At 64.3% G+C, this 57,671-nt stretch carries 46 protein-coding genes and 2 pseudogenes (1 of these 48 running past the window's edge); 27 read left to right on the top strand and 21 right to left on the bottom strand.

The window, feature by feature from the left end:
- Positions 1-275, top strand: a pseudogene (locus ACFTWF_RS36900) (LysR family transcriptional regulator); the annotation flags it as partial.
- A gap of 337 nt (positions 276-612) precedes the next feature.
- On the opposite strand, the gene mihF reads toward ACFTWF_RS36900, so the two are convergent.
- Positions 613-930 carry an integration host factor, actinobacterial type gene (gene mihF / locus ACFTWF_RS36905; RefSeq protein ID WP_378466025.1) on the bottom strand — a complete coding sequence of 106 codons (318 nt, stop codon included), beginning with the start codon at positions 928-930 and terminating at the stop codon, positions 613-615.
- A gap of 258 nt (positions 931-1,188) precedes the next feature.
- Here mihF and ACFTWF_RS36910 point away from each other — a divergent pair, with 258 nt between their 5' ends.
- The gene (locus tag ACFTWF_RS36910; protein WP_378466026.1) at positions 1,189-1,389 is read left to right on the top strand and encodes a hypothetical protein; all 201 of its coding nucleotides are present in this window, start codon (positions 1,189-1,191) and stop codon (positions 1,387-1,389) included.
- Positions 1,390-1,457: 68 nt separating this feature from the next.
- On the opposite strand, the gene ACFTWF_RS36915 is transcribed toward ACFTWF_RS36910, so the two are convergent.
- The 6 genes from ACFTWF_RS36915 to ACFTWF_RS36940 form a co-directional block, all read right to left on the bottom strand.
- Complete coding sequence (locus ACFTWF_RS36915; protein WP_378466027.1) at positions 1,458-2,144, bottom strand: NUDIX hydrolase; 687 nt, start codon at positions 2,142-2,144, stop codon at positions 1,458-1,460.
- An 8-nt stretch (positions 2,145-2,152) separates the two neighbouring features.
- Positions 2,153-3,445 carry an adenylosuccinate synthetase gene (locus ACFTWF_RS36920; protein WP_378466028.1) on the bottom strand — a complete coding sequence of 431 codons (1,293 nt, stop codon included), beginning with the start codon at positions 3,443-3,445 and terminating at the stop codon, positions 2,153-2,155.
- A gap of 81 nt (positions 3,446-3,526) precedes the next feature.
- On the bottom strand, positions 3,527-4,513 hold the full coding sequence (locus ACFTWF_RS36925; protein WP_378466029.1) for a hypothetical protein: 987 nt from the start codon (positions 4,511-4,513) through the stop codon (positions 3,527-3,529).
- Positions 4,514-4,519: 6 nt separating this feature from the next.
- Positions 4,520-5,587, bottom strand: coding sequence for a hypothetical protein (locus ACFTWF_RS36930; protein ID WP_378466030.1), 1,068 nt, complete (start codon positions 5,585-5,587; stop codon positions 4,520-4,522).
- Positions 5,588-6,020: 433 nt separating this feature from the next.
- Positions 6,021-7,103: an isocitrate/isopropylmalate dehydrogenase family protein gene (locus tag ACFTWF_RS36935; protein ID WP_378466031.1), complete on the bottom strand. Its 1,083-nt coding sequence runs from the start codon at positions 7,101-7,103 to the stop codon at positions 6,021-6,023.
- Entirely contained in the window at positions 7,100-10,297 is a 3,198-nt protein-coding gene (locus ACFTWF_RS36940) for an NAD-glutamate dehydrogenase domain-containing protein (protein ID WP_378466032.1), read from the bottom strand. Before ACFTWF_RS36940 ends, ACFTWF_RS36935 begins: the two co-directional genes overlap by 4 nt.
- Before the next feature lie 166 nt (positions 10,298-10,463).
- Here ACFTWF_RS36940 and gabT point away from each other — a divergent pair, with 166 nt between their 5' ends.
- From gabT to ACFTWF_RS36955, 3 genes are all read left to right on the top strand, one after another.
- Positions 10,464-11,822: a 4-aminobutyrate--2-oxoglutarate transaminase gene (gene gabT, locus ACFTWF_RS36945; RefSeq protein WP_378466033.1), complete on the top strand. Its 1,359-nt coding sequence runs from the start codon at positions 10,464-10,466 to the stop codon at positions 11,820-11,822.
- A 162-nt stretch (positions 11,823-11,984) separates the two neighbouring features.
- Complete coding sequence (locus tag ACFTWF_RS36950) at positions 11,985-13,451, top strand: aldehyde dehydrogenase family protein (protein WP_378466034.1); 1,467 nt, start codon at positions 11,985-11,987, stop codon at positions 13,449-13,451.
- A gap of 46 nt (positions 13,452-13,497) precedes the next feature.
- Positions 13,498-14,307 carry a gamma-glutamyl-gamma-aminobutyrate hydrolase family protein gene (locus ACFTWF_RS36955; RefSeq protein WP_378466035.1) on the top strand — a complete coding sequence of 270 codons (810 nt, stop codon included), beginning with the start codon at positions 13,498-13,500 and terminating at the stop codon, positions 14,305-14,307.
- A 164-nt stretch (positions 14,308-14,471) separates the two neighbouring features.
- On the opposite strand, the gene ACFTWF_RS36960 is transcribed toward ACFTWF_RS36955, so the two are convergent.
- Positions 14,472-15,212 (bottom strand): cache domain-containing protein, encoded by a 741-nt coding sequence (locus ACFTWF_RS36960; RefSeq protein ID WP_378466036.1) that lies wholly within the window; start codon positions 15,210-15,212, stop codon positions 14,472-14,474.
- Positions 15,209-15,961, bottom strand: coding sequence for a FadR/GntR family transcriptional regulator (locus tag ACFTWF_RS36965; RefSeq protein WP_378466037.1), 753 nt, complete (start codon positions 15,959-15,961; stop codon positions 15,209-15,211). The genes ACFTWF_RS36960 and ACFTWF_RS36965 overlap by 4 nt, the downstream gene beginning before the upstream one ends.
- Before the next feature lie 159 nt (positions 15,962-16,120).
- Between ACFTWF_RS36965 and ACFTWF_RS36970 the strand changes: the two genes are divergently transcribed.
- From ACFTWF_RS36970 to ACFTWF_RS37005, 8 genes are read left to right on the top strand one after another with little or no spacing between them, the layout of a single operon-like run.
- A complete protein-coding gene (locus ACFTWF_RS36970) occupies positions 16,121-17,671 on the top strand; it encodes an APC family permease (RefSeq protein ID WP_378466038.1) in 1,551 nt (516 codons plus the stop codon).
- Positions 17,661-18,860, top strand: a complete 1,200-nt coding sequence (locus tag ACFTWF_RS36975) for a cytochrome P450 (protein ID WP_378466039.1) — start codon at positions 17,661-17,663, stop codon at positions 18,858-18,860. The genes ACFTWF_RS36970 and ACFTWF_RS36975 overlap by 11 nt, the downstream gene beginning before the upstream one ends.
- A 40-nt stretch (positions 18,861-18,900) precedes the next feature.
- The gene (locus ACFTWF_RS36980) at positions 18,901-19,092 is read left to right on the top strand and encodes a ferredoxin (RefSeq protein ID WP_378466040.1); all 192 of its coding nucleotides are present in this window, start codon (positions 18,901-18,903) and stop codon (positions 19,090-19,092) included.
- Positions 19,093-19,097: 5 nt separating this feature from the next.
- Entirely contained in the window at positions 19,098-20,366 is a 1,269-nt protein-coding gene (locus ACFTWF_RS36985) for an NAD(P)/FAD-dependent oxidoreductase (RefSeq protein WP_378466041.1), read from the top strand.
- A gap of 34 nt (positions 20,367-20,400) precedes the next feature.
- Complete coding sequence (locus tag ACFTWF_RS36990) at positions 20,401-21,768, top strand: glutamine synthetase family protein (protein ID WP_378466042.1); 1,368 nt, start codon at positions 20,401-20,403, stop codon at positions 21,766-21,768.
- Positions 21,765-22,472, top strand: coding sequence for an ABC transporter substrate-binding protein (locus ACFTWF_RS36995; protein WP_378466043.1), 708 nt, complete (start codon positions 21,765-21,767; stop codon positions 22,470-22,472). Before ACFTWF_RS36990 ends, ACFTWF_RS36995 begins: the two co-directional genes overlap by 4 nt.
- Positions 22,465-23,223 carry a gamma-glutamyl-gamma-aminobutyrate hydrolase family protein gene (locus ACFTWF_RS37000; protein WP_378466044.1) on the top strand — a complete coding sequence of 253 codons (759 nt, stop codon included), beginning with the start codon at positions 22,465-22,467 and terminating at the stop codon, positions 23,221-23,223. The genes ACFTWF_RS36995 and ACFTWF_RS37000 overlap by 8 nt, the downstream gene beginning before the upstream one ends.
- Positions 23,224-23,225: 2 nt before the next feature.
- Entirely contained in the window at positions 23,226-24,731 is a 1,506-nt protein-coding gene (locus ACFTWF_RS37005) for an aldehyde dehydrogenase (protein ID WP_378466045.1), read from the top strand.
- Between the two features lie 68 nt (positions 24,732-24,799).
- On the opposite strand, the gene ACFTWF_RS37010 is transcribed toward ACFTWF_RS37005, so the two are convergent.
- Both ACFTWF_RS37010 and ACFTWF_RS37015 read right to left on the bottom strand, forming a co-directional pair.
- Entirely contained in the window at positions 24,800-26,356 is a 1,557-nt protein-coding gene (locus tag ACFTWF_RS37010; protein WP_378466046.1) for a PucR family transcriptional regulator, read from the bottom strand.
- Positions 26,357-26,696: 340 nt separating this feature from the next.
- The gene (locus ACFTWF_RS37015) at positions 26,697-28,238 is read right to left on the bottom strand and encodes a PucR family transcriptional regulator (protein WP_378466047.1); all 1,542 of its coding nucleotides are present in this window, start codon (positions 28,236-28,238) and stop codon (positions 26,697-26,699) included.
- Positions 28,239-28,358: 120 nt separating this feature from the next.
- On the opposite strand from ACFTWF_RS37015, the gene ACFTWF_RS37020 reads away from it, so the two are divergent.
- The 4 genes and pseudogenes from ACFTWF_RS37020 to ACFTWF_RS37035 all read left to right on the top strand — a co-directional run bounded on the left by ACFTWF_RS37020 (position 28,359) and on the right by ACFTWF_RS37035 (position 35,670).
- Positions 28,359-30,425, top strand: coding sequence for a hydantoinase/oxoprolinase family protein (locus tag ACFTWF_RS37020; protein WP_378466048.1), 2,067 nt, complete (start codon positions 28,359-28,361; stop codon positions 30,423-30,425).
- Entirely contained in the window at positions 30,422-32,392 is a 1,971-nt protein-coding gene (locus tag ACFTWF_RS37025; protein WP_378466049.1) for a hydantoinase B/oxoprolinase family protein, read from the top strand. Before ACFTWF_RS37020 ends, ACFTWF_RS37025 begins: the two co-directional genes overlap by 4 nt.
- Before the next feature lie 456 nt (positions 32,393-32,848).
- Positions 32,849-34,225 carry a purine-cytosine permease family protein gene (locus ACFTWF_RS37030; protein ID WP_378466050.1) on the top strand — a complete coding sequence of 459 codons (1,377 nt, stop codon included), beginning with the start codon at positions 32,849-32,851 and terminating at the stop codon, positions 34,223-34,225.
- Between the two features lie 480 nt (positions 34,226-34,705).
- Positions 34,706-35,670, top strand: a pseudogene (locus tag ACFTWF_RS37035) (nucleoside hydrolase).
- Between the two features lie 70 nt (positions 35,671-35,740).
- Here the strand turns inward: ACFTWF_RS37035 and ACFTWF_RS37040 are convergent.
- Complete coding sequence (locus ACFTWF_RS37040; RefSeq protein WP_378466051.1) at positions 35,741-35,899, bottom strand: hypothetical protein; 159 nt, start codon at positions 35,897-35,899, stop codon at positions 35,741-35,743.
- Positions 35,900-36,433: 534 nt separating this feature from the next.
- On the opposite strand from ACFTWF_RS37040, the gene ACFTWF_RS37045 reads away from it, so the two are divergent.
- From ACFTWF_RS37045 to ACFTWF_RS37055, 3 genes are all read left to right on the top strand, one after another.
- Positions 36,434-36,910, top strand: a complete 477-nt coding sequence (locus ACFTWF_RS37045) for an RrF2 family transcriptional regulator (RefSeq protein WP_378466052.1) — start codon at positions 36,434-36,436, stop codon at positions 36,908-36,910.
- 69 nt (positions 36,911-36,979) lie between these two features.
- Positions 36,980-38,200, top strand: coding sequence for an NAD(P)/FAD-dependent oxidoreductase (locus ACFTWF_RS37050; RefSeq protein WP_378466053.1), 1,221 nt, complete (start codon positions 36,980-36,982; stop codon positions 38,198-38,200).
- 44 nt (positions 38,201-38,244) lie between these two features.
- On the top strand, positions 38,245-38,436 hold the full coding sequence (locus ACFTWF_RS37055; RefSeq protein WP_378466054.1) for a hypothetical protein: 192 nt from the start codon (positions 38,245-38,247) through the stop codon (positions 38,434-38,436).
- 776 nt (positions 38,437-39,212) lie between these two features.
- Here the strand turns inward: ACFTWF_RS37055 and ACFTWF_RS37060 are convergent.
- On the bottom strand, positions 39,213-39,908 hold the full coding sequence (locus ACFTWF_RS37060) for a hypothetical protein (protein WP_378466055.1): 696 nt from the start codon (positions 39,906-39,908) through the stop codon (positions 39,213-39,215).
- Between the two features lie 2,377 nt (positions 39,909-42,285).
- Here ACFTWF_RS37060 and ACFTWF_RS37065 point away from each other — a divergent pair.
- Together ACFTWF_RS37065 and ACFTWF_RS37070 are read left to right on the top strand one after the other, a co-directional pair.
- Positions 42,286-42,972 (top strand): MspA family porin, encoded by a 687-nt coding sequence (locus ACFTWF_RS37065; RefSeq protein WP_378466056.1) that lies wholly within the window; start codon positions 42,286-42,288, stop codon positions 42,970-42,972.
- 67 nt (positions 42,973-43,039) lie between these two features.
- Positions 43,040-43,723, top strand: a complete 684-nt coding sequence (locus ACFTWF_RS37070; RefSeq protein WP_378466057.1) for an MspA family porin — start codon at positions 43,040-43,042, stop codon at positions 43,721-43,723.
- 285 nt (positions 43,724-44,008) lie between these two features.
- Here the strand turns inward: ACFTWF_RS37070 and ACFTWF_RS37075 are convergent, their stop codons facing one another.
- Together ACFTWF_RS37075 and fgd are read right to left on the bottom strand one after the other, a co-directional pair.
- Positions 44,009-45,241 (bottom strand): cytochrome P450, encoded by a 1,233-nt coding sequence (locus ACFTWF_RS37075; protein ID WP_378466058.1) that lies wholly within the window; start codon positions 45,239-45,241, stop codon positions 44,009-44,011.
- Positions 45,242-45,267: 26 nt separating this feature from the next.
- Complete coding sequence (gene fgd / locus ACFTWF_RS37080) at positions 45,268-46,275, bottom strand: glucose-6-phosphate dehydrogenase (coenzyme-F420) (protein ID WP_378466059.1); 1,008 nt, start codon at positions 46,273-46,275, stop codon at positions 45,268-45,270.
- Between the two features lie 487 nt (positions 46,276-46,762).
- Here fgd and ACFTWF_RS37085 point away from each other — a divergent pair, with 487 nt between their 5' ends.
- The 5 genes from ACFTWF_RS37085 (at position 46,763) to ACFTWF_RS37105 (ending at position 52,434) form a co-directional block, all read left to right on the top strand.
- Positions 46,763-48,349: an ABC transporter substrate-binding protein gene (locus tag ACFTWF_RS37085; RefSeq protein WP_378466060.1), complete on the top strand. Its 1,587-nt coding sequence runs from the start codon at positions 46,763-46,765 to the stop codon at positions 48,347-48,349.
- A 24-nt stretch (positions 48,350-48,373) separates the two neighbouring features.
- Positions 48,374-49,495: an ABC transporter permease gene (locus ACFTWF_RS37090; RefSeq protein ID WP_378466061.1), complete on the top strand. Its 1,122-nt coding sequence runs from the start codon at positions 48,374-48,376 to the stop codon at positions 49,493-49,495.
- Positions 49,496-49,730: 235 nt separating this feature from the next.
- Positions 49,731-50,426: an ABC transporter permease gene (locus tag ACFTWF_RS37095; protein ID WP_378466062.1), complete on the top strand. Its 696-nt coding sequence runs from the start codon at positions 49,731-49,733 to the stop codon at positions 50,424-50,426.
- Positions 50,427-50,440: 14 nt separating this feature from the next.
- The gene (locus tag ACFTWF_RS37100; RefSeq protein ID WP_378466063.1) at positions 50,441-51,460 is read left to right on the top strand and encodes an ABC transporter ATP-binding protein; all 1,020 of its coding nucleotides are present in this window, start codon (positions 50,441-50,443) and stop codon (positions 51,458-51,460) included.
- Complete coding sequence (locus tag ACFTWF_RS37105; RefSeq protein ID WP_378466064.1) at positions 51,457-52,434, top strand: ABC transporter ATP-binding protein; 978 nt, start codon at positions 51,457-51,459, stop codon at positions 52,432-52,434. Before ACFTWF_RS37100 ends, ACFTWF_RS37105 begins: the two co-directional genes overlap by 4 nt.
- A gap of 24 nt (positions 52,435-52,458) precedes the next feature.
- On the opposite strand, the gene ACFTWF_RS37110 is transcribed toward ACFTWF_RS37105, so the two are convergent.
- The 6 genes from ACFTWF_RS37110 to ACFTWF_RS37135 all read right to left on the bottom strand — a co-directional run.
- Positions 52,459-53,316 (bottom strand): LLM class F420-dependent oxidoreductase, encoded by an 858-nt coding sequence (locus tag ACFTWF_RS37110; RefSeq protein ID WP_378466065.1) that lies wholly within the window; start codon positions 53,314-53,316, stop codon positions 52,459-52,461.
- A gap of 17 nt (positions 53,317-53,333) precedes the next feature.
- Complete coding sequence (locus ACFTWF_RS37115; RefSeq protein WP_378466066.1) at positions 53,334-53,858, bottom strand: nuclear transport factor 2 family protein; 525 nt, start codon at positions 53,856-53,858, stop codon at positions 53,334-53,336.
- Positions 53,858-55,480 carry an AMP-binding protein gene (locus ACFTWF_RS37120; protein WP_378466067.1) on the bottom strand — a complete coding sequence of 541 codons (1,623 nt, stop codon included), beginning with the start codon at positions 55,478-55,480 and terminating at the stop codon, positions 53,858-53,860. Before ACFTWF_RS37120 ends, ACFTWF_RS37115 begins: the two co-directional genes overlap by 1 nt.
- Positions 55,481-55,659: 179 nt before the next feature.
- Positions 55,660-56,364: a TetR/AcrR family transcriptional regulator gene (locus tag ACFTWF_RS37125; RefSeq protein ID WP_378466068.1), complete on the bottom strand. Its 705-nt coding sequence runs from the start codon at positions 56,362-56,364 to the stop codon at positions 55,660-55,662.
- A 31-nt stretch (positions 56,365-56,395) separates the two neighbouring features.
- Positions 56,396-56,809, bottom strand: coding sequence for a Zn-ribbon domain-containing OB-fold protein (locus tag ACFTWF_RS37130; protein ID WP_378466069.1), 414 nt, complete (start codon positions 56,807-56,809; stop codon positions 56,396-56,398).
- A protein-coding gene (locus ACFTWF_RS37135; RefSeq protein ID WP_378466070.1) for an acetyl-CoA acetyltransferase crosses the window boundary here: on the bottom strand, positions 56,806-57,671 show its 3' portion. The gene runs 286 nt beyond the window's last position; the window shows 866 of its 1,152 coding nt (coding positions 287-1,152); its start codon lies off the right edge, out of view — the gene reads right to left on this strand; the stop codon is at positions 56,806-56,808. The genes ACFTWF_RS37130 and ACFTWF_RS37135 overlap by 4 nt, the downstream gene beginning before the upstream one ends.

A 57,671-nucleotide genomic window follows, 5' to 3' on the forward strand; every position in this document is an offset into this window, starting at 1 on the left:
GGAGCAAGCGCATCGCGCACCGTTACTTCGGCACGCAGACCGCGCTGGCGTTGGTGGCCGCGGGGGAGGGGCTGACCGTGCTGCCGTCGCTCGCGTTGCAGGGGATGCTGCTCGAGGGTGTCGATGTCATCGATGTGCCCGGACTCGGTACCCGTCGGGTCGTGCTCCGCAGTTACCCCCGGGGAAAGATCGCCGACAATCTGGTGGCAGCGGTCGCCGTCCTGCTGCGCGAGGCCACGTCAACCCTGCACTCCAGCAGCCGAATCGATTCATAGGGGTGGTGGCCGCCGGCCGAGCGACCTGGCGGCTCTGGGTGCTTGTTTTCGGTTCCGACTAGCATGACGGTCATCAGAATGGCACCGGTGGTTGGCTACGCACTCCCCGTCGTGTCGTACGTAATCACGCTTTTCGCTAGTTCGTAACCTGCTGGGAATCGATATGTTTGGTAATCGGCAACCGAGATTGGGAAGCACGATGAAGTCTGAAGCGCGCCCTGACGACCGCTGAACGAGGCGTCCTGCACGGCCCACGAGTCAACACTCGATCGCGACGGTGGACAACAGCATCCAGCCCATCCATCTCGGGTGGGCCGGACGCTGTTGTCCTCCAAGGTCAGGAGGCCGACGACGCTTCGATCAGGGCCTGCCGCTGGTTGGCTCCGAGCCCGCCGATGCGGCGGGTGTCGGCGATCGACAGTTCCTCGAGGAGTTTCGCAGCCTTCACCGCGCCGACGCCGGGCAGTGCCTTGAGCAGCGCCGAGACCTTTGTCTTCTTCACGATTTCGTCGGTCTCGGCCTTCGTGAGGACCGCTTCGACGCTGAGGTCGCCGGCTTTCACTGCTGCGAGGAGTTCGCTGCGCGCTTTGCGGGCTTCGGCGGCCTTCGCGAGCGCTTCGGCGCGTTGTTCCGGTGTCAAGACGGGCAGTGCCATGGGGTACTCCTTGGTGCGTTGTTCGGCCAGTTTGTCTGGCTGTCCCTCGTTATCGTGCCAGGTTGGGCGGACATGCGGACGCTCTGATGGCTGAAAGTCGATTCGTGGGCTGCTGTATTACTGTGCGGAGCCTCAGGGACGGCGAGTGCTGGATCGAATGAAGAGCAGCGTTCAGTGGTGCCGTGCGCGTCGTTGCGGCATGATTCGCGATGGTCGGTCATCATGCGTGTGACGACGCACCAGCGGTGGAGGTGAGCAATGGATCCGTTCGAGTTCGTTGCTCATATTCCCTGCCCGCACTGTCGTGTCGGGATCGGCGAACGGTGTGTCACCAAGGACGGCTACGTGCGCAAGATCCCCTGCCTTCATCGCGTGAAGCTCGCGAAATGGCCTGACAAGAATGCACTTCCAGATTCGGAGCAGGATGACGGAGATCATGGGAGATCGCGCGACGAGTGAGGAGGCTTCGCCTGCCGCCCACTCGGTGGGGATCGAGTCGACGTGAACATGCGACACCACGCCGCCCGCTAGCTGCTCGGAGTGTGCGGGGGTGGGCTCGGTGTCGTTGATGGTGTCGTCCAACGCCATACGACCGCGGGGCGTCCGGTGGCCTGCACCCGGACCCGCTCGTCGGTGCGTTCGAGTCCCGGGACTGCTCTCAGTGTGCGATTGAGATTGCCCTGGTCGGGGCGGCTGCCGGCGAGCGCAGTGGTGACGGCAACGGCGTGGGTGGCGGCGAACTCCGGGCCGAGGAGGGCCCGGGTGAATGCTGTGTCCCGCCACAGGAGGCTGGTGGCGAAGATGCCGCGCGCGGCCCCGACGATGCGGTCGTGGTCGAACGCAAGGTCGCCGTGTACGTCGAAGCCGCGCCACTCGGTGGCGATGGCGGGGTCCGTGGTGATGTCGTCGGCAGTGATGACGGCCCACATGGCGATCGACAGGGTCGGCCCGCGGGGGTCGCGGCTGGGTTCGTCGAACACCGTGAGCTGTCCCGCGGCCAGGATCGCGTCGTCGGGGATGCCGAGTTTGGTGGTGACGGCGCGGCGGGCTGCCGTGTCGAGGCGTTCACCGGCGCCGAGGAGGACACCGGGCAGTGCCGCCTTCCCGGTGTACGGCTCCCAGCGGCGGGGCGCGACGCCGTAGCGGAGCGCGCCGGGTTCCGGATTGCCGAAGCGGAGCGCGACCACGTCGACGGAGACGGAGGACTGTTCCATACCTGCGATCATGCGACAGCGGGCTCGCGTACGCGGCGAGCGGCCCGGCCGGGGCCGTCGGACGTGAGCACCACCGGTGCTCCGACCAGCGATCCGAGGTGCGCCGCGACGTCCGCCGGATGTGTCGGCAACCCGACTGTGCCGGGAGTGAGGCCGGACAGGACGTCGGTCAGGTGTTGTTGATGGTCGAGGTCCCGCCACGGCCCGAGCGGCAGCAGGTGACCGACGCCGGGGTACCGGTGCGCGCGACGGATGGGGTGCCCGGCCGCCGCCGCACGGGTAACCGCGTCGAGGTGGGTGACGGCCAGACTGTCCACACCGCCGCAGACGGTCGCGGCGTACCGCAGCAGCACCTCGTCGAGGTCCCCGATCCGGAAGGTGCCCTGGTAGTTGCCGGTGTCGTTGTGCAGTTCGGGAAGCAGTGCCCCGAGTGCGCGGTTTTCGGTGGGCATGGGCCCGGCGCCGTGCCGGGTGGTGTAGGTGCGGGTGACGCCGAGGACGTGACTGTCGTGGCCGCATTCGACGGAGAGAGCGCGGGCGTTGCTCGGCTCCACCGTGGACCAGGTGGTGTGAGGGTGGAACCCGCGCCACTCGTCGAGTAGCACTCCCTGGGCGCCCTCGAAAACCAAGCGACCTCCGTCCGCGAGGGCGGCCAGGTCACCGTCGTCGGAGATCCGGACGGCGGCGGCGAACTCGCCGTACATCGTGACCATGTCGTCGACGTCGGGCCACCGGTGCACGGTGGGGGAGACCAAACGTCGGCAGTGGTCTGCCATCGCGGCGAGTTTGGCGCGCAGAACCGCTGGGTGGTGGCAGTCCCTGACTCTGGGTGCGTCGGGGTGGTCGAGCGCGTAGGCGGCGGTCTCCCCGATGCCCTTGCCGCAGGACCCGTGCCTGCCCTCGCCGCGGGCATCCTCGCGGGCACGATTGGCGGCCACGTGAATCGGTGTGGTCAGCAGCGCCCGGGGGTCGATGTGCAGCAACCGGAGCGGATTCGGCACGCCCAGCCGGGTGAGGGTGCGGGCCTCGGCGGCCAGGGCAATCGGTTCGACGAGCACGTGCCGCGACAACACCGTCGGAACGCCGGAGAAGGTCCCGGACCCGAACTGGGAGAACGTGTGGTGTCGACCATCGACCACGACGTTGTGCGCGGCTTGCGCGCCACCGTTGAACCGGACGACGGCGGCGACCTGCAGGCCGTTTTCCGGTGCGCACAGCCAGTCGACGGTGGCGCCCTTGCCGGCGTCGCCGAAGCCCAGGTCGACGACGATGATGTCGCGGTCACCGAACACTGTGGTCATCAGAACTCCTGTGGGTCGGGGAAAAATCGAGAGGCGGGGCAGCGTCCCGGTGTGGGACGCCGCCCCGCCCTCGCATGGGTCTCACGTGAAGGACACGTCGTCGCTGCCGGCGAGATCGGTCGGTAGGGCGCTCACCGCGACAGGGGCAGACGCCGCGCCGAGGACGGCGAGCGCGTTTCCGACGGTGTCCGCCTCGGCGGCAGATCCGACGTCACGCAGGTCCGCCAAACCCTCGCCGAGGTCGATTCGATCCTCTCCGATACCGACCGTCAGTGCGATCAACTCGCACACCGCGCCCGGGTCGTCCAACTCGAGGAACCGTTCCCCGAGCAGACGCCGCCAGTGCTCCGCGATCTCGGGATCGTGGTAGTACGACGACTGATTCGGCAGCACGAAATAGACGTTCCAGCGCCGTTCGAGTTCCCGATACACCGACTCGACGGTGACATCGCGGTCGAGGTCGTCCCCGATCACCGAGCGCACGTGCCGGGCCGACAGTCGGGCCTTGTTCAGCTCGTCGCCGATGATGAACAGGTATCCGCGGCGGCCGCGTTTGTCCCACGCGTCGGTCGCGGTGTGCCGTGCCATGAAATACGCAGCCAGTTCGTAGCTTTCCGATTTCTGGCCGCCGCCGCCACCTTCGAGGAAGATGCTGCGGAGTTGCTCGTCCATGGCGTTGCCGGACTCGAACTGACCCACCTGCAGGGGTACCCGGTCGGAGTCGGCGTCCCCGATGCCGCCGAACAGGATCTGCGGGTCGTCGGCGTAGCCCTTGCGTTGCAAGAGTCCGTGCAGTTTGCCGAGCTTGTCCTGCATGATCCGGGGTACCGCGCCCATCGAACCGGTGACGTCGAAAAGCACGGCGATCGGCAGCGATTCGGGGTGCCCGGCGGAATCCCGGCATTCCCGCACGGTCACACCCCGCGGGTCCAGCGCCGGATCGGCCTTCCACTGATCTCTCGGGGTGGCGTGCAGGGCGCTGGTGTAGCCGAAGTCGTCGACGCCGCGGGCGGCGCGAAAAGTCTTGGCCGCGGTATAGGTGTCGTCATCCCATTTGCCGTATCCCATGACCGATCACTGTCCTTTCGTGGTGGGCAGGGTGAACGGGCGGAAGCGTCGCCGCCCGTAGAGCGTGTCGAGCAGGTCGTCGAACTCGTCGAGCAGGTCGACGGCGTCGGGTCGCAGGCTCGGTTGCGGTTGCATGCAGCCCCGCGCGAACGCGCGCAGATGGGCGGGGGCGGTGTCGGCGAGCATGGTCAGCATCAACCGATGGGCCATGAACACATCCCAGGCCGTGGTCGCGGTGGAGCCGGTGAGACTCTCCGGCGGGTAGTGCTCGCGCCGAGACGTGATCGTCGCGAGCGGCACCGTCCCCGGGCGGGTGGCGAACGACCACCCCGCGAGCACCACTCCGTGCCGCTCTGGGTGGATGAGCACGTTGTCCGCGGTCACCGCGGTGTGTACCCACCCGGCGCGGTGGGCGGCGGCGAGACCGCGCAGCAGACGCCGGTGCATCCACGCCCAGTCCCGCGGATCGAGCCCGTCCGGGTATGCGGCCCGCACCTCGGCGAGTGTGACGAATCCAGTGGTCAGCGAGTCCAGCACGGTGACCTGCCGCCGGGAGCCGGTCACCGGGTCGGCGTGGGTGAGGTGATCGATCAGCTGCGGGAAGTACGCACGCAACCACCCGTTCCCACCCTCGGCGGACGCCGCGATCTCGCTGAGCGCGGCCCGTTCCGAGTCGATCAGGGCGTTCGAGGCCGGGCTGCGGGGAATCTTCACCACCACACCCGCGCCGCCGGCGTCGGTCGCGTGGTGCAGGTCGGCGATCGAACCGCGGGCATGCCGCGGCCCCAGCCGGTAGCGGCCGCGACCGCCGTCCAGCACGATCGCCGTGGCCGTGTTCGCCGTGGTCGCGGCCTGCTGCCAGCGGCGGTACAGGTCGGAGGCGCGGGTGAATGCCGTTGCGGCGCGGGCGGTGTACGCGAGATCAACCCGATCCGGGTGAATCAGAACCGAGAGGCGATGGAAGCGTCGACGGGCCGCGCGCTGGGCGGCTGGGTCGTCGGAAGTGGGGCCGAACAGATCGCTCGGCACGGTCGCTGCGCCGACGATGTGGAGTGCCTCCGCCGTCGAATTCATAGTTTTAGTCTAATCGACTAAAACAAGGAATGGCAAGACCCCGCCGGTTGCAAGTGTGGATGAGGTCCCCGGCCTCGCGAAAAGAACTGAACCACCCCCTCCGACACTGCGGAGCACGCGAGCAGGGGCCGTTCATCGGGGGTACACCACAACGCCGGCTCGTCGTTCGCACCCCGTCAGTAGTCGCGCAGATCATTTAGCAGCAACAGAAAGAGCGAACACGCCCGGAGAAGGTGATGAGCAAATGCACGCGGATATTCTGATCGAGATGACCGCGCTCTCCGTCATTCGACCTACTGCCGGCGCGAGCGCCGCGATGCTGTGCCGCGCGCCGGGTAGCAACACGTCGATTGACAGATAGGGCTCACGACGTGGTCTCGCGGTACCGTTCTGTTGGCGGGGCACGAGAGGTGTTGTCCAGTAGAGAATCCGGCTACAGCCGAGCAATAGTCGTGGTGACGGCCTCGACGAACGTTCCCGTTGATGCGTCACCGCCGAGATCGGCGGTGTAGATGCCGTCCGTAATCACGGTGTCCACGGCCGTCTCGATCGTCGACGCCAGATCGGCGCAACCAGGTCGATCATGCTTGATTGCCAGCCACCGCAGCAGCATTGCAGACGACAGGATCGTGGCAACGGGATTCGCGATGCCGAGGCCGGCGATATCGGGGGCCGCGCCGTGCGCGGCCTGAGCCATGGCCTTGGTGTCCGACGAGTTCAGTGACGGAGCGATTCCGATCGAGCCGGCCAGCTCGCCGGTCAGGTCGGAGAGGATGTCGCCGAACATATTCTCCGTGACGATGACGTCGAAGCTGTCACCGTGCCGGACGAGATGGGCAGCGAGGGCGTCGATGTGCTGGTGATCGACGGCGACATCGGGGTACTGCTGCGCGACCTCGAGGCAGACGTCGCGGAACAGCCCGGTGGTCATCGACAGCACGTTGGCCTTGTGCGCAATCGTCACGGCCCCGCGGCGGGACTGTGCCAAGCGAAACGCTTCGTGGGCGATCCGCTCGCACGCCCGACGGGTCACGACGCCGACCGCCATTGCCAGGTCCGGTGTCGGCATGAATTCACCGGACCCGACGTGCATGTTCCGGTCGGCATAGAACCCTTCGGTGTTCTCGCGCACCACGACCAGGTCCATCTTCGGCACGACTGCGTCCGTTCCGGTGAGGGCTCGAGCGGGTCGGATGTTGGCGAACAGGTCGAACCGCTTGCGGATGGCGCCACCCGGGGTGAGCTGGCTGCGCCACGGTTCCGGATAGGAGGCGCTGTCGTGCGGCCCGAGGATCCACGCGTCGAGGATGTCGAGGGCTTCCAATGTCGTGGCAGGAGTCGGCTCCCCGCACACGGCGATGGCCTCGTGACCGATCGGCAATCGCTGCCAGGCGATCGCCACCTCGGATTGTGCTGCGAGGGCGGCATCGATGACCTTCACCGCGGCCGGCACGACCTCGGGCCCGATACCGTCGCCGTGAAGTACGCCGATGCGCAGCTGTAGAGGCGCGGTCATGAGGGAGAGCTTTCGGGTTCGCCGGTGCGGGTGCTGCGGATCAGCAGGTTCAGTTCGGCGCTGGCAGTGCAGGCGCGGGAGACGTCGACGACGCCGTCGCGGCGAAATTCGGCGATCATGCGGGAGAAGCGGTCGATGGCACCTGGCGCGTGGGTCTGCCAGGCGTAGATCAGGTCCTCACCGTCGGTGGCGAGGTCAAGGACGGCCCCGACCAGTTCATGGTGGCGTCCGGCCAGGTCGTCGCGCACGGCGGCGGCGGCCATCGCATCCCACCGGTTGGTGGTGGCGTGGTCGTCGAGTCGGCCGGTCAGCCAGGTCAGTCCGAGCGCGGAGTCGGTGCGGGTGTGAACGGCTGCGACGGCCTCGACCGGGCGGTCCTTCCGATGGGCGGTCTCGATCAGATCGAAGGCCTCGGCGAGGAAGCGCAGCTGCTCGGTTGTCTCGTCGAGCGTGTGGGGGCGGGGGCTACGAGCGACCAACTCGCGGACGCTGGGGCGGTAGCGTGCGATCTCGGATTCGACGTTCAGCGGTGCGGGCCTGCGGCGCAAGATCCACGAGGCGGTGTGTTCGATGAAGTGCTGGAGGGTGTGCAGGAGGCTCCAGCGCTGGTCTTGGGTGAGGTCGGTGCGCTTTTTGGCGTCGGTCCACAGCTCGTCGACGCCGAAGACGGCGCGGACGACGGCGTAGGCCCGCGCGACCGCCGGAGTCTTGACACCGAGCCGTTCGTCGAGCTGGTAGATCAGGCCGGGCCCGACATGGTTGATGAGGTCGTCGGCGATCTTCGTCGCGACGATCTCCCGGGCCAAGCGGTGCTCGCGAATCTCGTCGGGAAGCTGGGTGCGGATCCGCGTGGGGAAGTACGCCGGCAAGTCGGACGCGAAGACCGGTTCGTCGGGCACGGTCGAGTTGAGCAGGTCCTGCCGCACGACGTTTTTGGATTGGGCGAGCAGGACTGCGATCTCGGGACGGGTGAGCCCGAGGCCGGCCTGAGTGCGCGAGACCAACTCCTTCTTCGACGGCAGCACCTCCGTCGTGCGGCGGATGCCGTTGTTGTGTTCGAGGTTGTCTATCAGCCGTTCGTGACGGTTCAGTAGCTGCGGGGCCTGGGAGGCGGCGAGACTGATGGCCAGGGTTTGGCTTTCGCTGTTGCACAGCACTGCGTCAGCCACGTCCGGTCGGGACTCGGCAAGGAGGGCATTGCGCGCGGCGCGGTCGATGCGCTCATGGTGCACGGCGACATCGAGCGCGATCTTGAGATTGACTTCCAGGTCCGAGGTGGCGACCCCGGCGGCATTGTCGATGAAATCGGCGTTTATCCGGCCGCCCCCGAGTGCGTACTCGATGCGTGCCTTCTGGGTCAGCCCGAGGTTGCCGCCCTCGCCGATCACCGCGCAGTGCAGCTCGGTGGCGTCCACCCGCACGGAGTCGTTGACGGGATCGGAGGCGTCGGCGTGGGTCTCAGTGGTCGCCTTGACATAGGTACCGATCCCGCCGTTCCAGAGCAGGTCGACGCGGGCGGACAGGATCGCCTTGATCAGATCGTTCGGTGCGAGTACGTCCTGCTGCACCCCGAGCAGTCTCTGCGCCGCAGGGGAGAGCGTGATCCGCTTGGCGGTGCGTGGCCAGATCCCGGCACCGGCCGAGAGGGCGGTGCGGTCATAGTGGTCCCAGGTGCTGCCGGGGAGGGCGAACAGGCGGCGGCGTTCGCTCAGAGAGCGGGTCGGGTCGGGGTCGGGGTCGATGAAGATGTGCCGGTGATCGAACGCAGCCACCAGCCTGATGGACTCGGACAACAACATTCCGTTGCCGAACACGTCACCGGACATGTCGCCGATACCGGCGACGGTGAACGGATCGGTGTCGATGTTCTTGCCGAGTTCGTCGAAGTGCCGGCGCACCGAGACCCAGGCCCCACGTGCGGTGATACCCATGACCTTGTGGTCGTATCCGCTCGACCCACCGGAGGCGAACGCGTCGCCGAGCCAGTACCCGGCGTCGACGGCGATGGTGTTGGCCAGATCCGAAAACGACGCAGTTCCCTTGTCGGCGGCCACGACCAGGTAGGTGTCGGCCTCGTCATAGGTGACAGTGTGCTCCGGCGAGACGGCGGCGCCATCGACGATGTTATCGGTGACATCCAGCAGGCCTCGAATGAATGTCGAATATGCCTCCGCCGGTGTGATGTTCGGGTTCTTGCGGACGAAGGCGCCCTTGGCGCCGACCGGGACGATGGGGGAATTCTTGACGGTCTGGGTCTTCATCAGGCTCAGGACCTCGGTGCGGTAGTCCTCGGGGCGGTCGGAGAACCGCAGCCCGCCCCGGGCGACCGGCCCGCCGCGCAGATGAATTCCTTCGACATCGTTGGCGTAGACGTAGATCTCGCGGTAAGGGACAACCGGTCCGGTGAGCGAGAGGTTGCTCGAGTCGAGTTTGAACGAGGCGTAGGGCTTCGGGTTGCCGGTGACGCCGCGTTGATACCAGTTCGTGCGTAGGGATGCGGTGACGAACGACTCCAGTGACCGCATGATCCGGTCTTCGTCCAGGGTCGTGGCCGCGTCGAGGTGCTCGAGCACGGCGGCGACAGCCACGGCGAGCGCCGCGTCGCGGTCATCGAGAGCCGGGTCGAAACGGGCACCGAAGTAGTCGACAAGGGCCCCGGCGAAGTCGGTGTGCCGCAGCAGGGTGTCGATGACGTAGCTCTCGGACAACCCGAGGCCGGCCTGGCGAACGAACCGGCTCGCTGCGCGGACGAGCACGATATCGCGCCAGGACAGCCCGGCGGCAAGGATCAGTTTTGCGTAGTCGTCAATTTCGAACCCGTGCAGCGCATGAGCTTCGAAGGCCTCCGAGACGAGGTCCAGGGACTGGGTGTGCCACACCCGTGGGGCCTGGAAGGTGAACTTGTGCAGGGCCGCCGTGTTCGACAGCTCCGCGGGTAGCGACAGCGTCTCCCGGTCCGCGACGCGCAAGCCGAAGTGCTCGAATACCGTGGCCACATCCGCGAGTAAAGGCGTCGTGCCGGGCCAATAGATGACCGCCTCCACGGCCGAGTCGTGAGCGAGGCCGGACAAGAAGACCATCCGTGGAGTCGCCGAGCGGTCGCTGCTGGTGAGCAACAGTCGACCGATCGCTTCGGTGACATCCATGGACGGTGGGGACGTCAGTTGATCTGCCATAAAGGCGCCGTTGCCCATCGCAGCTTCCTTCCAACTCGTTCGGTTGGTGCCAGTGTGTTGGGTCGACGACCGAACGCGATCTAGCCGAGGCGGCCAATGCATAGTTCTCACTTGTACGACTCGGCGATCGCCGACGGGGGTTGGCACTCATACAGTCCTCGGTAACCCGACTGGAGGACACGACATGACTGCTGTGCACGCACCCGTCGGCGGACCGCAACTCGCGCAGGTACGCCGCATCGTCACCGAGGTACCGGGACCCCGCTCCCAGGAACTCGCCGCCCGCCGATCCTCCGCCCTACCGGCGGGTCTGACCAGCGGCGCCGGCATCTACACCGCAGCGGCGGGCGGGGGAGTGCTCGTCGACGTCGACGGCAACTCGTTCATCGATTTCGGCAGTGGCATCGCGGTCACCACCGTCGGCAACGCCGCCCCGAAGGTGGTCGAGCGCGCCACCCGGCAGCTGGCGAAGTACACGCACACCTGTTTCCTCGCGACCCCGTACGAGCCATACATCGCCGTCGCCGAGTCGCTCAACCGGCTCACCCCGGGCGATCACGAGAAGCGGACGGCCTTGTTCAATACCGGCAGCGAGGCGGTGGAGAACGCCGTGAAGTACGCGCGAGCAGCCACCGGCCGACCCGCGGTGGTCACGTTCGATCATGCCTTCCACGGGCGCACCCTGATGACAATGACCATGACGGCGAAGAATCAGCCGTACAAGAGCACGTTCGGCCCGTTCGCACCCGAGGTGTACCGGGCCCCGATGGCCTACCCGTACCGGTGGCCGAGCGGCGCCGAGAACGCGGCCGACGAGGCGTTCTCTCAATTCGAGATGCTCGTCGATTCCCAGATCGGCGCGGATGCGGTGGCCTGCGTCGTCGTGGAGCCGATCCAGGGCGAGGGAGGTTTCATCGTCCCCGCCGACGGCTTCTTACGACGCATCGCGGACTTCTGCCGGGACCGCGGAATCGTATTCATCGCCGACGAGGTGCAGGCCGGCATCGCCCGGACCGGGGCCTGGTTCGCCTCCGAGCACGAGGGCATCGTGCCCGACATGATCGTCACCGCGAAGGGTCTCGCCGGGGGGATGCCACTCGCAGCGGTTACCGGTCGCGCCGACATCATGGACACCGCACACGCCGGCGGAATCGGCGGCACCTACAGCGGCAACCCCGCCGCCTGCGAAGCAGCGCTAGGCGTGTTCGAGACCATCGGGGAAGACGGCCTGCTCGACCGGGCACAGACCATCGGCGACATCATGTTCCGGGAACTGCGCGACATCGCCGCCACCACGGACATCATCGGTGACATCCGCGGCCGCGGGGCCATGGTAGCGATCGAACTCGTCCAACCCGGCACCAAAACCCCCAACCGCGAAGCAGTCGCCGAGATCAACCGGTTCTGTCTTGCGCACGGTCTGCTCACCCTCACCGCCGGCACCTTCGGCAACGTGCTGCGATTCCTTCCCCCGCTGTCGATCTCGGACGACCTTCTCGTGGAGGGCTTCTCGGTACTGCGGGAAGCATTCGCCGCCCTGTAGTACCCCACACACTCGAACAGGGTCCACCACCTTCATGACGGCCGAGGAGGGAATGAGTGAGATGCACCCGCCCTTGATCGGTGAGGACTCGACGAGCCAGCCTTTAGCCGGCCCAGCCCGCGCCCACTTTCGCACCACACGCATTCAGAGGTGACATCCAACATGACCACACCCGTGCAACTACGGAATCTCGTCGACGGACAGTGGCTCGACGGCACCCGCGACACCCTCGTCAGCATCAGTCCGGCCGAGCCGGACGTCGTCGTCGCCCAGGGGCGACTGGCAGATGCCGTGGCACTCGACCGGGCCGTCGCGGCCGCCCAACGGGTCAAACGGGAGTGGGCGCGAACCCCCGCGCACGAGCGTGGTGCGATCCTCGTGCGGGCCGCGGTGATCGTGGAGAACGCTGCCTCGGACTGGGGTACCGAACTCGCCCGCGAAGAAGGCAAGACCAAACCGGAGGGTATCGGCGAAGTTCTGCGCGCCGCCCAGATCCTGCGCTACTACGGCAACGACGCCGACCGCGACGCGGGCGAGGTCTTTTCCTCCCCACGCCGAGGTGAACGTATTCTCATCACCCGCAAACCGATCGGCGTGGTCGGTGTGATCACCCCCTTCAACTTCCCGATCGCCATCCCGGCGTGGAAGATCGCCCCGGCCCTGACCTACGGGAACACCGTGGTCTGGAAACCGGCCAGCACCGTGCCGTTGCTCGCGATGCGCCTCGCGCAGGCCCTCACCGACGCGGGGCTGCCCAGCGGGGTGCTGAATCTGGTGATCGGGAACGGTGCGATCGGCAACAGCCTCGTCGAACATCACGGTGTCGACGCGGTCACGTTCACCGGCTCCACCGGGGTCGGCCGCAGGATCGCCGCCGCCGGCGCCGCCCGCGGGGTCCCGGTGCAGGCGGAGATGGGTGGGAAGAACGCGGCCGTCGTCCTCGGCGACGCCGACCTCGAGTTGGCCGCCGAGCAGGTGATGCTCGGTGCCTTCCGCTCGACCGGGCAGAAGTGCACCGCGACGTCCCGGCTGATCGTCACCGACGACATCGCCGAGGACTTCCTTGCCGAACTCGGCAAACGTGCCGACGCCCTGATCGTCGGCAACCCCGTCCAGGACGGCACCGAGATGGGACCGGTGGTCAATTCCGCCGCCCGCTCCTCGATCCGGGCCGGGATCGATCGTGCCTTCGAACAAGGGGCGCGGCGCATTGCCGGTGGCCACACGTACTCCGAGGGTGCCTTGACAGCAGGATATTTCGTTCCACCGACCATCCTCGAGCTGCCCTCGCAATCCCCCGATCTCTGGCGTGACGAACTGTTCGGCCCGGTGCTGGCGGTGCGGCGGGTGGGAAGCGTCGACGACGCGTTCACCCTGGTAAACGACAGCGAATTCGGGTTGTCGGCGGCGATTTTCACCCAGGACCTGACCCGGACCCTGGACGCCATCGACGACATCGATGTCGGCATCCTGCACATCAACTCGGAGTCCGCAGGCGCCGACCCCCACGTTCCGTTCGGTGGCGCGAAGAAGAGCGGCTACGGCCCGAAAGAACAAGGTCGCTCAGCACGGGAGTTCTTCACCCACACCACGACGGTGTACCTGCGCGGCGGGCAGGCCCGGATATGATCCCGCGGTGCGCGGCACGACACAGCCAAGGTGAGGAGGTGTACCGGTGAGCATCGAATCGGTCACACTCGGTGATGTTGTCCCCGACGGTGCCGGGTGCGGCAGCGGACCGCTGATCGCAGTCGTGGTGCCCTTGAACTTTCCCGGCATGACACTCGAAACCCGCGAATTGGTCGTGCGTTTCACCAGATCTGCGCTGACCACCCTGGTGGAGCTCGGAGCTCAGGTCGACGTCATCGATATCTCCCTTGATCTCCCGTTCTCCATCGACGAGGAGACCGACGGAGTGATGTTTCTCGGCGGGGGAGACGTCGATCCCAGCCTGTACGGGCATACCGAAATCGTTGACAATCTGTACGGCGTCGATCGCGGAACCGACGAGCGCACACTCTCCGCGATCAACCTCGGGATCAAACTGGGGGCGCCGATTCTCGGGATCTGCCGCGGCTCCCAGATGATCAACCTCGCCTGCGGTGGAACTCTGATCCCGGACCTGGGGGAGGGTAACCCCCACCGGGGTGGTGACGGGGAGCCGATGTTCCTCGACGACGAGGTCGTTGTCGCCGAAGGCTCGCGTCTTGCGCAGATCCTGTCCCGATCGCAGGTGATTGTCCGCAACGGACATCACCAGGCGGTCGGCAAGGTCGGAGACGGCCTGCGGGTGACCGCTCGTGGTGTCGACGGCGTCGTCGAAGCAGTCGAGCACGAGAGTAAATGGATCGTGGGTGTGCAATGGCATCCGGAGGACACCGACGGGTCGGCTGCCGACCGGAACGCGTTGTTCAGTGCGTTCGTCGAGTATTCAACGGCGCATGCTGCGGCGAAACGCGGGATGCGAATCACACCCGCGGTGTAAGGACGTCCAGTACAACTGGATCCCTCGTTGGGGCCGGGCGCTGCTCGATCAGCACGCCCGGCCCTGACGTCGTGCTGAACTCTGGAAAGAACTGTGCAACAGAACAGTTGACCCGGCGGTGCGTCGCCGTCCTTTCCTGATCGGATACCGGGTAGCCCGGGGTTCTACCCCGCCGTCCCGAGCGGCACCAGCGACCACGGGGTGGCCCGCACCGGTACCGCTTCGCCGGAACGGGCCGCGGACGGGACCTTCGAACCGGTGATGTACTCCGGATCGTTGCCCACGATGACGCGCCCGTTGGCATTGACGAGGACCAGCCCGGTTTCCGCGCGACGCAACTGCGGCCACAGTCTCGATTCGATGCTCGCCACAGGCACATCGGCGCCGGCAATGCCGAGGAAGGTTCCGTCGCCGAGCCGGACCGGGACCGCGAAGGTGCACACGTACAGGTCGACGCCGGTGTAATCGAGATAGGGTCCGTAGACACACTTCTCGTTCCGATCGCGTGGTATCGAAAACCACTCCATGTCGGAGTAGTCGTAGTAGTACTCGCTGCGGGGATTGAGGTCGAGAACCAGCCGCTGTGAATTGGGGAGGTTGCCCCCGTCGGCGCGCCACCATTCGAGGTAATGCTGCCGATCGGTGAGGCTGCCATCGGCCATGACCACTCCGGCGCCGTTGAACAGCGGACCACGTGAGGCGAGTTCGCCGACCACGCTGCCCCTGAGTGACTCGAGGTCGGTGGACCTCGGGGGTGTTCCGTCGGCTTGCAACCGGGCCCACAGCTCGATCAGTGCGTCGCCGATCGAGACGAGGGAACCGTAGATGACCTCGAAGAGGTCCGTCGTCGCTTCCCCGACCGCGTCAGCCGCTGCCCGCAGCCGAGAGTCATCGACAGGACTCATTCGTTCCTCAGCTCCATACGTAATTTGATCAGGCGGCGAATGTGGGCAACGCTGTGTGCTTCGGCCAGTTCCCTTGCCAAATCTGAATTCTCGGCTTCGATCGCATCGACCAGGGCGTGGTGGGTATCGGCTTCCTCGGCTGGGTTGACCGCCACCTGCGGGAGCCAGATCATTGCCGACAACTCAGCTTGCAGGCTGACCTCGGTCCGGGTCAACCGCGAGGACTGCGAGCTCACGGCGACCTCGATGTGGAAGCGGCTGTCCGCGCGGCGGCACTCGAAAGGGTCGGCGGTCTCCCTCATCCTGGTCACCAGCCCTCGCAGCCGGGTGACATCGGTGCTCAGGCTGCGGCGGGCCGCGAGGGTGGCGGCTGCGCCCGATATCGCGAAGTGCTCGTCGCCGATGTCCCGAAGTTCTTCCACGCTCAGCTGCTGAAGTCTGGTCAGCGAATTGCTCTGGACGACGTCGGCGGACGCCTTGACGAAGCTGCCGCCGCCGCGGCCGCGTTTGGTGTGCACCAGCCCTTGATTCCGCAGCACCGCCAGCGCCTCGCGCAGGGTGACCGTGGAAACGCCGAGTTGGCTGGCGAGGTCCAACTCCGGGGGCAGTTGCTCGCCGTCGACCATCACTCCGAGTCCGATGGCTGCAGAAATGCGCTCGACGACCGCATCCGTGCGGGGGCCGCCGCCATCGAGTGGGGCGAGAACAGCGCCGAGCGCAGTCAAGCCTCCGAGCTGGTCGATCGGCACCGGTACCCCCTGAGGTCGTAGAGCTAACAAGATCGTAGCCCTGGCACCTTGAACTATGAACTATCACTGTATATGTTTAAGCGACGGATGTGACCGGCCCCACAAAACGGACATCCGACCCCACGGTCCCGCGGTACCCCCGACGAAGGAACGAGTCCCGTGCCCCACAAACCTCCTCAGCGTCCAGACGACGCCTTTTCCGACGACGACGCCCAACTCGCCGCTCTCGGCTTCGAATCCGAGTTCAAACGAGACATGAGCCTGTGGGCGAACTTCTCCCTCGGCTTCACCTACCTGTCGCCCGTCGTCGGCATCTACACCGTGTTCGCGATCGCGCTGGTCGCCGCCGGACCTCCCATGATCTGGAGCCTGCTGATCGCCGGTATCGGCCAGTTCCTCGTAGCACTGGTCTTCAGCGAGGTCGTCGCACAGTTCCCGGTCGCCGGCGGCGTGTACCCCTGGGCGCGCCGCCTCTGGGGCCGAAAATGGGCCTGGATGACAGGCTGGGTGTACCTGTTCGCCCTACTCGCCACCATCGCCGGCGTCGCCTACGGCGCGGGTCCGTTCGTGGCCACCGTCATCGGGTTCACCCCCTCGGTGACCACCACCATCATCTGCGCCCTCGCGGTGCTGATCCTGGCGACCACCATCAACTTCGGCGGAACCAAGGTCCTGGGCTACGCCGCGATCTTCGGCTTCGGTGCCGAGCTGCTCGGCGCACTCGTGGTCGGAATCTGGCTGCTGTTCACCCAACGCCACCACGGACTGGGAGTTCTCTTCGACAGCTTCGGGGCGCAGGGCTCGCACAGCTTCCTGTACGCGTTCCTCGCCGCCAGCCTGATCGGTGTCTTCCAGTACTACGGCTTCGAGGCCTGCGGCGACGTCGCCGAGGAAGTCAAGAACCCCGGCATCCAGATCCCGAAGTCCATGCGCCGCACCATCTACATCGGCGGCGCCGCAGCCACCTTCGTGTGCCTGAGCCTGATCCTGTCCGTCGTCGACTTCGGCGCCGTGATCAGCGGCGAGGACCCGGATCCGGTCGCAACCATCCTCTCCGACGCGTTCGGCCCGGTGGGCTCGAAGATCGTCATCGTCGTCGTGCTGATCTCCTTCGTCTCCTGCGCGCTGAGCTTGCAGGCAGCCGCCAGCCGGCTGATCTACTCCTACGCCCGCGACGGCATGATCGCCGGCAGCCGACTCTGGTCGAAGTTCGACCACCACCGCGCCGTCCCGCCGTATGCACTGCTGTTCGCCGCCGTCGTCCCCGGAATCCTGATCATCGGATCGGCCGTGTCCGCCGACGCCCTGACCAAGCTGATCAGCTTCGGCGCCATCGGCATCTACATCGCCTTCCAGATGGTGGTCTTCGCCGCGCTGCGGGCCCGCATCAAGGGCTGGATCCCGACCGGGAAATACCAGCTCGGCAAATGGGCGATGCCGGTCAACATCGGTGCCCTGGTCTACGGTGTCGCCGCAATCATCAACATCAGCTGGCCACGCACCCCCGACGCCGCCTGGTACGACAACTACATCGTCGCCCTTCTGTGCGCCGCGGTCATCGGATCCGGCCTGCTCTACATGGGCATCGCCCGATCCCACAGCAACGGAACCGCCCCCTTCGGGGACGCGATCCCCCAACGCCCCAGCCACATCCACACCGCTTCTACCGAAGCGCTGCCCGAACCCGCAGGAGCAACCGATGCCCACTGATCAACTGACCGACGCACCGTTTCTGAACCTCGCCGACCCCACCTTCTCAGTGCAGTCCGATGCAGTCCGCCAGGCCCGCGAGGCCAGCTGGTTCGCCCACACCAGCTATGGACTCGCCGTGCTGCGCTACGACGAGGTCAGCAAACTGATGAAGGATCGGCGTCTGCGGCAGGGCAGCTGGGCGTGGCCTGCACACAACGGAGTCCACGAAGGCCCCTTCGCGCACTGGTGGACGAGCGCGCTGCTCAACCTCGAAGGCGACGACCACCATCGATTGCGCCGACTGATGAACCCCGCGTTCTCACCCAGGCTCATCGGCGGCCTGGTACCCCGGTTCCAGGCCCTCGCGAACGAGTTGATCGACGAATTCTACGACCGCGGCCGCTGCGATTTCGCCTCCGAGTTCGCCGAACCCTACGCCGCCCGCGTCATCGCGATCATGCTCGGCATTCCCGAGAGCGAATGGAAGAAGATCGCCGCCTGGTCCAACGACATCGGGTTGGCCCTGGGAGTCACGCTGAAGCAGGACCTCGCCAAGGTCGAGGCAGCCCTCGCCGGACTCTACGAATACGCCGACGAACTGATCGCCGACAGGCGCACGAACCCCGGAGACGACTTCGTCAGCCGACTCGTCCTCGCCGAACGTGACGGAGAACATCTCAGCCACGACGAGCTGCGCGTGTCGCTGGTCCTGCTGATTTTCGGCGGAATGGACACCACCCGCAACCAGCTGGGCCTCGCCCTGCAGACGTTCATGAACTACCCCGACCAGTGGAGGCTCCTCGCCGCACGCCCCGAGCTGGGCAAAGCCGCGGTCGAAGAGGTCATGCGCGTCAACCCGACCGTCACGTGGGTGACACGCGAAGCCCTCGAGGACTTCGAGTACCAGGGTCTCCAGATCACGGCCGGCACCACTATCCACCTGCTGTCCGAGTCGGCGGGAACCGACCCGAGAGTGATCGAAGGTGAGCCGTTCGATCTCACCGCTCAGCGGGCGCCGCACTTCGGCTTCGGCGGCGGCGCGCATCATTGCCTCGGACACTTCGTCGCCCGCAGCGACATGAGCGAGGCTCTGCCCCTACTTGCCCAGCGCCTGAAGAACCCGACCCTCGACGGCATCGCCACCTGGCTGCCGCTCAGCGGCAATACCGGCCCGATTTTCCTGCCGATCGCGTTCGAACGCGGTTGACCGGCACCACCACCCCGCTTCGGTAAGAGAGGTAAATCAAATGGACGTTCGCGTCGACTACGGAATGTGCCAGGACCACGGACAGTGCGCCATCGCCTCACCCAAGGTCTTCCAGATGGATGACGACGGCAAGCTCGTCTACGACAACCACCCCGACGACGCCCAACGCGACGAGGTGGAAGAAGCAGCCGACGTCTGCCCCGTGCAAGCGATCTTCCTCGACGAGAGCTGAAACCGATGCCTTCGCACGTGGTCATCGTCGGCGGATCGATGGGCGGACTCCGCGCAGCCGAACAGTTGCTCGCCAACAAGTTCGATGGAGTCGTGACCATCGTCGGCGACGAAAAGCACATGCCCTACAACCGTCCACCCCTGTCGAAGGACGTGCTCGCCGCCGAACGCGACGAACACAATTCCACCCTCGACCACTGGCATTCCTCGGTCGCCTTCCGCCAGCGCAAGAGCATCGCCGACGTCCGCTGGCGACTCGGATCCCCGGCTACCGCCAGCGATCTCGACGCCAAGACGATCACTCTCGCCGACGGTGAGGTGCTCCACTACGACGGTCTGGTCATCGCCACGGGGCTGCGCCCGCGGCGCCTGGATCTACCGGGCCCGAAGTCCGGGCGGCACGTGATCCGCACCCTCGACGACGCCATCAACCTGCGCGCCGAGCTGCAGCCGGGAAGTCGGGTAATCGTCGTAGGCGGTGGCTTCATCGGCTGCGAGACCGCGGCCACCGCAACTAAACTCGGGTGCCAGGTGCACATCGTCGAGCCGATGGCCGCCCCGATGATCCGGCCCCTCGGGGAGGAATTCGGCACCGCGCTGCGGCGAGTCCACGAGGCCTCCGGCGTACACGTTCACACCGGGGTTTCCGTCGAAGAGGCGGTCGCCGGCAACGACGATCCCGAACGGCTGGCCGCGGTGACTCTGACCGACGGCACCCGACTCGACGCCGACGTGCTGATCGAGTCTGTGGGCTCACACCCGAACGTCGAATGGCTCGACGGAAACGGCCTCGACCTGAGCAACGGCGTCCTGTGCGACAACCATCTGCGCGTCGAATCCCGGCCCGATGTCGTTGCCGTCGGCGACATTGCCCGGTTCCCCGACCCCGCCGCAGGGAGCATCCCGCGTCGGATCGAGCACTGGTGCATCCCTACCGATACCGCCAAGCGAGCCGCGGTCTCGCTGATCCACCACCTGAACGGTGACGACGAGGACACCACCCCGTTCTCACCGCTGCCGTCGTTCTGGAGTGACCAGTTCGGTCTACGACTGCAAGGATACGGCGCACCGGGCGATGCCGACCACATCTCGGTCCTCGACGGTGACCTGTCGGCCCCGATCGACGACGACCCGTCTGCGCTGCACGGCACCGTGGTCGGCTACTACCGCGGAAGTCAACTTGTCGGGGTCGTCATGATCTCACCCACACCCGCCTCGGCCCGGAAGTACCGCGAAGCCATCGAAACCTACCGGACCGCAGTCCTCACTTCCTGACCCCGCGACCTACCCACACACAAGGAGATATCCGATGACCGCATTGGATCAGCACCGAGAGCTCAATTCCTCGGACGCCCGTATCGCAGACATCGAAAAGCAAATCGATTCCACCGGAGTCGAATACATCTATTACCAGGTCGTGACCCTCACCGGGCGAACCGTTGCCAAGGTCGTCCCCGCCCGGCATCTTCGCCGAAACCTCGTCAAGGGTGTGCAGTTCCACCGCACCGCCATGGTCGATTTGCACACCGACCGCACCGGACAGCTCCTCGGAGGTGGTGTCGACGCGGCCGAGTTCACCGCCATCCCCGATCTGGACACCTTCGCAGTGCTTCCCTGGGACACCACCGTCGCGCGGTTCTTCTGCACCACCTACGAACCCGACCACCTCCCCGGTATCGGTGGCGACCACCTCGCCACCGATACCCGCAGCACGCTCATCCGTTCACACCGCCAATTCACAGCCGACACCGGTCTCGAACTCAAGAGCGGCTGCGAACCCGAAATGAGCTGGCTCGGCGCGACCATCGACGTCAAGGTCCGCCCGGGAGGCAGCGCCGCATACCAGACCGCGAATCTCGAACTGATGCGCCCGATCTACCAAAAGGTCATGACCTACGCGCACGCCCTCGGATTCGACATGATCGAAGGAGACTACGAAGACCCCGGACAGCTCGAACTGAACTGGCAATTCGACCGCTGCACCGCCACCGCCGATCGCCTGATCACCTACCGGCAGATCTGCCACCAGGTCGCCAAGGAACACGGCGTCGTCGCCAGCTTCATGCCCAAACCCGTCACCGGCTCCATGGGCAACGGCTGCCACCACAACGTCAGCCTGTGGAACGGAGACGAGAACGTCTTCGAAGAACCCGGTCGCCGCGAACTGCACCTGAGCAAGATCGGCCAGCACGCGCTCGGCGGGATGCTCGCCCACGCCGCCGGATCGATAGCAATCATGGCCTCGACCGTCAACTCCTACAAACGATTCTGGGACGGCGGCCAATTCGCCCCGACCGCTGTCAACTGGGGCATGGACAACAAAACCTGCACTGTCCGACTCTCCGCGGTCGGCCGTCTCGAGTACAAGATCCCCGACGCCAGCGTCAACCCCTACCTCTCCCACACCGTGCTGCTCGCCGCCATCAAGGACGGCATCGACAACGCCACCGATCCCGGCGACCCGCAGATCGGCAGCAGCTACTGCGACCACACCTACGAGACGTTGCCGCTCACTCTCGGGGACGCCGTACAAGCCTTCAACGACAACCCCGTCATTCGCGGCAGCCTTTCCCCCGAACTCGCCGACCAGTACTCGGCCCTCAAATTCGACGAATGGGCCCGCGCCTGCGGCGCCGTGACCGACTTCGACCGCGACATGTACCTGGAGTTCCTGTGAGCAACGAACTGAAACTGATCTGCGTCGACCTCCCCGCACCGCCGCTGTTCGAGAAGGCGACCCCCGCCGGTACCCGATCCGGCTACGAGCCCTCCGCAGCCGAACTCGTCGCCGACGTCCTCGGTGCGACCGTCCGCTGGGTGTTCACGTCCTGGAGTGACATGGTTCCTGCCCTGCAGGACGGCCGTGGTGACGCGATCTGGTGCGGTCAGGGCATCACCCCCACTCGCGCCGACCGGGTCGACTTCACCCGCCCCTACGCAATCTTCGACGAATCGGTCCTCGTTCTCGCGGACAGCGGAATCACCGCACAGGAGCACCTGAAGGGCAAGCGAGTCGGCGCCATCGTCGGCAGCACCAACCTCGCCCTCGCGGAGACCTTCGACGGGGTGACCACTGTGCCGTTCGACGGCGCCACCGATGATGTTCTCGGCGACATGGTGCAGGCACTGCGCGACGGAGAGATCGACGCCGTGGTCGACGATGATGTCGCTATCGTGCCCCTCGGGGAGCAGCCCGACCTCGCCGTGGCCTTCACCGTTGCCACCCGGAACCGCTGGGGTGTCTCGGTCGCGAAGGGCAACGACACCCTCCGCACGAGCCTTGACGCAGCCTTGAACAAGGTCATCGCCGACGGAACCCTCGAAACCGAGTGGAAGAGGTGGATGCCGGACCTGCCCTTCCCCCTCACCGCCGATGAATGAGACCGACGGCCGGGGCCGACCGCTGATCGCCGTCCCCGGCATCCGCTCCGCCTCGATCAGCGGTCTGCGACGCTCCGGAACCGTTGCCGCCGACAAGATCCTCGAAGCGATCTTCCGGGCCGGCGGAGAGCCTGTCATCGTGCCGCCCGGCCCGGGCGATATCGCCCGACGACTGACAATCTTCGACGGCATCGTTCTGCCGGGCGGCGCCGATCTGGACCCCACCACCTACGGGGCTACCCGCGACCCCCGCACGGAGGCATCGGATCCCATCCAGGACGAATTCGACCTGATCACGGCGAGGGCAGTGATCGAGCGAGGACTGCCGTTCCTCGCGATCTGCCGCGGCATGCAGGTGGTCAACGTCGCTCTCGGCGGCACGCTGGTCCAGCACCTCCCGGACAGCAACATCTGGCACCGCGAATGCATGCACCAGGTCTGGATGGAACCCGGCTCCGCCGTCGCACAGGCAATGGGGAGCCGCGTCGTCGAGGTCTCCTCCTATCATCACCAAGCCGTCGACCGGCTCGGCGCCGGACTACGGGTGGTCGGGCGCGCCGACGACGGGTGCATCGAAGTGCTCGAACACGAGCACGCTCCCATGTTGGGCGTGCAGTGGCACCCAGAGGACAACGCCGATACCGCCGCCCACCAACAGGCCCTTTTCGACGCCACCGTCGAGCGCGCCCGCCTCGCCCGGGCGCGACGCGATGAATGCGGCCGGGACCTCGTCCGAACGAAGGAGAACTGACCATGACCGCAACCTTGCCCCGCGAGGTGGACCGCCTCCTCGAGACGGCGCACAACCTGACGCTGCGGACCGATGTCTTCATCGACGGCACCTTCGTCCCCGCAATCGCCGGCAGACGCTTCGACTGCATCTCACCCCGCGACGGGCGGGTACTGACCACCATCGCCGAAGGCGATCGAGAAGACATCGACCGTGCCGTCCAGTCCGCTCGTCGGGCCTTCGAGGACGGCCGCTGGGCCAAGCAGCATCCACGTGAACGCCGCCGGGTGCTGCAGGCCCTCGCGCGGCTGATCGAGGAGCATGCCGACGAGCTCGCACTTCTCGAAAGCCTGGACATGGGTAAGCCCGTCGGGGATGCCCTCGCCGTCGACATACGAGTGACGGTGCAGTGCTTCGACTTCTACGCCGAGGCCATCGACAAGCGCTACGACGAGGTCGCGCCGACCGACAGCACCACCTTCGCGACCATCACACGCGAGCCCTACGGTGTGGTCGCGGCGATCGTGCCGTGGAACTTTCCGCTCATGCTCGCCGCCTGGAAGCTCGCCCCCGCCCTCGCGGTCGGCAACAGCGTGGTCCTCAAGCCCGCCGAAGCGTCGTCGCTGACCGCGCTGCGGCTCGCCGAGCTCGCCACCGAGGCCGGGCTACCCGACGGTGTCCTCAACGTCGTGCCCGGATACGGCGCGACCGCCGGTGCCGCGCTCGGTCTCCACCCCGACATCGACGCCATCACCTTCACCGGATCGGGCCCGGTCGGGCGGACACTGCTGCGCGCATCCGCCGACTCGAACCTGAAGGAGGTCTCCCTCGAGCTGGGAGGCAAGAGCGCCCAACTCGTCCTCGACGATGCCACCGACCTCGACACCATCGCGGCGTCCGTGGCCAGCGGCATCTTCTTCAACCAGGGCGAAGTGTGCTCGGCCGGTTCCCGGCTCGTCGTACACCGCTCTCGCAAGGATGAACTCATCGAGCGTTTGCTGCAGGCCACCGCCAAGATGAAGGTCGGCGACCCGCTCGATTCGCAGACCACCGTCGGAGCGCTCGTGGAGGCGAAACACCTGCACCGTGTCCTCGCATACATCACGACGGCAACCAACGAAGGCGCGACCACCCTCACCGGCGGCACACGCGCACGCATCGAATCCGGTGGCTACTACGTCGAACCGACCATCTTCGACCACGTCACCCCCGAGATGACAATCGCCCAGGAAGAAGTGTTCGGGCCCGTACTGTCGGTTCTCACATTCGACGACCTCGACGAAGGAGTCCGTATCGTCAACAGCACCCCGTACGGACTCGCCGCCGCGGTGTGGACCACCAGCCTGTCGAACGCACACGTGGTCTCCCGAACCCTGCGCGCAGGAACCGTGTGGGTCAATAATTACGACGGCAGCGACATCACCGTGCCCTTCGGCGGACACAAGCAGTCCGGTTTCGGAGCCCACGACAAATCGCTCCACGCACTCGATAAGTACACCACTCTCAAGAGCACCTGGATGAAACTGTAAAGGGCGTAGGAAGGCCGAACAGTGCCCGGCCGGAGTGCCAGTGGAATGGTCTCGTTACGAAGTCGGAATCACGGCGCCTCCGACATCGTGCCGAGTAACTCCCGTGCTTTGACCGCGATCCACAGCTCGGCGCGGACATGGGCGGAGTTGATATCTCGGCCCGTCAGCTCCACCACCTTCTGCAGGCGGTTGCGCATGGTGTGACGATGTACCCCCAGCGTCGCCGCTGCAACTTCCGTCTGCCCATTGTGTTCCAAAAACGCTGTCAGCGTGGCAACCAAGCTGCTCGATGCGGGGTGGGTCGCGTCGTACACGTCCAACGCGCCGAGCATCGACTGCTCCAGCGTGCGTAGTTCCTCAGCGCTCTGGCTGCCCAGCAGGAGGGAAAAGGTTCCGAGGTCCGCGAAATTGACCACCTGACCCTTCTGTTGCCGACCGGCTCGCGCCGCCGCGATCGCTTGCCTGACACTCAGCCCCGCAGAAAGGATTGGAGCGGGCAGCCCGAGGCCACCTCCGATCGGCCGCTGCAATTGAGCGCTTACCTGCTGCGGCAGCTGGGATCCCAAGTCCGGCGAGCGTTCGGCGGGAACAATAATCGTGAGCTCATTCGCTGTCGAGGTCATGAGGTACGGAGTTGCATGCCCCGCGAGTGCCGCCGCGGTCTGCCGCTCGGCCGGGAGGAGGGGCCCGACATCCGTGAGCACGATCGCGGCGACGCGAGAGTCGGCGTCGAAGCCGAAGTACCTGAGTAAGCTCACATCCAGATGGTCGCCCAGGCCGAGTAGCGCCTGAGTCACGGCTGCACGCAGACGCTGCTCCGCATCAACCACTTTGGCAGGTTTGCCCAATTCAATCGAGACCAGCGACACAGCATGAGCGACCAGGAGTCGATCGGACGGTGGAAGGGGCTCACTCGAGCTGACTGCAAGGTAGCCGTGTAGTTCCTGGGCCGCCGCGACGCTCTGCATCGTGCAGTAACCGTCGTCGTCGGCGACGACCTTGCTGGTCTGGCGCCGACCTGGCCTCGAGCGAGCCGTCTCGGCCATGTGGCGGGCAAGGCGAATGATACGAGCCGAGTCCGATCCGTGGACCGCCAGGACCCGGTCGTCGGTGTCGATCACAGCAACGGTTGACGACAGGGCCCGGCCGAGGGCCGAGATCACTGCAGGAATTCCGCCACGCAGTGTTGCTCGGGCGAAGTTTTCCTGCTGGTCAACGACGCGCTGAACGCTGCGGACTTGGTCTGCCGTGAGTTCATCGATGACCGCGCGGGTGATGGCTATGAACGGTGTCGAGGCAGGGACCGCAAGAATCGGCAGACCCAATTCGTCTCCCGCGCTTCGGATGCCGTCGGGAACTCGATCGAAAGTAGTCCCGGTGTCGAATGCCAGCGCGACGGTACCCGCTTGTACGAGCCCGGCGACATACTCGAACTGTTCCTCTGCTGTTGTTCCGATTTGGAGTCCGGTCGTCATGACCAGTTCGCCACCGGCGAGCCACGGTGTCGGGTCTGCGAGTTCGATTGCGTGGGCCCAGTCGATCACATGGTCGGCGCCCTCGAGACCTGCGACGACAGAGAGGCCGAGGTCGCGGCGTTGAGTCAGTCTGCGGACAGTTATCGCCACATTGACACACTCCCGCCTACCAGGAATCGAGTAGTACCCGGCCCACCATGTTCGCCGTCATTCTATGCGCCGGGAGTTCGGTGGGGTCACGCGGATGTCTGAGCGGGCGATGAGTTCGGTGGTCGACTTTCGGCATCTGGCGTCCCGTCATCTCGTGAACTGTGAGGGCGAGCGGTCAACTCGCCCAAGGCGGATCCGGTCGATCTCAGAGGATGTCGGTGTTCTCAATTGTGGGTATCTGACGTGGTTCTCAGGGGGCACGGTGGCAACGCCGCGTCGATCCCCGGCGTTCGGGTTTCCCTAGTCCTCGCAGGAGGATTCGTGTGAGATACGGCTCCCGCTATTCCGGGGTGAGACATTGAAGGCTGAGGTGGATCTCTGTGATTACCGCCGGCGAGCGAAGCGATGTGCGGAGGATGTCCTCGATCTTCTTGATCCGGTAGCGCACCGTGTTCGGGTGGAGGGCGCACTGCGTGGCCGTCGCGGAGACGTCGAGGTCGTTCTCGAAGTAGTTACGAAGAAAGTCCAGAAGGTCCGGATGGTCGTCGATGAGGGGTGCCAACTGATGCGCGGCTTTGCGCGAGGTCGATGCATCGGCGCGGCCCGCCAGCAGCCAGTCGCTGATTCCCACATCCTCGAACCGTTTGGCCGGGGAACCGCTCCGGGTCGCTGCCCGTCGTGCGCACTGGGCATCACGTACCCGTTCGTGACCAGTGCGAAGGTCGTTGAACGAACCGCTGAACCCGCAGGCCACGCCTTCTTGGAGGTTCTGGATCCACGTGTCGACCGAGCTGCTGGTCGCCGGCACGATCCCGAGCAGTTCGCGGTCGACCTGCGCCAGCAGCAACGGCAGGCGGGAGTCGTGGGCAAGGTCCACTACATCCTGCTCGAGAGCGTCCAGCAAGGTATCCGCGCGGAGTGTCCATCGGCCACCGTCGTAGGTTTTCGATGCCGTCAGTGACACCATGCGCAGGTCAGCTTGCCGGCCGAATCGCAGCATTTCCAGTCTGTCGACGACGGCGGCGAGGTCGGGTATCTCGCCGGAAGCGAGGGTCCGCACGAGGGCAGCTCGTATGGCCCTGTTCTCGGTCGTCGCGCGGTACCGCGAGCGCTCGATCGTATTGAGCAACCGCAGCGCGACCTCGACGGCGGGAGCAGCCAATGGATCGGGTACTTCATGGCGTTTGGAGGCAACGGCGAACCAATAATTCTGACCGCCGGGTGCGATCGAGTAAGCACTGACGGCCCATCGACCTACCCGGAATCGTAGACGGCCGGTGCGTCCTCTCAATTGGGCACGGATCAGATGCAGGGGTGCTTCGCCTGCAGATGCGACAACGTCGCCCATCTCGCTGTAGAGCACGACACTGCTGCGAAGCAGTGCAGCCAAGCGTGCGACAAGATCTGCTTCGGGCGCGGGAGACGCCATTGCTTCGAGCAGATGATTCTGCATTTGCAGGGTCCGTCTGAGCAGCATCGAGTCCGTTGTCTTCGCAGCTGCCGCCACCCGGGATACGACGTCCATGAACCGCACCTGGGCGGGTATGGAGATCACAGCAAAGTGGTGCCGGTTCGCCTCGTCGACGAGGGCGCGCGGCACGGTGTCGGTGGCGACCCCTACGCCGTAACCGAGAGCAGACACGCCGGCATCCACCAGTTCGCGGACAAGTTGACGTTGGGCGAGGGACGCCTTTTCCTGCCCGATGAAGCGGGTCCCGGTCGTGAGCATCAGAGTGCGGGGTTCCAACCACCGAGACGGCGCCTCGATCTCAATCGGGTGTGCGCTGACGAGCTGAACATTCGGGTCGCCATCGCTCTCGAGAGTCAAGCCGAGGTCCTGTTCGAGCAGCAGGTCGACCAGACGGAAATACTCAGTTTCCACGTGCGAAACACCTCACCACGAGATGTTAACAAGTCCAAAGAATGCGGCACAAGATTTCGTTTTCTCCAATTGTTTGGGTGTTTACCTGGGCAGATACTTGGCGAACCCGAACGCAGGAGTATGACCGTGATCACACCCCCCGAACGAAACCTTCGAGTCGCCGTCGACGTCGGCGGCACCTTCACCGACGTCTGCATCTTCGACTCGCGAGCGTCGACCACCCGCGTGGCGAAGGTTCCCTCGACACCGCACGACCCCATGGAGGCGGTCGTCGCGGGTGTGCGCAGCGCCGGAATCGACCTCGCTGACGTTGCCCTGTTCTCACACGGAACCACGGTCGCAACCAATGCGCTCATCACCAGGAACTTCCCCGAAGCAGCACTGGTCACGACCCGCGGATTTCGCGACGTCCTCGAAATTCGAGACGGGACCAAAGACGAGCTGTGGGACGCCTACTCCGATGTGGGTACCCCCTACATCCGTCGCCGCGACCGGTACGAGGTCACCGAACGAATCGACTACGCAGGCGAGATCATCACCCCGCTGGACGAAGCCGACGCGCGCGAAGTTGCGCGACTTCTGCGCCGCAAGCAGATCCAGACCGTCGCGATCTGCTTTCTGAACTCGTACGTCAACGCAGCCCACGAGCGGCGCATGCGGGAGATTCTCGAGGAAGAACTCCCCGGCGTCAGTGTCTCCACCTCCAGTGAAATCCTTCCCGAGATCTTCGAGTACGACCGCGCCTCGACGACGGTGGCCAACGCCGTGCTCGCCCCATTGGTCAGCGGCTACGTCAACCGGCTCGAGGAACAACTCCGCGCAGACGGATACGACGGCGACCTGCTGCTCCTGCACTCCGGCGGCGGGTCGATGACGCCGGCGATGGTCGAACGCTATCCAGTCCGGTTGGCTGCATCCGGCATCGCAGCCGGGGCCATCGCCGTCGCGGATATCGCCAATCGATGTGGATACCCCAACGCCATCGGCCTGGACATGGGCGGAACCAGCACCGACATCTCACTCGTCTACGACGGCGAGATCCGGACGACCAAGCAATGGCAGGTCGAGTACGGCTTTCCGATCTCCTTCCCGAGCATCGAAGTGCTGACCATCGGAGCAGGCGGCGGTTCACTCGCCTGGATCGACGAAGCCGGCTCGCTGCGCAACGGACCAACCTCCGCCGGTGCGGACCCTGGACCCGCCTGCTACGGGTGGGGTGGAGTCGAACCGACCAACACCGACGCCAACCTCGCTCTCGGCCGCCTGGGCTCATCATTGATCGGCGGCGGACTGAACCTCGACGTCGATGCCGCGGAGAAGGCCATCCGCCGCGTCATCGCCGACCGGCTCGAACTCGACACCGACACCGCCGCCAGCAACATCATCCAAGTCGCCAACGCCAACATGGCCGACGCCGTGCGACTGCTGTCGATCCGCCGCGGATACGACCCCCGCGACTTCGTCCTCGTCGTCTGCGGCGGTGCAGGTGCCCTGCACGGAGCCGCCCTGGCCAAGGAACTCAACATCCCCACCGTCGTCGTACCACCACACCCTGGAATCACATCAGCGCAGGGATGCCTCCTCGTCGACATCCGCCACGACCTCTCCGCGATGTTCCAGGGTCTCGTCACCGACATCGACACGGCGGCGCTCGAGCGTGAGTTCGTCCGGCTCGAACGTGAAGGGCTGCAGCGGCTCGAGCACGAAGGTGTGCCCGCAGACAGGATGGTTCTCGACCGAAGCATCAGCATGCGCTACTCCGGGCAGTGGCGATCGTTGACCGTCTCGGCAGGTACCGGTACAGGATTTCTGACCGAGGCTGTCGAACGTTTCCACGAAGAGCACGAGCGGGACTACTCGTTCCGCCGGGACGACACGCCAGTCGAGATCTACCAGATCGGACTACGCGCAATCGGCACCACGCCGAAGCCTCAATTCCCCCAGGAGAGCGTGCCGTCCACTGAAACACCAGCAGTCACCACACACCGGTCCGTCTACTTCGACGAACTCGGCCAACGCGTCTCGGCCCCGGTATACAACCGCGACGACCTGCGGTTCGGCACCGAGATCGACGGGCCCGCGATCATCTCCCAACTCGACTCCACCACCGTGGTACCACCGGGAACGACCGCCGTGATCGACGAGTGGGCCAACATTCGCATCAACATCCTGCAGGAGACCAAGTGACTACCTCATCGACGCTGGACCGCACTCTCGACCCCGTGACATTCGAGGTACTCAAAAACGCCTTCGTCACCTCCGTCGACCTGATGTCCGAGCAGATCCTCCGCACCTGCTACTCATTCGTCATCTACTCGCGCGACTTCTCCTCCGCACTGTGCGACGCCGACGGCAATACCGTGATGCAGGGCAGCCAGGACATCGCCGTCCACGTCGGCACGCTGCACTTCCAATGCAAGGCAGTCCTCGAGGAATTTGGCGACGACATCAACGAGGGCGACGTCTTCGCGATCAACGACCCATACCGAGGAGGAACCCACCTCAACGACGTCAGCTTCATCAGACCCATCTTCGCCGACGGCACACTGATTGCATTCGCGCAGAACAAAGGCCACTGGGCAGACGTCGGCGGTAGCGTACCCGGATCGTTCGACGTGACAGCCACCGAACACTTCGCCGAGGGACTGCGCATAACGCCGGTACGGTTGTGGCACGAAGGCCGATTCCTCGCCGACGTCGCAAAACTGCTCGTCGCGAACACCAGGTCGCCGGAGATCAGCATGGGCGACCTGCACGCCCAGGCGGAGGCCACCGGAGTCTGCGAACGCGAACTCCACCGGCTCGTCGGCAAATACGGTCGCGAAACCGTCACCGCCGCTATGCAAGAAGTCCAAGACTACGTCGAACGCATCGTGCGTCAACGCGTCGCGGCCCTACCCGACGGCACGTGGACCACCGAGGACTACTTGGACTCCGACCCCGCGAAACCCGAAGGTCTGGTCCCGATCCGGGTGTCGTTGACCATCGAGGGTGATCAACTCAGCTACGACCTGAGCGGAAGTGCCCCTGCGGTCGCCAGCTTCCTCAACTGCGGATACGGCACCGCGTTTTCCGGGATAGTCGCAGGAACCAAGACATTCTTCCCCGACGTTCCGCTCAACTCGGGTCTCTACAACGCCATCACCACAGAGCTCGGCCCGGAAGGCACCGTGGTCAACGCGGGATGGCCGCACGCGGTCACCGGATTCTGCTCCGGGCCATACGAGAAGATCATGAACGCCATCTTCGAGCTGTGGTCGAAGATCATTCCCGAGCGGGCCATCGCCTGCTCGTTCAACCTCGAGTACCTCCTCATCGGCGGACGCGACGCCCGAGACGCTCAACACCCATTCTTCATGTGGTACGACTGGATGGCCGGCGGATGGGGTGGACGGAGCACCAAAGACGGCGCAACCGCGACGGCCCCAGTATTCGGCGTCGGACTCGCCGTACAACCCTGCGAAGGACAAGAACGCCTCACCCCGGTCCTGACCAGCGAGCACGCCATCATCACCGATTCCGGTGGTCCGGGCACCCACCGTGGAGGATGCGGCCTGACCAAGGGCGGCGTCCTGACAGACTGTGACAACACAGTGATGTCGTACTGCTGCGACCGCGCCCGATCACTGACATGGGGCATCGAGGGCGGGCTTCCCTCCATTCCACACGGCGTCTGGCTCAACCGAGGCACACCGGACGAACAGTTCCTCGGCTCTGTCTTCTCCAACGTCGCCATCCAGTCCGGCGACTCGTTCGAACGGCCCTCCGCGGGTGGCGGCGGATACGGCGACCCACTCGACAGAGATCCCGCGGAAGTAGTCGAAGACGTCATCGACGGATACGTCTCTCTCGAGCGCGCCGCCACCGACTACGGAGTCGTCATCGACGCGATCGATCCGGAGATCGACCACTACGTCCTGAATGACGGAAAAACCCGGCAACTTCGCAAGAGCATTCGACAATCGCGCCGCGAGTGGCTCACGACCGACCCCGAAGACATCGCGGAACGCTACCGCAACGGCGAACTCGGCATGCTCGATCTCGTCCGCCGATACGGCGTCATCGTCGACTGGGGAACTGGCGAACTCCTCCCCACCACCACAACCCAGTTCAGAGACCTCCTGCAAACACGCGCAGCACAGCACTGGACCTGAACCGTTGCCTTGGCGAGGCGCTCCGCCTCGCCAAGGCAACGAATCCACCGGGCGTACCAGCCGGCGCCACAACATTTGTCAGCCTTACGATTCGGGTCACGCCAGTCAGTGCCAGATTGGCGTTGCCATACAGTGACACCCACATCGATCTCGATCTCCCCTGAGGAATCCCCGTCCTGGACACCTCGACCGCCAGGGCAATCGACGCGATCCACCGATCCCGCGATCACCGTGCCGACACGCTCTCGAATCGTCTGCGACAGACCCGACCGGGAGCGGAGATAGGTCTCCGGAGTTGAACGCCACTGCTGCACCGCGAACGAAGGCCCTCAACTTCTTGTCTGACCGGCGGGTAGATGGCACCCCATCGCATCGGTGCACCGTGCCTCCCCGCCCTCGCGAACTACACCATTGCTTCACCGCCTGACCACTCGTTCTCACAGAGAGAGCACCACCATGTCCGAACACGACATTACCGCCCCGACCACCGGCAACAAGTCCACCCCCACCGAGACCGAAGTCCCCGAATCTCAGCGCGCGCCCCGCTGGTCGTTGACCATGGCATGGTGGGCCATGTTCAGCGCGATGTTCTGGCTCTACATCGCATCCGCATCCTCCGACGCAGTTGGAGTACCGAACACCCTGATCGGAATGACGCTGACGATCGCCACCTACGGAATCGTCAACCGAATTCTCTCCCGGTATGCGGCCCGAACCGGACTATCTGTGGAGTCCTTCTCCCGCAGAATGTTTGGGCCCATTGGATCCATCCTTGCGCCGCTGGTGTTTGCGGCAACCGCCTTGTATTACGGCGTCTTCGAAGGATCCATCGTTGCAGTGGCACTGCAGGACTATTTCGGCGGCGATCTTCGTATCTGGTACCTGGTCTGCGTCATCTACATGATTCCACTCGTCCTCGGCGGAGTTGCGACCTGGCTCGACAAGATCAACGGCATCCTGTTGCCTTTCTACGTCATTGGACTGGTCGGGGTCATCGCCGCCGCAACCGTCAAGCAGGGTTACCCGCACCAGTGGCTCGACTCCGTACCGACAACTGGGCCCCTGCCGGGTTGGCTGACCTCATACCTGATCTACATGGGTGTCTGGGTCATGATGATGTACACCTTCGACTATGCGCGCCTCGCCAAACCCCGAGACTCGGCGTTTCACGGCACGGTGACCTTCGGTTGGGTCTTCTACCTCTTCACCTTCGGCGTGAACGGACTGATTGGCATCTACATCCTCGAGTGCTGGGGAATTGCAGGCAGTGAAAGCGGAGTCGTCCAGGCCATCATCAACTCCCTCGGTGTTGCCGGCGTAGTTCTGATTCTCATTTCACAGACCCGCATCAATACCGCCAACTACTATCTCGCTTCGAGTAACCTCCAAGTACTCGCCGATCGAACCTTGAGAATAACCTCGCCCAGAGCGGTGTGGGTCCTCGTCGCGGGGATACTGGCCTATCTGTTCATGCTCACCGATGTCCTCAGTTACTTGCTGAAAGCCCTTGCATGGCAGGGTGTATTGGTCACCGCCTGGGTGGCGATAGCTCTCGTGCACATTGCAATGCACCGCCGTGACCGTGCTGCGTCAGCCAGGAACGTGGCCGGAGCAGGCGCCATGGCTTGGCTACTTGCATCCGCGATCGGCATCGCCGCGACCGTACAAACCACGTACGCCGAACTTGCCCAGCTTGCACCGATAATTACGGTGGCGTTCGCGGCGAGTTTGTACTGGCTGTCATGCTCTCGGATGGTCCGAACGCCGATTTCACGCCAGGGGCGAAAAGACGACCGCGTGAAACCAAGTCCCGAAGAGGCGCAGACTGTTTGATCTATTGCCCAGGCGCCAACCGTCAACTCTTCCGGCCCAGGTAGGCGTAGGGAAACGTGAGTGTGAGCAGTGGCGCCATCGTTATCAGATCGCAGCCTTGGCTCGCCAGTCGTACTTCTTCGTTGGACGAATCGATCCTTGGAAGTGCGTGGCCAGAACACCGGTCAGGAGGAGCAAACGACATCGATGGCGTCAGCACCGACTATCGACGGCAGTCGCCCCCACGATCTCGATCGAGATGGCTGATGCTTCCGCGTTGAAGATTTGACTGCGACTATTCGATCGAGTTCGGGCTGGCGATTCTGGCAGCGTGTGGCGAGCGCGCGTCCAGCGTTAGATGACACGGAAACCGTCGTCAAAGGCAGCTGACGAAGAAGTCGACAACATCAGCGCTTCGTGTCAGCGTGCCCGCACACGAGAATGGCAGCATCGGTAAGCCGGGCACGACATGGCAGTTACTGAACAATCGGGAAGGTTGCGATGTCGGACGTTCGCCGCGTACTAGTCGACACGGACACCGGCGTCGACGATGCACTCGCTCTGTTGACGGTCCTGGCCGCACCGGAGACGGAGTTGACCGGAGTCGGCAGTGTCTTCGGCAATTGCACGGAACGGCAGGCCGCATCCAACGCGCTGTCGTACTCGCGGTCGCCGGCCGCGTCGGCATCCCCGTCTGCGTCGGTCGGCCACGACCCGGGCCGGCGCCGGCTACCCCGTCACCCCACGGCGCCGACGGTCTGGGTGATCGAGGCTTGCGGCCACCGGACGGGGTCTCGCCGGCAACGGAGTCGGCCGTCGAACAGATCCTGCGAATCGCTCGTGAACAACCCGGACAGGTGGACCTGCTGTGCCTGGGACCGCTGTCCAATGTCGCTGCCGCTGTCGCGCAAGATCCACTGGTGCTGACCCGCTACCGGACGGTGACCATCATGGGCGGAATGGGACCCGTCGCCCGACAGGCCACCGAAACCGCGGTGCAGCCTCTCTTTCTCGTGAAGGGAGACACGAACACCAACCATGACCCAGTCGCCACCGCTGCGGTCGCGGCAGCCCCGGGGCCGGTTACCTGGGTCGGGATGAACGTGACCGGTCGTCTGCACATGCCGTGGGCCGAGCTCGACGCCCAGGCTGCGCATTTCGGGGTCGCCGCGTTCGTCCGCGACATCACCGCCGACTACCACCTGTACTGCACGACCACCTACCAGGCCGACACCCCGATCTATACCTGTCACGACTCCGTCGCGGCCGGCGTCCTCCTCGACCCGGCCGTGGTCCGGTCCGCTGTCGAATTGACCGGCCGCGTGCACCGCGGCGACGACGGTCGGGCAAGTCTCTGGGGGCGCAACACAGTGGAGGGCCCGAGGCATCGGTTCATCACCGACCTGGACTATTCGACGATCCGACAGCGGATCACGGCGACATTCGGCGGCTCCGCGCCGCGTTGACCATCAATGGCGTGTACGCGTCGGTGACTGTCGAGCCGGTCTGAGCGCCCCAGAGCCGTGGGTGATGCCGCTATTTTCCGTAAAGCAGATCACTCTGAAGCTGCGATGGGTTCTCGTGCGGACCTGCGGTGGCAACACCGGCGGCTCCGATGGCGAAGCCGGTGACGGCCACGGCGGTGGCGGAGAGTGCGATGAAGAGAGCGACGCGGTCGCGGGCGTTGGTGCGCATGGTGGTTTCTCCTGAGTTCTGACACTTCGGGAACGTCGGGGGACCGTGGGGCTTCGGGTTTCGATTCCCTGGTGTGCACCAACTATGTCGCGACTGCGCGTTGTCGTCTGTCCACCGACAGGCCCGAGGGTGGGATGAATCCAGTGCCCTCCGATCGGGGGATGTGGACGATACGATCGCGATTTCCGGTCTCTTCAAAGTCATCCCCGGGCTCGGTTTTCGTCGAGAGCGGCGACCGACGCCGAGCTGCTTCGGAGGGAGGCTCGTTTGGACCTCCCGGGTTAATGGATTTGGTGGTGACGGTTCATGTGTGTGGTGAGGTGTCAGATCAGCGGGGTGATCTGATCATCGCGGCCGAGTAGTGCTTTGCCGTAGATTTCGTAGTTGACGGCGGGAATGACGACCGCGTGTCGTGCTGCGACGTTGGAGTCACGCCAGATCCGCTGCAGCGGGTTGACTATCCAAGTTCGCGCTCCTCTGGGAGCGACGCATTGACGGCGGACAATCTAGACAACTAATATCTAGGTTATGAAGATGTCCCGCGGTGTCGAATGGGCAATGCACGTCGTGCTGTCGTTGGCGTGGGTGGACGACGACTGTCCGGTGTCGACGGCTGCGCTCGCACGCAGTTACGATCTGCCGGCGCCGTATCTGAACAAGCAGTTGCAGGCGCTCGTGCGAGCGGGAATCTTGTCATCCGTTCCCGGTGCCGCGGGTGGGTTCGTATTGACCCGGTCGGCGAAGCACATCAGTGTTCTCGATGTCGTCACCGCCATCGAGGGTGCCGAGGAGGCGTTTCGGTGCACCGAGATCCGCGCCCAGGGCGTCGGCGCGAACATGCCTGCCAGTCAGTTGTCGATGCCGTGTGCGGTATCGATGGCGATGCGGAAGGCGGATCTGGCGTGGCGGCGGGAGTTGGCCGCTCAGAGTGTCGATGACGTCCGCGTCGAGGCTGAACGGCATGCGCCGGGAATCGCCGAACGGATGCGCCAGGCATACGACCGCACCTGATCAAAGCAAGGTCCATAGCTTCCGACGAAACCGTCCAATCCGGGCGGTTCATCCATGAGGAGAATCTAGATGTCAAATGTCCTGATTATTGGTGGAGGGTTTGCGGGGGTCTGGGCGGCGGCCAGCGCCGCCCGATTGCGGCGCGATGCCGGGGTACCGCGCGAGGACCTGACGATCACCCTGGTCGATGCCGGCGACGATCACGTCATCCGGCCCCGCCTGTACGAGCGGGACCCGGAGAGCAAACGCTGCTCCCTCGACGGGTTGCTGGGGCCGATCGGAGTCGAGCGGGTCGCGGCAACGATCACCTCCATCGATACCGCCGGCAATCAAGTTCACGGTGTCGCCCGTACTGGTCGGGCCACGTCGCTGAGCTATGACCGACTGATCCTGGCCACGGGCAGTCAACTCGTCACCCCCGCCGTCGTGGGTGCCGAGCATCTCTTCGACATCGACACTCTGGGTGCGGCCGCCTATCTCGACGGGCACCTGCGTAGCCTGCCCGCCCGACCGGACTCGGAGGGCCGCTACACGGTGGTGGTGGTCGGGGCGGGGTTCACTGGGCTCGAGATCGCCACCGAACTCACCGACCGACTCCGTGAGATCGCCGGGGGCGGGCCGGTGCGGGTGATCCTGGTCGACCGCAATGAGGTTGTCGGATCCGGGCTGGGCGAGGGGCCGCGGCCTGCGATTGTCGAGGCGCTTGATGACCTCGGGATCGAAGTTCGTCTTGGCGTCGAGGTGGCTTCGGTGGATCCGGACGGTGTGTGGCTCGCCGACGGTACCCGGATCGACTCGCATACGGTGATCTGGACGGCGGGCATGGAGGCCAGCCCGTTGACGGCGCACATCCCCGGCGAACGTGATCGCCTCGGCCGTCTCACCGTCGATGCGCATCTGAGGGTGGCCGGTCTCGCGGACGTGTTCGCCGCGGGCGACACCGCCGCCGCATACGCCGACCCCCATCACATCGTGATGCAGAGTTGCCAGCACGCGTTGCCGCAAGGGAAATTCGTCGGGTACAACGCAGTCGCCGATCTGCTCGGCCGAGAGCTTGTCCCGTTCACTCCCGTCTCCTATGTCACCTGCTTGGCTCTCGGACCGGCCGGTGCCGTGTTCTCCTCAGGGTGGGATCGGCAGGTGCAGATGACCGGTGAGGAAGGGGCGGTGGTGAAGAAGTCGATCAACACCGTTGCGATCTATCCGCCGGTCGGTGATCCGGAGGCGCTGCTGTCGCTGGCGGTCCCGGATGGGGCCTGGCCATCGCCTGAACTCGCTGCCCTGACCTGAGGCGCTTTCCACGATGGCACTTCCGGTTCGGTGCGGTGCCCCGCGTGGGTGCCCACACGGGCGTGCCGGTGGACTCGATGAACCTGGCGGTCGGGTACGCCGGAGTCGACCTCGCCAACGGTCTCGGCGCAATCGCCTACCTCGCCGAGAGCGGAGGCCCAGCGGAAACGTTCGGCAGAAACAGGTACCCCGATGGGCCGAACGACCCGTGTGTAACCCCGCAGGTCACCGCATGATTGTGATCAAACAGAAACACGGCACCAGTGCCCTACGGACCCCGCGAAGGAGGTCGCCGGAGACAGCGTCCGACCCACAACTTCACTCGTAGGCATACAGGCAGCACACCCCGCGCAGACAGGCAACATGCGCCCCCTTTCGAGGGTTCGGTGCTGCACCCATAGACCGCACCTTTCCTGGTGCGAGTCGGGGGATGGCCCGTCCGTACGTCGGCACCGTCGTACGGGCGGGTCCACTCCGTGGTTGGCGGAGGCCCGGCATGGATTGCGATTCGTTCCTGCCTCGCGTGGGAGGTGATCGGCATGTGCCCCTCGATAGCGCCGCGAGAATGCCGACCGGTAAATCAGCGACTCGCTCCCCATGCGACCGTCGGCGCATTGCCGCCGACAGCATGGGCTGCAGCTGATCTGTGTGCCCGAGTGAGGACGACGCCGCCACATCCTGTGACCCGATAGTGGACTTGCGGCGGCGCCCGTTCATCGCCAAGGAGCTCGAGGGCGGACGAGTCGTCATGGCGCCGGCGGTGTCCCGCAACTGCCCGCACCAAACAGGCGCCGCTGCTGTACTTCTCGACGCATGCCACGTGTGGTTTCACTTCCGGTCGGGTGGGTCCGAAGCGGGACGCGGTCGGGATGTCGGGCGTATGATCGACGGACCGCCGGGGGCGCCACGCGGAAGGACGGACAATGGATAATTGGTGGCTGTATTACAGCCCGTTTCCCCAACCTGTCCGAGAGTGGCTGTGGCTGATTGTGCAGCAGATTTGGTAGTGCCGTTAGCTGTTGGTGACGACGAACCCCTTACCGACCGGGTTGGCCTGCGCGTTGATTCCGTCGAGGACAGCGGCGAACTTGATGTACTCGAACGCGAACAGTGAGGTGTCGAATCCGCGGACCATGCCCACGATCTCGGTGTTGTTCTGAAGTACGGGACCACCGGAGTCGCCGCCGCCCGATTGGGCGTTGCTGTAGAAGCGTGTCAAGTTCTGCGAGGTGATCGACCCGCAATGGACGCCGGTCCCGGCCCCGTCCTTACACAGGGGACCGACTGGGCTGGAGGCACCGATTCCGTCGACTCGGGCACTGGGACCATTCGATGTGAGCACCGCGTCAGCGTTGAGGCGGATGACGACCCAGTCGACGCCCGCCCCGCCGCCGGGACTGCGGTACGCGATGTTCCCGATCTGTTCCCGCGGCCCGGTCGGTGCGTAGCGGTAGACGGGCGCACCGTCGGGTGTGCCGTCGACGCAGTGGGCGGCGGAGATGCCGATCTTGTCGCCGAGCGAGTCGGTACCCACAACGCCCATCGTGCAGAAGTCGATGATGCCGGGCGGGTGCGGCACCGGGTTCAGATCATCGGTCCATGCGATGCCGTTGGACACGACACCGGTGGCTGATGCCGCCGGCGCCTCGACGAGGAATGCACCGAGGGCGACCGCGAGACACGCAAGAACCCCGAAAAGCCTGCTCACTTGAATTCTCTCTTCTTTCGCGAAAATAGTGGATCTGTAAGCCCGCTCGTGTTGGTGGCCGAGCTGGACCTGACCGGACGATGTCGCCACGGCTGGACTGTCGGGGGCTGAAATCAACAGGACCTTGTCTGCCGATCGCCGTACGGCGCGGTCTTCCACAAGGCAGTCAGGTCGGGCATTGTTCGGAAGAACGGCACGCACGAACAGCGGACGGCTCGTCCGCAATCATCCGGTGATTGTGGAGGCGAATCTTGCCTCGGTCAGCCTGTGTGAGAGGAGCGTCGGCCTTACGGTTCGCTCGTCGAGCGTGATGGTCGCGACCGCGAAGGAGTGAAGTCGGTGCCCATCCGGCTCAACTCGGCGCTGCGGCACGACGAGCACGTGGACGCGTCGCCGGTGAGCATGGTGTGGCACTGATCGCAGCGGCGACAGATGAAGAAGTCGCGTGCGACGAGTAGGGCGCGGTGGAACTGATCGTGCATTGAGGCCTCGGCTTGCAGGGTTTGTGGGTTGTCGAACTCCCACACTCCTCGCCGGGTGTCGATCTGACGACGGTAGAACGACCGGTAGGCATACCCCTTTTCGTGCCTGGAGACTGTCCGCAGGCTCGAGATCTGACGTGGTCGACTTTCCTCTTGCGGCTCCGCGATGCCGATCGGGGAAGTCCGGGGAGTGTGGCTCATTCCGCCCGCGTCCGAATTACCGACCAGTAACTGCGATTTCGATGGTTCCTGCGGAATGCACGAATCGGTTGGGGCTGAGTCCCGATCGGCGCAAGCCTGCGATAGAGACAGTACTGCCGAAGTCGGCGTGCCAGCGCCGCGCCAGTCGTGCCGGCGGGATTCGGCTCGACTGATTGATCGAGATCCGGTATCACCAGCGGTTTGTTCTGTGCTGCATCGTGTCCCATAGCGCCCGTAGCCTATTTGCGCAACCGGGTATTCGCGTCGAGCATGCTTGCGTGCCGTTGTCGCCGACAACCAACGGCCGAGTCGGGAACTCCCCGAACGATCTGTGTTCGGCGTCGCGATATTCTTCGGCGACACACGGCGCACCTAGGTTGTGTGACGGAGAACACAGTCAATTTTGTGGGAGAAGCCTGGCGCTCAGGACGTTCGGTTGTAATCCTGAGCCGAGGCGCAAACTTCCAGACCTAGTTTCGGGTTATGGGTATAGGTTTTCGGCCCAATGGGCAGGTGTTGGACTTGGTCCAAGTTGGACGGTGCGCGCTTGCTCCACCGCGTCCCGGGTCGGGTCACGTCCACTGCGGTCTTCCTGACCGGTGTCCGTGGCAACGATCCCCGGGGGCAGCGGCGTCTGCATCCTGATGGACCGCACCGCCGCCGAAACGCTCACTGGGGCACGTGAGAGGTCGTACTCGTCGGGCTGTCTGTACCGGTGGGTTTCGGTGATCGGGCACTAGCTCCGCACCGCCGAACCAACCCATTTGGTCAAGCCCTGGTGGCATCCACGCTGTAGGGGATCCGTCGCGACTACGCCTGCAACGGCGACCGACCATCGGATCTGCACCGCAGGCTTGTGGCTGATGGTGTTCGCCGGTGCGTTCCTGTGCAGCGACTTCGTCTGCCTCACCTGCGGCGACGTCACCGTATACCGACTCGACGGATCCAAGTGCGGTTGCGGCGGTCCAAATCCGCCCGCGAAGATGCCGGGGCGGGTTAACCGGAACGCGTGCGCATCCTGCCGGTCTTTGCGGGTGTCCGCGGCATTTATGTATCGCCACGGTGGCAAAAGATATCTGGAACAGTCGATTGTGTCAACTGATCCATTGCTGCCGTGAACCGGTGCTTTCATGTGGCCACCCGTCGAGTTCTGACGGCGGTGCGCACGCAGTGGTGCGGTGAGCAGTCTTGCGAGCAAGCCGAATCCAACCCTGAGTTGACTGTTAGTCTTTTAAGTAGATTCAGCGACTCTTGCCAAGACTTGCTGTCTAGTTTACGGTTTGTGACCGGCAGCACAACCGCATGTCGTGGAGACGCCGGAGCACCGTTGGCTCAGTTCCTCGTATGCGAGCCGTGTCGACGTCATTCGGCACGTCCGAGAAGCACACCGCCCGCCGCGGTTGAGAAGGGGCTCAGAAATCCATTACGACTAAGGACGAGGTCCCGAGGTGCTGATTCGATCACTCGAACAGAGCCCGCTGAATGCCTGTGCGTCTCTGTTCCTTGCCTACCGGGGCGGTTCTGCGTGTCCCGGTAAGCGCTACCTGCCACGCCGGGTTGAGAACACCGACGAATTGCTGGGCCCGCGGCGTGAGTGGCGTTCAACCGGGTCTACTCCGTTGGGTAACGACCATCGCGGCGGGTTCGTCGGCATCCGGACTGTAGCTGCATCCCCGAAGAAGGAGTACGAAGAAATGACCATCGAAGAGAAGTCCAACCAACGTCACGGTCTCCGAATCGCGGGCCTGGGAGCCGCTCTGGCCGTCGCGGTTGGGCTACTGGCTACCGGCGTGGCCAGCGCGGATACTTTCATCCCGTTGCCGGACGGGTCGAAGGAAGGGCCGAACGCCACGGTGACGAGGACAGGTGAGAGCGCTTTGGTCTCACAGTCGTTGGCTGCCAATGGCGCCGGCCGTGTGGCGTGGGTGTCGGGCACAGTGACGGTCGATGTCCGGGGAATCCCTGAGGTCACCGACGTTCCAGTCGCAAATGGCGCCCCAAGTAGCACCGCAGGCATTAACAACGGCACGAATGCGTCGACCACGCACGGTGTCTCGCGGGTCTCGACCGGGTACATCGTCGGATGTCAGGTCGACGTCACCGGACTTTCGGCATCACCGTCGTTCTCGGCGGACTCGAGTTCGATCAGCCCCAGTCTGGGGCTGACGGTTCCGCTGAACTCGGGGGAAATCAAATACGTGCCGGTGACGGCGAAGGATATACCCAAGGACGGCGTGTACGCGGTGCAGTACCAGAACGCGGAGCTGCAGGTCCAGAAGTGTGGTGGCTTCGCGCAGGCGCGTGCATACACCGTCGTCGAGATCGTGGGCAACGACTATTCGAAGACCGTTATGTACGGTGCACCTTTCAGCATCGGCTGACTCGTCCGGTTTCGCGGTTTCCCCATCACCTTCTCGCGAATGCGAACTCTACCCTTGAGAGAGAACAATGATCATCAACTCTAAGAATGGTGTCCGTCTGGGTGCCGTCGGGGCTGCTGTTGCAGCGACGGTGGGCTTCTTCTCCGTCGGTGCGGCCAACGCAGACACGTTTGTGCCGCTCCCCGGCGGCAGCCTCACCCAGACCCTCGCTGACGGAACGGTGGTGACCGTGAACTTGACCGACGAGAGCGCAAACATCTCGCCATCGCTGGGATCGACTCCGTTGCATCGCAATGTATGGGTCTCGGGCAAGGCATCGGTGACGCTCGACGGTCAGCCGGCGAAGACGTCCTACATCTATCCTGGATACATCCTTGCCTGCCAGGTCGACTTCGGTGCCGGTGCCGGCGGTAACGCCGGAACCGCCCTGTCCGTTGACAACGGAACGGGCAACCTGGTCTCCGGTCCATTGGCGGGCAGCGCCAACGGCGCGATCACCCTCGGGCCCGGCCAGGCGCAGAACGTCGCTATTCTCGACATCGAGATGCCCGATGCATACGGTTCGGAAATCCACTGGGGCGCACACTACTTCCAAGGAAACTCGGGTTCGGTGACGTGGTCGGACTCCACTCTGGGCGTGAACGGTTGCGCGGGGTACGCCCAGGCGCGCTCCTACGTCAAGGTCGAGGTCGAAACCGCGCAGGTAAAGAACACCTTGACCCTGTGGGGGCAGCCCTTCAGCATCGGTTGACGAACCGAGGTGATCGGTGCCAGTGATGTTTGACTGAATGTACCGGAGTGCCGATCAATCGAAGTGTGACGAAGTCTCGTTGTGGCCGCACGTGGTTGGTGGCCATAGCGAGACTTTCGTATGAGAGCCTGTGACGGGTGGCCCGCCGCTGTTGATCACGTGGTCAGTCGGAACGACGCGACCGTGTCGGTCGGCTCTCGTGCGACGACCGTGGACCATGCCCTCGCCGAGTCTGCCGTGAGAGGGCGAGACGTCCGCCTTGGCTTGGTCGAGTTCTGAGATCGATTAGTTCAGTCTGAGCAGCAGCTGATCTGGCCCTTGGGTCGCCGCCGGCGAACCCGGCAAGGAGATCTCCTCGACGAGTTCGATGTTGGGAAACCGGGCTGCGAGAACTTGCAGGGCTTCGGTCATCTCGGCGCGCGCCAATCCATGGCCCAAGCACAGTCGATGTCCTCGTCCGAACGAAAGGTGGCGTGCGGCATTCGGTCGATTGATGTCGAAGATATCGGGCTCGTCGAACGTTGCGGGATCACGGTTCGCGGCGAAAATGTTCAGCGCTATTGGCGTTCCGGGGGAGAAGTGGATGCCGTCGATGACGAGATCATTCGTCACCGTTCTCAGGATGGTGTGCAGGGAGGGTTGTAGGCGCATTGCCTCGTAGACGGCCGCCGTAGCCAGATTCGGGTTTGCGGTGAGTGCTCGCCATTGAGTGGGATTCTGCATGAGGAGGGCGACGGTGGAACCGAGCTGTAGCCTGGTGGTGTCGTGTCCGGCGAACAGTAGGTTGACGAGCGCACCGAACATTTCGCCTTCCGACAGCCGATCGTCGGGATCATGTCCCCGTGCCTCCGCATCGATGATCGCGGTCACGACGTCTTCGGTCGGATTTGTGCGGCGATAGGCGACCAATTCGCGGAAGTACCCGTACAACCCCTGCAGTGCGGAGTCGATCTCGTCCTTGAACGGATCGATCGGATGGTGCGAAAGTCGCGACAAGCTGACTACCCACTCGGTGAAGAGTGGAATGTCCGCGACAGGAACTCCGAGGAGGCGGCAGACGACCTCAATCGGGTAGGCGTCGTTGAAGTCGGAGACCAAATCGAGCTCGCCACGGCCTGCATGGGCGTCGAGCAGCTGTTCCGCACATCGGCGCATGGCCGGACGAAGTTTTTTCACTCGCGCCGCAGAAAAGGCTGACTGGAGCACACGTCGAACGGGATCGTGCCGTATCCAAGGCATAAGTGGAAGCATGCCCTCGGTGGCGTATCCGATGACCAGGTCCGATGCATCCTGCTCTTGGTAATAGAGGCTCCCGGCGCCGTCGAGATGTTCCTTGTCCAGGGTGAGCTCGGAGGCCACTTCATACGAGAGAACTTCGTAGCCTCGGACAGACTTGGCGAGCCACGATCGCGCGTGTGCCTGTCGTAGCACTGCGGCCGGGTCGGTTCGATATTCGATGCTGCTGTAATCCAGGAAGGGAAGCGCGAGTGTTTCCAGGGCTTGGGCGGGAGTTCTCAACAAATCTCCTAGGGAACCTGCGCGTTCTATGCGAGCGCACGCAAGCGGGGTGCGAGGTCGCGTTCGAAGAGATGGAGGAATCGCATCTGGTCATGTCCGGGTGCGTGGAACACGAGGTGATTGAGGCCGGCGTCGATATATTGGCGGATCTGGTCGACTGCTTCGTCCGGGTCGGAAGCGACGATCCATCGCTTCGTGACCTGTTCGATGGGAAGGGCATCGGCGGCAGCCTCCATTGCGATGGGGGAGTCGATGCTGTGCTTCTGCTCTGCGGTGAGCGAGAGCGGCGCCCAGAAACGTGTGTTTTCTCGTGCGCTCGCGGGGTCGGTGTCGTAGGAAAGCTTGATTTCGATCATGCGATCGATGTCGGCGATATCGCGGTCGAGCTTCTGTGCGCCTTCTCTGACCGCAGGAAGCAGCTTGTCTGTGTAGAGATCCATCCCTTTACCCGAGGTGCAGATGAAGCCGTCGCCTGCGCGGCCCGCATACCGTGCGACGACTGGGCCTCCGGCGGCAATGTAGACAGGGATGCCTCCCTTGGGTACGTCGTAGATGCAGGCTCCTCTCGCACGGTAGTAAGAGCCCTCGAAGTCCACACGCTCACCACTCCACAGTGCGCGCATCAGGTCTACCGACTCGCGGAGTCGGCCGAAGCGTTCCTTGAACTCGGGCCACTCGCCCTCGAACCCGGTGGCGATCTCGTTCAATGCCTCACCCGAGCCCACGCCGAGCATGATGCGGTCGGGGTACAAGCACCCCATCGTGGCGAAGGCCTGCGCGATGACCGCCGGGTTGTACCTGAATGTCGGTGTCAGCACCGATGTTCCAAGCTGCACTCGCTTCGTCCGCTCGCCGACGGCAGTCATCCACGCGATCGAGAAGGGTGCGTGACCACCGGTGTGACGCCACGGCTGAAAATGATCGGAGACGGTAACGCTGTCGAACCCGTGCTCCTCCGCGGCGACACCGATTTCGACAAGTTCGCGGGGGCCGAACTGCTCCGCAGATGCCTTGAGGCCGAGTTTCAGGTCCATTTCTCTCCGATCGAGTCGTCAGACAAGGCCGAGGCCACGCATCGGCTGTGATGTGCGACATACGTTAGCACCAAAACCAAGCGCATGCTTGGTTCGCTGATTTCGATTCCCCGAAGACGTGGAAAGTTCAGTCGCGACCCGTATGCCCCCGCTGACTTGACTCCGTCAAGAAGATTGCCGGGGAGTGGTAACCGCGGAACGCCTCTCGGCCGTCGGGATCGACTCGCACGGCTCTACTTGACATATGTGACGCACCTCATAACAATGACCGTAGCAAGCGCATGCTTGGGATGAAGGGCGTCGCCCGCATTGCCCACGAGCTGACGATTCAACGCCCCCGTAGGCGCACAATCCGCTTATCTCCGACCTCGCCGAGGTACAGAGACTTCGCGAGATCCACCGAGAAGTAGTCAGAAGAGTCCTGCGTCGCTGGGCTGAGCCAGAGAAACGCGGTTCCTCGACCGCCTTGAAGAAAAGGGAGACCCATATGAGGCTGCGAAAGTCGGCTGCCATGTCGGCATCGGTCCTCGTGGTGCTCGCCGCCGGATGCGGTAGCGCCGGTAGCGACAGCACGGCGGTGGCCAGCGGCACCTGCACCGCCGACCGGGTCGGTGGATCAGTCACGCAGGGAACGCTTCTGACACCGCGCGGTCTCGATCCGGTCGGGCAACCCGGTGCAGCGGGAAGCGGTGGGACCGAGGTCCAAGCGCTGTTCGACACCCTGATGACCTACAACACCGAGTCCCAGGTCTACGAACCTCAGGTCGCCGAATCACTCACTTCGAATGCGGATTTCACCGTTTGGACGATGACGCTTCGTGAGGGAGTTCGATATGGCAACGGCGACGTGCTGGTTGCCGACGACGTCAAGCGGAATGTCGAACGACACCAGTCACCAGCCAACACCCAGGTCTCGCGTGGTGAAGCGCTGACCATTGCATCGATGGATGTTCCCGATCCTCGAACGATCCGCTTCACCCTCGACGGCGCGTACCCGAACTTCCCGCACGTGTTGGCAACGGATGTCGGGATGGTCACCAATCCACGTGTCGTCGACGCGCTGGGCCCCGAGCAGTTCGCACTGAACCCCCGAGGCGCAGGGGTCGGTCCCTACGAGCTGGCGAAGTACGCACCCGGCGAAGAAATTGTCATGACTGCTAAACCGGACTACTGGGGTGGTCCCGTATGTATTCAGACCCTGCGCTTCATCAGCATTCCGGGTGCGGAAGGCACCCTTGACGCGCTTCGCACCGGGGAGCTCGATGTGGCATTGCTTCGGGAGCCCCCTGCGATTGCCGAAGCTCGAGAGGAAGGATTCGGTAGTCTGCCCACGCTGTTCAATTACGGTGAGGGAATCGTGATGAACTCGGCAGCGAGTAGGCCGACGGCAGACGTCAGGCTGCGGAAAGCGATTGTCGCAGCGGTCGACCCCGACGCGGTGAACAAGCGGGTGTTCAACGGCACCGCACTCGCGACCTCCGCGCTGATCCACCAGGACACCCCCGGTTTGTACTCCGGAGCGACCGGACCCACCTATGACCCCGACCTGGCAAAGGAACTCGTCAGCGAGGTGAAGCAGTCCGGCTGGAACGGAACCATTCGCCTGCTGGCGGACAACAGCCCGATTCGGATCAACGAGGCGATCGCGGTCAAGGCGCTGCTCGAGAACGTCGGTCTCACCGTCCAACTCGAGAATGACAAGTCATTGGCCGAGGTAGTCGGCAAGGTCGCCTCGGATCGCGATTACGACCTCGTCATCTGGGGTCCGAACTACACGAACGAAGGCCTGTGGGCACTGATGAACCGCCAGTTGAACAGTCAGAGCAAATCGAACTATTACGGGTACGCGGACCCGCGAATGGATGACGCCCTGGCGGCCTTGCGAACGGCGACGACACCCGAGCAGGAACAGCAGATCGTCTCGCGCATGCAGGAAATCCTCGACGACTCCCCGGTCATCGCGAACTTCGCCGCCTACGAAGAGGACAACGTTCACTCACCCCGGGTGGGTGGACTGATCCTCACCCGAGGAAGCGTGCTGCGTTATGACAAGGCGTTCGTTGCGGGGGCGTAAGTGCGGTACTGGGGAGGAGACACAATGACGCGCAGGATCGTGGCTGTGATCGGCAGGGTCATTCCAGTGCTGATCCTCGTGAGCTCGAGCACGGCCTTCCTGATCGAACTGGTGCCTGGCGATCCCGCCGTCACCGTCGTGGGAGCCGAAGGAACCCCCGAACAGTACGCAGCGGCACGCGAGGCGCTCGGTCTCGACCGTCCCTGGTATGTGCGGTACTTCGACTGGGTGGGCGGACTTCTGCACGGCGACCTCGGCCGTACCCTCGTACCACCCGTCCAGGACGTCGCGAGTCTGATTGCAGCCCGGCTACCGGTCACACTCGAGATCGCCGTTCTGTCGGTCGGTCTGGCGTTGGCGATCGCCATTCCGGCCGGCACCTGGTCGGCATACCGCTACGGCCGAACCTTCGACCGACTGACATCCGCAATGTCGTTCGGGCTGATCTCGATTCCGAGTTTCCTCCTGGCGCTGATCGTGATCTATCTCGTCGTGTTCAGGCCCGAGACCGTCACTGCTTCGATCATCGCGATCGCCACAACGGCGGCCACAATTCTGATTCTCGCGGCGGCACGAAGCCGATCGACGAAGACCGCGCGGGAACGCCGACACGTGACGTTCGCGGCAATCGGGATTCTGGCGATCGGGATTCTCCTCGTCTTCTTCCTTCCCGACTTCCCCCGTCAAGGGTTCGTACGAATCGGCGACGGCGGACTCGCCGAGAACCTGCGCACGGTCGCACTTCCGGTACTCGTCCTCGGGCTCGCCGAAAGCGCGCAGCTCACACGCGTTCTCCGCAGCGACATGGTGACCACACTGAACGACGATTTCGTACTCGCCGCTCGTGCACAGGGGATGCCGCGACGCCACATCCTCATCAAGGAAGCCCTGCGCCCGTCCACGTTCTCGCTGGTGACCGTAGCCGGCATCAGCTTCGGCAGGCTGCTCGGAGGCACGGTGATCGTGGAGACGATCTTCCGGCTGCCGGGAATGGGAACGCTCATCGTCGAGAGCGTGTCGAAAAAGGAATTCATGGTGCTGCAGGCCGCAGTCTTGACCGTCGCGGCGCTGTATGTCCTCGTCAACGCCCTCGTCGATATCTCGTACCTCTACCTGGACCCGAGGACCCGCCATGACCGTCTCTGAGCGCATCGAAGAACCCGTGCACGGCGCACCGAGCGCTGACACCGAATCAAGCAGTGATCCCGCACCACTGCCGGAGCGCCGACGATCACACCCCGGCACGAGGTGGGGCCGGCGAATCGGTCTCTGGCTGAGTGCGGGCTGGCTCGCCATCGAAATAGTGGCTGCCGCCACCGCCGATCTCCTGCCGCTCGCCGAGGGCCGCGACCCGTCGTCGACACTCGACGCACCCATCCTCATGTCCCCCAGCCCGTTCTCGGCACATCCACTCGGCACCGATCGTCAAGGCCTCGACATACTCAGCGGCGTGATCTTCGGGGCACGGACCTCACTGACCGTTGGCTTTGGTGCCGTCCTGGTGGGCATCACGATCGGCGGCATCCTGGGGTTGCTCGCCGGGTACTACCGGGGGAAGATCGACGCGATCCTGAACTTCTTCAACGATTCCCTGTTGGCCTTTCCGCCGTTGATCCTTCTCCTCGCGTTGTCCTCGGTGGTTCAACCGAACGTCCGGAATGTCACTGTCACACTGGGTGTGCTGGCCGTTCCGACCTTCTTCCGACTTGCGCGCGCCAACACGATGACCTACTCCCAAAGGAATTTCGTGCTGGCAGCCAAGGCGCTTGGCGCCACGAGTTCTCGGATCCTCGGCCGCGAGCTCGTTCCCAATGTGCTCGCCTCGACGATCGCTTACGCATTCGTCGTCGTTGCGGTGCTGATCGTCGCGGAGTCGTCTCTCAGCTTCCTCGGCCTCAGCATCCAACGTCCCGAACCAACGTGGGGAAACATGATCGCGGCCGGTCAAACGGATCTCGCGAAGTACCCCCACCTCGTCTTCGTGCCTGGCGTGATCCTGTTTCTGACTGTGCTGTCGTTGAACCAGATAGGTGACTGGGCACAGCGGAAGTGGGATCCGCGTGCACGCAAGATTTAGCTTCCCCCGGACCTGTGGAGGGTGACATGCAGCTGAAACCATTGCTGGACGTACGCAACCTGACGACAATCTTCGACACGCCGAAGGGTCCCCTCCGTGCGGTCGACGGGGTGTCGTTCACCGTCGAGCGCGGCAAATCGCACGGCATCGTCGGCGAGTCGGGATCGGGCAAATCGGTTCTTGTTCGAACCATCATGAACTTGCTCCCCAGTACCGCGTCGGTGACGCCCGATGCGACGGTGTACTTCGGCGGCAAGGACATCAGCACCATGACTGCTGAGGAGAAACAACACCTCTGGGGTCCCCAGATCAGCATGATCTTCCAAGATCCAATGACGGCGTTGAACCCAGTTCGGAAGATCGGGGCGCAGATCGCAGACCCCCAGCGATTTCACCTCGGCCGAAGCAAGCGAGCGGCATGGGAGAACGCCGCGGACCTGCTCGCCCAGGTCGGCATCTCCGATCCCCGCCGGCGCCTCGATCAGTATCCGCACGAGCTGTCGGGAGGGATGCGCCAACGGGTCATGATCGCCATCGCCATCGGGTGTGAGCCGGATCTTCTGATTGCGGACGAGCCGACCACTGCCCTCGACGTCACGGTGCAACGGCAGATCCTCGATCTGCTCAGCGTGCTGCAACGCGACCGTGACATGGGGATGATCCTCATTACCCACGACCTGGGCGTAGTCGCCCGACACACCGATGACGTCTCTGTGATGTATGCGGGTCAGCTCGTCGAGTCCGCTCCGACGCGGGTCCTGTTCCGCCACATGAGGCACCGCTATACCTCGGCGTTGTTCCGCTCGACACCTCGCATCGATGCAGCACCACACTCACGGCTGTTCACAATTGCGGGGCGACCACCGGACCTGCTTCATCCTCCCTCCGGGTGTCGGTTCGCGCCCCGCTGTAACCACGTTCTGGTGGACTGCGCGCGAACGCCGAAATACGAGCTGATCGACGGCACCCATCGGCTGGCATGCCACAACCCCAACGCAAGCATCCTCACCGACCAGGGCGAAGGAACACCATGACCGCGACAGTAGAGGCGCACCAACACCGAACCGACATCGTGCTGTCGGTCGAGGACCTCGAAGTGGAATTCCCCAGCGGACGATCAGGCTCGACGCGGGCTGTCGCCGGCATCAGCTTCGATGTCCGGCGGGGAGAGACACTAGGCATCGTCGGTGAATCGGGGTGCGGCAAGTCGACTACGGCGCGGGCGATACTCCAGCTGACCCGCCCATCGAAGGGCACCATCCGATTCGAAGGCCGGGACCTGACGAAGCTGTCGCACCGCGAGATGAGGGCCGTCCGCCGGAAACTGCAGGTAGTGCTTCAAGACCCGATCTCATCGCTGAACCCACGGCGAAAAGTTCGCGACATCGTGCGCGAGGGCTTATCGATCTGGGACGTTCCGGACGCCGAACTGCGCGTGCGTCGAGCGATGGAGGCGGTCGGCCTCGATGTGGACTCGGTGGGGGATCGGCTACCGAGCGAATTCTCCGGGGGGCAGTGTCAGCGCATCAGCATCGCACGTGCGTTGGCATTGGAACCGGAAATAGTGATTTGTGACGAGCCGGTCTCCGCGCTCGACGTTTCGGTCCAGGCGCAGATCGTCAATCTGCTCGAGGACCTGAAGGCGCAGTACGGCCTGACCTTGCTCTTCGTGTCGCACGACTTGAGCGTCATCCGGGTGATCAGCGACCGGGTGATGGTCATGTATCTGGGCAAGGTTTGCGAGATCGGGCCGGTCGCGGAGATGTTCGACAATCCAGGCCACCCGTACACGAGGACGTTGCTCGATGCGCTTCCCGTCCCGGACCCCGAGGTGGAGTGGCAGTCCGCACCACCGGCGGGAGAGGTTCCGTCTGTCATCGCACCACCGTCGGGGTGCCGGTTCCGGACCCGGTGCCCTCGCGCGAGGGCGGAGTGTGCGGCAGAGGAGCCGCGCCTGACCGAGACGACCGCGGGCCACTTCGTGTCTTGTCATTTCCCGCTGGAATGAACTCGGACGGGCCGCCGGGCTCGGCTACTGCACGAGTCGGGCGAGCGCTTCCACTGTTTCGACCGTTTCCCCGTATTCGTCTGTCGGAAGCCAGAATACGACCCGATCGACACCCATGTCGCGGTACCTGTCGAGTGCCGCCCGGTGGGGGCAGCCGTTGAACAACGTCACCGGAAGTGGGCCACGTCCGGCCTCTGCTGCGAGGATTCGCAGCTTGCGGATTCGGTGTTCGAGGACATCTTCGAAGTCTTCTCTCCGGCCGGAGAGGTTGTCGCCCACCTGGTCGGTCCCGGCCCGGAACGGCATCCAGCCGTCCCCGAAGGTGACAACCCGGCGCAGAACCTCAGGACCACCACCTCCGACAAGCACGGGAGGCCGGGGGCGCTGCACGGGCTTGGGCCACGACCACAGCGGATCGAAGTCGACGAGCTTGCCGTGGTAAGCCGCTTCCTCCTGCGACCAGATGGCGGTCATCGCTTCGACTCGCTCGCGCAGTAGGCGGAACCTGCCGGCGGGATCTGCGCCGTGATTGCGCATCTCCTCGTCGTTCCACCCTGCACCCACTCCAAATAGCACTCGACCGGATGACAGCTGATCTATTGTGGCGACCTGTTTCGCCAAGATGATGGGATCACGCTGCGTCACCAGACAGACCGCGGTGCCGACCTTGATGGTGCTCGTAGCTTGGGCAGCGCACGACATCGCCACGACGGGATCGAACACCGTCCGGTAGTACGTCGGCACGTCGTGCCCGGAGTAGCCGGACGTACCGTTTCCGAGGGGAACGTGAGTGTGGTCGGGGAAGAACAGGGACTCGAAACCGTGCTCTTCCGCGACCGCTCCCAGGTCCGCCGGCGAGATGGAGTCGGCCGATGTGAACATCTGCACACCGGCAAGCATCAGGTGATGTCCCATCTTTGCGGCCGGGCGTCGGGATCGATTGCCATGGGCTCGCGTAGATGATGGGACATGTCCCCGAAGAGGTCGTTCCCGATGTGGCGTTCACTGAAGTACCAGGTATCGCCGTCCTTGACGAAACGGTCCAGGTAGTCACCGGCGGTAATCGGCGCGAGCGGCACATCGGGTGGATTCTGTACGACGAGGATGTATGAATGCGTACGGATCGCACCGGGACCATCAGCTTCGATCATCAGATTCGTCGCGATGTGATGAGTCCGAGGTGTGTTGTTCGGGTAGATTCGCACATACTTCGACCAGAGTTCGGACACTGCCCGGGCGTCACTGCGCACGACCAGATCGCCCGCGATGTAAATGTCGGCTCGTGCGAAGAGTTGACCCATCTCGTCGAATCGTCCGGCGTCGAGCAGGTACGGGTACCGGAAGATCAGGTTCTGGATCTGGAGATAGTCGGCGATGGTCAATTCCGCTGGACAGTGAGCGCCGGTGACGGGGACAGGAGTCATCAGACAGAGGCCCCCAGCTCGTCGGCTCGCTGGCGTAGCAGCGCCTTGGCGACCTTACCGTTCGCGGTGACCGGAAGCGCATCGAGGATGAAAACGCGACGCGGCGCCTTGTAATTGGACATGTTTTGTCTTGCCCACGTGATGATCTCGCTTTCGGTAGGCTCTTCGCCCGCCTGCGGAACCACGAAAGCCCAGACAACTTCTCCGAGTACTTCGTCGTGAACACCGACCACAGCCGCTTGAGACAGTGAATGATTGTGCAGCAAAAGACTTTCGATCTCGGCCGGATATGCGTTGAAACCGCCGACGATCAACATCTCCTTCGTTCGCCCGACGATGCGAAGATTGCCGGTCTCGTCGAACGCGCCGACGTCACCGGTGCGCAGCCAGCCTCCAGGCGCGAAGGCATCCTCGGTGAGTTGGGGAGCCTCCCAGTACCCTTTCATCACGCCGTAACCGCGAATCTGGATCTCACCGCGCTCGCCGACGGGGACGGGAACTTCGTCGCTGTCGACCAACCGGACTTCCATGCCGGACACGACACGTCCTGCAGAGCCGGCCACGACGGCCGGCGGATCACCGGCACGAGTCATTGTCACGACCGATCCTTCGATCAACCCGTACGCGTTGGTGACTCGCTCGAAACCGAGTCGATTTTGCATGGCAATGACGAGTTCGTCCGGCACGCTCGCGGCGCCGACGATCGCCCATCGCAGTGACGAGGTGTCGCGTTGATCGAGTGTCGGGTCGGTGAGAATCTTGCCGAAGAGGTTGGGTGGACCGGCGAGGGTGGTGAGGCGGAGTTCCTCGACCATCTCCAGTGCCTTGTCCGGGTCGAAGACCGCGATCGGAACGATGGTGGCGAGGCGTTCGATACAGGCGATGATGCCGGCGTTGATGCCGAAACCATGCGCGAACGGACTGACCACGGGAAGTCGATCGCCTGCCCCGAGACCGCAGACCTCGGCCCAGTCCCAATAGGCGCGAAGAATCTGCTCACCGCACAGTGTCACACCCTTGGGATGCCCCGTGGTGCCAGAGGTCATGAGAATCTCGAAGACGTCACCGGGTTCGACGGCCAGCGCACGCATTTCTGCTGTTTCGAGGTCGATGGAGGTGTGCATGTCGAGGAACGCGTCCCAAGTGAAGGTGCCGGGTAGCGTGGTATCGCCCTGCAGCAGGACAACGGTGCCGAGATCGGGGAGACCGACAAAGGGTGCGTCCTGCCGCGCTCCGCCGGCAGCGGAGGCCAGTTGCTCGAGATAGCGGGTTCCCAGAAATGCGTCGACCGTGATGAGTGCACGACATCCGGTGCGTTGGAGTACTTCTGCTGTTTCGATCCCCTTGCCGCGCGTGCTGAGTGGGACGATGACGGCGCCGCAGTCCCAGATACCGAAGGCAGTGACGACCCACTGCCAGCAATTAGGTGCCCAGACACCGACCCGGTCACCCGGCCCGATACCGCGGGCGATCAGTGAGCGGGCGATCTTCGATGCGTCAGTCCGAAGGTCGGCGAGAGTGAGGGTTCGGTCGCCGTCGATCACGGCGACAGACGCTGGATGGCGATGCGCGCGTTGGCGAAGCATCTGCGGGAGGGTTCCCCACTCGGGGATTTCGTTCATGTGACGGCATTCCCTTCATAAACAAGCAATCGCTTGGTTAAGGAACTTAGTCTGTCACATCGCGAACCTCAAGGGTTGCGTTAATGGATAGGTGTCGATGGCGAGAACCCGCCAGATGCAGAACAGCCGCGCAGTCCGGTGTGGACCGCGCGGCGTTGATGTTTCGGTATCGGAAACCGTCAGCCGGAAAACAGTGGTCGATCGGGATTGGCGGCCCACGGGTCAGGCTTCTCCAGTCCGCTCATGACCAGTTTCAAGTATTGGTCGGCCAACTCGTCAGCCGACAGGCGCCCGGAAGGGGTGAACCAGCGAACGGCAACCCAGAGTGAGTCGCGCAGAAAGCGATAGGTGATCGTCGTGTCCATGTCGTCACGAAATGCGCCCGACGCGATGCCGTCGTCGAGGACCTTGGTCCAGATCCTCCGGACTTCGGCCTCGGCATCGGCGACATACGCAAACCTGGGAAACTGGTTCAAGTATCCACGTTCGTTCTGAATGACGGTGATGGCCGCCCGGTGCTCGTCCAAGGAGTTGAACGCCGCCTTGACGAGGTTGCGCAACGTGACCGACGGTTCATCCGCCTTCTCGACGATGCTCTCGTAGGTGGCCATCAGGCTGGTGAAGTACTCGGAAAGGATCTCGTCTACGATCGCTTCTTTGGAATCGAAGTGATGATAGAGGCTTCCCGACAGTACGCCGGCCGCATCCCCGATTTGCCGCACGGTCGTCGAGCGGAATCCTTGCTCGGCGAATAGGTCAGCCGCGATGTTCAGCAGTGCCTGACGTCGCTGTGAGCTGGTCTCTCCCGGTTCCGACCGCCGGCGAGTGCCACGTCGCGGGCGCGTCGCAGGTGCGGACATGATCGAGCGAGATTTCGGTGCCATGGGTACAGTATGCACGGTTTTCACCCAAGCGCTAGGTTGCTTGGTTGCTCTTCCAGGTGATCAGAGTGGTCGGAGTGGCCTCGGCGGGTTCGGTCGGTGTGAAGTCGGCGCGCACGTGCCGGCCGACGTACAGGTCGGAGCCGTCGACGTTTCCCGCCCACCGTCCCGGGATGAGGATGTTCGCCGCCTGGTCGAGTCGGACGAGAACAACCGCGAACGGCACGGCAGGAATCGGTGCGAACTGTCTTCGGGTGACCGTCCACGAGACCACCGACCCGCGACCGTCTGTGCCTGACCAGTCCCAGTCGAAGGACCCGCAGATGTTGCAGATCGCTCTAGGGGCCCAGCGCAGAGTGCCGCATCTGCATTGCTGCACGAGCAGTTCTCGTCGCTCGAGTGCCCGCCACCATTCGGTCGAATCACGATCGCCGTACGAGTTCTTCATCGATCACCTCGGAGGATCAGTGCTGACGTGACACCGGAGACGTAGCCGGGTTGACCGGTGCACAGCGCTGTCTGTGCGTTGTCGACCTGTCGAGGCCCCGCTTCGCCGCGAAGCTGGAGGACGGCCTCGACCACGTGATTCAACCCGTGCGCGTAGCCCTCGGACAGGTGACCTCCGTGGGTGTTCACGGGTGTGTTCCCCCCGAAGGTCGTCTCGCCCGCGGCAACGTAGGCGGCGCCTTCGTTGCGTGGTGCCAGGGCATAGTCTTCGAGTTGCATGAGGACCAGAGGCGTGAACGCGTCGTAGAGTTCGGCCACGTCTATCTCGGCCGGTCCAATGCCGGCCTTCGCGTACAGCCGGGGAGCCATCTCGCGTGCCGCACTCGTCGTGTAGTCCGTCCGACTTCCCGAGAAGAAGCTGTGGCCGCCGCCGGTCGCAGCTCCGCTCACGAGTACGGGAATCTGACGGAGATCGCGTGCTCGCTCCGCTGACGTCACCACGACGGCGACGCCGGTATCGGTTTCGAGGCAGCAGTCGTACAGGCGCAGAGGGTCGCTGATGAATGCCGAGCCGAGGTACTGCTCCATGGTCAGGGGCGTCGTCATCATCGCGCGCGGATTGAGCAGTGCGTGCTCGCGCTGCGTGACCGCGACACGTCCGAGGTCTTCGCTCGAGGCCCCGGAACGAGCCAAATATGCCCGCGCGACCAGTGCATACTGCTGAACCGGGGCGAGAAGTCCGTACGGCACCTGGTACTGGAACTCGACCAACGTCGGTGCCGACCGTCCCGTGCCACCCATGCGAAACTCGGATCGCGCGTTCAGAGCCCGCCATACCACCACGATCTCGGCCTGGCCGGACG

Origin of the sequence: Rhodococcus sp. NPDC056960, from assembly GCF_042674125.1 — a bacterium.
Taxonomy (GTDB): Bacteria; Actinomycetota; Actinomycetes; order Mycobacteriales; family Mycobacteriaceae; genus Rhodococcus_F.

What these genes read in the sequence shown, in the direction of transcription:
- ACFTWF_RS37110 (WP_378466065.1), bottom strand. Translation starts at nt 53,316, where the DNA reads ATGTTCACATCGGCCGACTCCATCTCGCCGGCGGACCTGGGAGCGGTC.
- ACFTWF_RS37115 (WP_378466066.1), bottom strand. Translation starts at nt 53,858, where the DNA reads ATGACTCCTGTCCCCGTCACCGGCGCTCACTGTCCAGCGGAATTGACC.
- ACFTWF_RS37045 (WP_378466052.1), top strand. Translation starts at nt 36,434, where the DNA reads ATGTCCCGCGGTGTCGAATGGGCAATGCACGTCGTGCTGTCGTTGGCG.
- ACFTWF_RS37120 (WP_378466067.1), bottom strand. Translation starts at nt 55,480, where the DNA reads ATGAACGAAATCCCCGAGTGGGGAACCCTCCCGCAGATGCTTCGCCAA.
- ACFTWF_RS37095 (WP_378466062.1), top strand. Translation starts at nt 49,731, where the DNA reads ATGTCCCCCAGCCCGTTCTCGGCACATCCACTCGGCACCGATCGTCAA.
- ACFTWF_RS36935 (WP_378466031.1), bottom strand. Translation starts at nt 7,103, where the DNA reads ATGACCGCGCCTCTACAGCTGCGCATCGGCGTACTTCACGGCGACGGT.
- ACFTWF_RS37030 (WP_378466050.1), top strand. Translation starts at nt 32,849, where the DNA reads ATGTCCGAACACGACATTACCGCCCCGACCACCGGCAACAAGTCCACC.
- ACFTWF_RS37130 (WP_378466069.1), bottom strand. Translation starts at nt 56,809, where the DNA reads ATGAAGAACTCGTACGGCGATCGTGATTCGACCGAATGGTGGCGGGCA.
- ACFTWF_RS36950 (WP_378466034.1), top strand. Translation starts at nt 11,985, where the DNA reads ATGACCACACCCGTGCAACTACGGAATCTCGTCGACGGACAGTGGCTC.
- ACFTWF_RS36910 (WP_378466026.1), top strand. Translation starts at nt 1,189, where the DNA reads ATGGATCCGTTCGAGTTCGTTGCTCATATTCCCTGCCCGCACTGTCGT.
- ACFTWF_RS36975 (WP_378466039.1), top strand. Translation starts at nt 17,661, where the DNA reads ATGCCCACTGATCAACTGACCGACGCACCGTTTCTGAACCTCGCCGAC.
- ACFTWF_RS37085 (WP_378466060.1), top strand. Translation starts at nt 46,763, where the DNA reads ATGAGGCTGCGAAAGTCGGCTGCCATGTCGGCATCGGTCCTCGTGGTG.
- ACFTWF_RS37005 (WP_378466045.1), top strand. Translation starts at nt 23,226, where the DNA reads ATGACCGCAACCTTGCCCCGCGAGGTGGACCGCCTCCTCGAGACGGCG.
- ACFTWF_RS36940 (WP_378466032.1), bottom strand. Translation starts at nt 10,297, where the DNA reads ATGGGCAACGGCGCCTTTATGGCAGATCAACTGACGTCCCCACCGTCC.
- ACFTWF_RS37040 (WP_378466051.1), bottom strand. Translation starts at nt 35,899, where the DNA reads ATGCGCACCAACGCCCGCGACCGCGTCGCTCTCTTCATCGCACTCTCC.
- ACFTWF_RS36930 (WP_378466030.1), bottom strand. Translation starts at nt 5,587, where the DNA reads ATGAATTCGACGGCGGAGGCACTCCACATCGTCGGCGCAGCGACCGTG.
- ACFTWF_RS36925 (WP_378466029.1), bottom strand. Translation starts at nt 4,513, where the DNA reads ATGGGATACGGCAAATGGGATGACGACACCTATACCGCGGCCAAGACT.
- ACFTWF_RS36980 (WP_378466040.1), top strand. Translation starts at nt 18,901, where the DNA reads ATGGACGTTCGCGTCGACTACGGAATGTGCCAGGACCACGGACAGTGC.
- ACFTWF_RS37090 (WP_378466061.1), top strand. Translation starts at nt 48,374, where the DNA reads ATGACGCGCAGGATCGTGGCTGTGATCGGCAGGGTCATTCCAGTGCTG.
- gabT (WP_378466033.1), top strand. Translation starts at nt 10,464, where the DNA reads ATGACTGCTGTGCACGCACCCGTCGGCGGACCGCAACTCGCGCAGGTA.
- ACFTWF_RS36990 (WP_378466042.1), top strand. Translation starts at nt 20,401, where the DNA reads ATGACCGCATTGGATCAGCACCGAGAGCTCAATTCCTCGGACGCCCGT.
- ACFTWF_RS36985 (WP_378466041.1), top strand. Translation starts at nt 19,098, where the DNA reads ATGCCTTCGCACGTGGTCATCGTCGGCGGATCGATGGGCGGACTCCGC.
- ACFTWF_RS36920 (WP_378466028.1), bottom strand. Translation starts at nt 3,445, where the DNA reads ATGACCACAGTGTTCGGTGACCGCGACATCATCGTCGTCGACCTGGGC.
- ACFTWF_RS37020 (WP_378466048.1), top strand. Translation starts at nt 28,359, where the DNA reads ATGACCGTGATCACACCCCCCGAACGAAACCTTCGAGTCGCCGTCGAC.
- ACFTWF_RS37065 (WP_378466056.1), top strand. Translation starts at nt 42,286, where the DNA reads ATGACCATCGAAGAGAAGTCCAACCAACGTCACGGTCTCCGAATCGCG.
- ACFTWF_RS37105 (WP_378466064.1), top strand. Translation starts at nt 51,457, where the DNA reads ATGACCGCGACAGTAGAGGCGCACCAACACCGAACCGACATCGTGCTG.
- ACFTWF_RS37050 (WP_378466053.1), top strand. Translation starts at nt 36,980, where the DNA reads ATGTCAAATGTCCTGATTATTGGTGGAGGGTTTGCGGGGGTCTGGGCG.
- fgd (WP_378466059.1), bottom strand. Translation starts at nt 46,275, where the DNA reads ATGGACCTGAAACTCGGCCTCAAGGCATCTGCGGAGCAGTTCGGCCCC.
- mihF (WP_378466025.1), bottom strand. Translation starts at nt 930, where the DNA reads ATGGCACTGCCCGTCTTGACACCGGAACAACGCGCCGAAGCGCTCGCG.
- ACFTWF_RS37000 (WP_378466044.1), top strand. Translation starts at nt 22,465, where the DNA reads ATGAATGAGACCGACGGCCGGGGCCGACCGCTGATCGCCGTCCCCGGC.
- ACFTWF_RS37125 (WP_378466068.1), bottom strand. Translation starts at nt 56,364, where the DNA reads ATGGCACCGAAATCTCGCTCGATCATGTCCGCACCTGCGACGCGCCCG.
- ACFTWF_RS36960 (WP_378466036.1), bottom strand. Translation starts at nt 15,212, where the DNA reads ATGAGTCCTGTCGATGACTCTCGGCTGCGGGCAGCGGCTGACGCGGTC.
- ACFTWF_RS37070 (WP_378466057.1), top strand. Translation starts at nt 43,040, where the DNA reads ATGATCATCAACTCTAAGAATGGTGTCCGTCTGGGTGCCGTCGGGGCT.
- ACFTWF_RS36915 (WP_378466027.1), bottom strand. Translation starts at nt 2,144, where the DNA reads ATGGAACAGTCCTCCGTCTCCGTCGACGTGGTCGCGCTCCGCTTCGGC.